General features: G+C 67.4%; 57 protein-coding genes (1 of these 57 running past the window's edge). 21 read left to right on the top strand and 36 right to left on the bottom strand.

The genetic code is table 11. The features are described 5' to 3' along the window. From CG716_RS14705 to CG716_RS14675, 7 genes are all read right to left on the bottom strand, one after another. A protein-coding gene (locus tag CG716_RS14705) for an O-succinylhomoserine sulfhydrylase (RefSeq protein WP_094480789.1) crosses the window boundary here: on the bottom strand, positions 1–705 show its 5' portion. The gene continues 516 nt to the left of window position 1, outside the view; 705 of the gene's 1221 nt are visible here — the first part of the coding sequence; the start codon lies at positions 703–705; its stop codon lies off the left edge, out of view. After that, the gene (locus tag CG716_RS14700) at positions 702–1115 is read right to left on the bottom strand and encodes a rhodanese-like domain-containing protein (RefSeq protein ID WP_094480787.1); all 414 of its coding nucleotides are present in this window, start codon (positions 1113–1115) and stop codon (positions 702–704) included. The genes CG716_RS14705 and CG716_RS14700 overlap by 4 nt, the downstream gene beginning before the upstream one ends. Positions 1116–1159: 44 nt before the next feature. Continuing rightward, positions 1160–1597 (bottom strand): Rv0361 family membrane protein, encoded by a 438-nt coding sequence (locus tag CG716_RS14695; protein ID WP_094480785.1) that lies wholly within the window; start codon positions 1595–1597, stop codon positions 1160–1162. Next, positions 1594–2772 (bottom strand): formate-dependent phosphoribosylglycinamide formyltransferase, encoded by a 1179-nt coding sequence (gene purT / locus CG716_RS14690; RefSeq protein WP_094480986.1) that lies wholly within the window; start codon positions 2770–2772, stop codon positions 1594–1596. Before purT ends, CG716_RS14695 begins: the two co-directional genes overlap by 4 nt. A gap of 21 nt (positions 2773–2793) precedes the next feature. Next, positions 2794–3912, bottom strand: a complete 1119-nt coding sequence (locus CG716_RS14685; RefSeq protein ID WP_094480783.1) for an AAA family ATPase — start codon at positions 3910–3912, stop codon at positions 2794–2796. A gap of 49 nt (positions 3913–3961) precedes the next feature. Beyond that, entirely contained in the window at positions 3962–5629 is a 1668-nt protein-coding gene (locus CG716_RS14680; RefSeq protein ID WP_094480781.1) for an alkaline phosphatase family protein, read from the bottom strand. 139 nt (positions 5630–5768) lie between these two features. After that, entirely contained in the window at positions 5769–6242 is a 474-nt protein-coding gene (locus tag CG716_RS14675; RefSeq protein ID WP_094480779.1) for a MarR family winged helix-turn-helix transcriptional regulator, read from the bottom strand. A gap of 113 nt (positions 6243–6355) precedes the next feature. Here CG716_RS14675 and CG716_RS14670 point away from each other — a divergent pair, with 113 nt between their 5' ends. Together CG716_RS14670 and CG716_RS14665 are read left to right on the top strand one after the other, a co-directional pair. Continuing rightward, positions 6356–8410: an MMPL family transporter gene (locus tag CG716_RS14670; RefSeq protein ID WP_165774160.1), complete on the top strand. Its 2055-nt coding sequence runs from the start codon at positions 6356–6358 to the stop codon at positions 8408–8410. Beyond that, positions 8407–9612: a cytochrome P450 gene (locus CG716_RS14665; RefSeq protein WP_094480775.1), complete on the top strand. Its 1206-nt coding sequence runs from the start codon at positions 8407–8409 to the stop codon at positions 9610–9612. Before CG716_RS14670 ends, CG716_RS14665 begins: the two co-directional genes overlap by 4 nt. Before the next feature lie 3 nt (positions 9613–9615). Here the strand turns inward: CG716_RS14665 and CG716_RS14660 are convergent, their stop codons facing one another. The 3 genes from CG716_RS14660 to CG716_RS14650 are packed head-to-tail and all read right to left on the bottom strand — an operon-like array spanning position 9616 to position 12254. After that, positions 9616–10311: a hypothetical protein gene (locus tag CG716_RS14660; RefSeq protein WP_234817855.1), complete on the bottom strand. Its 696-nt coding sequence runs from the start codon at positions 10309–10311 to the stop codon at positions 9616–9618. An 18-nt stretch (positions 10312–10329) separates the two neighbouring features. Continuing rightward, on the bottom strand, positions 10330–10962 hold the full coding sequence (locus tag CG716_RS14655; protein WP_094480773.1) for a PaaI family thioesterase: 633 nt from the start codon (positions 10960–10962) through the stop codon (positions 10330–10332). Continuing rightward, on the bottom strand, positions 10959–12254 hold the full coding sequence (locus CG716_RS14650) for an adenylosuccinate synthase (RefSeq protein ID WP_094480771.1): 1296 nt from the start codon (positions 12252–12254) through the stop codon (positions 10959–10961). Before CG716_RS14650 ends, CG716_RS14655 begins: the two co-directional genes overlap by 4 nt. Before the next feature lie 69 nt (positions 12255–12323). Between CG716_RS14650 and CG716_RS14645 the strand changes: the two genes are divergently transcribed. The 4 genes from CG716_RS14645 to CG716_RS14630 all read left to right on the top strand — a co-directional run bounded on the left by CG716_RS14645 (position 12324) and on the right by CG716_RS14630 (position 16637). After that, entirely contained in the window at positions 12324–12932 is a 609-nt protein-coding gene (locus CG716_RS14645) for a peptidase M50 (RefSeq protein ID WP_094480982.1), read from the top strand. A gap of 38 nt (positions 12933–12970) precedes the next feature. Further along, positions 12971–13750: a site-2 protease family protein gene (locus tag CG716_RS14640; protein ID WP_094480769.1), complete on the top strand. Its 780-nt coding sequence runs from the start codon at positions 12971–12973 to the stop codon at positions 13748–13750. 212 nt (positions 13751–13962) lie between these two features. Then, entirely contained in the window at positions 13963–14859 is an 897-nt protein-coding gene (locus CG716_RS14635; protein WP_094480767.1) for a cation diffusion facilitator family transporter, read from the top strand. Between the two features lie 5 nt (positions 14860–14864). Further along, positions 14865–16637, top strand: coding sequence for an FUSC family protein (locus tag CG716_RS14630; RefSeq protein ID WP_094480765.1), 1773 nt, complete (start codon positions 14865–14867; stop codon positions 16635–16637). Here the strand turns inward: CG716_RS14630 and CG716_RS14625 are convergent. Further along, entirely contained in the window at positions 16634–17050 is a 417-nt protein-coding gene (locus CG716_RS14625) for a DUF3151 domain-containing protein (RefSeq protein WP_094480763.1), read from the bottom strand. The two genes, CG716_RS14630 and CG716_RS14625, sit on opposite strands and share 4 nt — an antisense overlap. A 91-nt stretch (positions 17051–17141) precedes the next feature. Here CG716_RS14625 and CG716_RS14620 point away from each other — a divergent pair, with 91 nt between their 5' ends. Further along, entirely contained in the window at positions 17142–17873 is a 732-nt protein-coding gene (locus CG716_RS14620; RefSeq protein ID WP_094480761.1) for an Rv0361 family membrane protein, read from the top strand. On the opposite strand, the gene fbaA is transcribed toward CG716_RS14620, so the two are convergent. Then, on the bottom strand, positions 17870–18907 hold the full coding sequence (fbaA, locus tag CG716_RS14615; protein WP_094480759.1) for a class II fructose-bisphosphate aldolase: 1038 nt from the start codon (positions 18905–18907) through the stop codon (positions 17870–17872). The two genes, CG716_RS14620 and fbaA, sit on opposite strands and share 4 nt — an antisense overlap. Before the next feature lie 123 nt (positions 18908–19030). Here fbaA and CG716_RS14610 point away from each other — a divergent pair, with 123 nt between their 5' ends. Continuing rightward, the gene (locus tag CG716_RS14610) at positions 19031–19687 is read left to right on the top strand and encodes a VTT domain-containing protein (protein ID WP_094480980.1); all 657 of its coding nucleotides are present in this window, start codon (positions 19031–19033) and stop codon (positions 19685–19687) included. A gap of 132 nt (positions 19688–19819) precedes the next feature. Then, positions 19820–20050 carry a hypothetical protein gene (locus tag CG716_RS14605; protein ID WP_094480757.1) on the top strand — a complete coding sequence of 77 codons (231 nt, stop codon included), beginning with the start codon at positions 19820–19822 and terminating at the stop codon, positions 20048–20050. Here the strand turns inward: CG716_RS14605 and CG716_RS14600 are convergent. From CG716_RS14600 to CG716_RS14565, 8 genes are read right to left on the bottom strand one after another with little or no spacing between them, the layout of a single operon-like run. Continuing rightward, positions 20047–21249 (bottom strand): vWA domain-containing protein, encoded by a 1203-nt coding sequence (locus tag CG716_RS14600; protein WP_094480755.1) that lies wholly within the window; start codon positions 21247–21249, stop codon positions 20047–20049. The two genes, CG716_RS14605 and CG716_RS14600, sit on opposite strands and share 4 nt — an antisense overlap. Then, complete coding sequence (locus tag CG716_RS14595; RefSeq protein ID WP_094480753.1) at positions 21246–21929, bottom strand: SRPBCC family protein; 684 nt, start codon at positions 21927–21929, stop codon at positions 21246–21248. The genes CG716_RS14600 and CG716_RS14595 overlap by 4 nt, the downstream gene beginning before the upstream one ends. Positions 21930–21939: 10 nt before the next feature. After that, positions 21940–22821: an AAA family ATPase gene (locus tag CG716_RS14590; RefSeq protein ID WP_094480751.1), complete on the bottom strand. Its 882-nt coding sequence runs from the start codon at positions 22819–22821 to the stop codon at positions 21940–21942. After that, positions 22818–23756: an XdhC family protein gene (locus CG716_RS14585; protein WP_094480749.1), complete on the bottom strand. Its 939-nt coding sequence runs from the start codon at positions 23754–23756 to the stop codon at positions 22818–22820. The genes CG716_RS14590 and CG716_RS14585 overlap by 4 nt, the downstream gene beginning before the upstream one ends. 1 nt (position 23757) lies before the next feature. Beyond that, positions 23758–26172 carry an aerobic carbon-monoxide dehydrogenase large subunit gene (locus tag CG716_RS14580; RefSeq protein ID WP_094480747.1) on the bottom strand — a complete coding sequence of 805 codons (2415 nt, stop codon included), beginning with the start codon at positions 26170–26172 and terminating at the stop codon, positions 23758–23760. Continuing rightward, positions 26169–26645: a (2Fe-2S)-binding protein gene (locus CG716_RS14575; protein ID WP_094480745.1), complete on the bottom strand. Its 477-nt coding sequence runs from the start codon at positions 26643–26645 to the stop codon at positions 26169–26171. The genes CG716_RS14580 and CG716_RS14575 overlap by 4 nt, the downstream gene beginning before the upstream one ends. Then, a complete protein-coding gene (locus CG716_RS14570; protein WP_094480743.1) occupies positions 26645–27535 on the bottom strand; it encodes an FAD binding domain-containing protein in 891 nt (296 codons plus the stop codon). Before CG716_RS14570 ends, CG716_RS14575 begins: the two co-directional genes overlap by 1 nt. A gap of 59 nt (positions 27536–27594) precedes the next feature. Next, positions 27595–28764, bottom strand: a complete 1170-nt coding sequence (locus CG716_RS14565; protein WP_094480741.1) for an XdhC family protein — start codon at positions 28762–28764, stop codon at positions 27595–27597. A gap of 23 nt (positions 28765–28787) precedes the next feature. On the opposite strand from CG716_RS14565, the gene CG716_RS14560 reads away from it, so the two are divergent. Next, positions 28788–29744, top strand: coding sequence for a LysR family transcriptional regulator (locus CG716_RS14560; protein ID WP_094480739.1), 957 nt, complete (start codon positions 28788–28790; stop codon positions 29742–29744). A gap of 67 nt (positions 29745–29811) precedes the next feature. Here the strand turns inward: CG716_RS14560 and CG716_RS14555 are convergent, their stop codons facing one another. The 4 genes from CG716_RS14555 to CG716_RS14540 are packed head-to-tail and all read right to left on the bottom strand — an operon-like array spanning position 29812 to position 33533. Beyond that, on the bottom strand, positions 29812–30642 hold the full coding sequence (locus tag CG716_RS14555; RefSeq protein ID WP_094480737.1) for an oxidoreductase: 831 nt from the start codon (positions 30640–30642) through the stop codon (positions 29812–29814). A 1-nt stretch (position 30643) separates the two neighbouring features. Beyond that, the gene (locus CG716_RS14550) at positions 30644–31912 is read right to left on the bottom strand and encodes a DUF1214 domain-containing protein (RefSeq protein ID WP_094480735.1); all 1269 of its coding nucleotides are present in this window, start codon (positions 31910–31912) and stop codon (positions 30644–30646) included. Then, complete coding sequence (locus tag CG716_RS14545; RefSeq protein WP_094480978.1) at positions 31909–33060, bottom strand: sulfotransferase family protein; 1152 nt, start codon at positions 33058–33060, stop codon at positions 31909–31911. The genes CG716_RS14550 and CG716_RS14545 overlap by 4 nt, the downstream gene beginning before the upstream one ends. Before the next feature lie 29 nt (positions 33061–33089). Beyond that, positions 33090–33533: a nuclear transport factor 2 family protein gene (locus tag CG716_RS14540; RefSeq protein ID WP_094480733.1), complete on the bottom strand. Its 444-nt coding sequence runs from the start codon at positions 33531–33533 to the stop codon at positions 33090–33092. A 60-nt stretch (positions 33534–33593) separates the two neighbouring features. Between CG716_RS14540 and CG716_RS14535 the strand changes: the two genes are divergently transcribed. Next, positions 33594–34493, top strand: a complete 900-nt coding sequence (locus CG716_RS14535; RefSeq protein ID WP_094480731.1) for an SDR family NAD(P)-dependent oxidoreductase — start codon at positions 33594–33596, stop codon at positions 34491–34493. 7 nt (positions 34494–34500) lie between these two features. Here the strand turns inward: CG716_RS14535 and nhaA are convergent, their stop codons facing one another. The 3 genes from nhaA to CG716_RS14520 are packed head-to-tail and all read right to left on the bottom strand — an operon-like array spanning position 34501 to position 38071. Further along, positions 34501–36315 carry a Na+/H+ antiporter NhaA gene (nhaA, locus tag CG716_RS14530; RefSeq protein ID WP_094480729.1) on the bottom strand — a complete coding sequence of 605 codons (1815 nt, stop codon included), beginning with the start codon at positions 36313–36315 and terminating at the stop codon, positions 34501–34503. Then, positions 36312–37412 carry a glycoside hydrolase family 76 protein gene (locus CG716_RS14525; protein WP_094480727.1) on the bottom strand — a complete coding sequence of 367 codons (1101 nt, stop codon included), beginning with the start codon at positions 37410–37412 and terminating at the stop codon, positions 36312–36314. Before CG716_RS14525 ends, nhaA begins: the two co-directional genes overlap by 4 nt. A 14-nt stretch (positions 37413–37426) precedes the next feature. Then, positions 37427–38071, bottom strand: coding sequence for a TrmH family RNA methyltransferase (locus CG716_RS14520; protein ID WP_094480725.1), 645 nt, complete (start codon positions 38069–38071; stop codon positions 37427–37429). Between the two features lie 667 nt (positions 38072–38738). Here CG716_RS14520 and CG716_RS14515 point away from each other — a divergent pair. The 3 genes from CG716_RS14515 to CG716_RS14505 are packed head-to-tail and all read left to right on the top strand — an operon-like array spanning position 38739 to position 43488. Beyond that, complete coding sequence (locus tag CG716_RS14515) at positions 38739–39491, top strand: hypothetical protein (protein ID WP_094480723.1); 753 nt, start codon at positions 38739–38741, stop codon at positions 39489–39491. Beyond that, positions 39488–41629 carry an Rv1355c family protein gene (locus tag CG716_RS14510; protein WP_094480721.1) on the top strand — a complete coding sequence of 714 codons (2142 nt, stop codon included), beginning with the start codon at positions 39488–39490 and terminating at the stop codon, positions 41627–41629. Before CG716_RS14515 ends, CG716_RS14510 begins: the two co-directional genes overlap by 4 nt. Beyond that, positions 41629–43488: a putative bifunctional diguanylate cyclase/phosphodiesterase gene (locus CG716_RS14505; protein WP_094480719.1), complete on the top strand. Its 1860-nt coding sequence runs from the start codon at positions 41629–41631 to the stop codon at positions 43486–43488. Before CG716_RS14510 ends, CG716_RS14505 begins: the two co-directional genes overlap by 1 nt. A gap of 1 nt (position 43489) precedes the next feature. On the opposite strand, the gene CG716_RS14500 is transcribed toward CG716_RS14505, so the two are convergent. The 4 genes from CG716_RS14500 to ttfA are packed head-to-tail and all read right to left on the bottom strand — an operon-like array spanning position 43490 to position 46386. Next, on the bottom strand, positions 43490–44260 hold the full coding sequence (locus CG716_RS14500) for a hypothetical protein (protein ID WP_094480717.1): 771 nt from the start codon (positions 44258–44260) through the stop codon (positions 43490–43492). Between the two features lie 11 nt (positions 44261–44271). Next, entirely contained in the window at positions 44272–44832 is a 561-nt protein-coding gene (gene pyrE, locus CG716_RS14495) for an orotate phosphoribosyltransferase (RefSeq protein ID WP_094480715.1), read from the bottom strand. Further along, complete coding sequence (locus CG716_RS14490; RefSeq protein WP_094480713.1) at positions 44819–45595, bottom strand: SDR family NAD(P)-dependent oxidoreductase; 777 nt, start codon at positions 45593–45595, stop codon at positions 44819–44821. The genes pyrE and CG716_RS14490 overlap by 14 nt, the downstream gene beginning before the upstream one ends. Before the next feature lie 17 nt (positions 45596–45612). Continuing rightward, entirely contained in the window at positions 45613–46386 is a 774-nt protein-coding gene (gene ttfA / locus CG716_RS14485) for a trehalose monomycolate transport factor TtfA (RefSeq protein WP_094480711.1), read from the bottom strand. A 77-nt stretch (positions 46387–46463) separates the two neighbouring features. Between ttfA and CG716_RS14480 the strand changes: the two genes are divergently transcribed. Next, complete coding sequence (locus CG716_RS14480; protein ID WP_094480709.1) at positions 46464–47279, top strand: enoyl-CoA hydratase/isomerase family protein; 816 nt, start codon at positions 46464–46466, stop codon at positions 47277–47279. Here the strand turns inward: CG716_RS14480 and CG716_RS14475 are convergent. Together CG716_RS14475 and CG716_RS14470 are read right to left on the bottom strand one after the other, a co-directional pair. After that, positions 47276–48637, bottom strand: coding sequence for an alpha/beta hydrolase domain-containing protein (locus CG716_RS14475; protein ID WP_094480707.1), 1362 nt, complete (start codon positions 48635–48637; stop codon positions 47276–47278). The genes CG716_RS14480 and CG716_RS14475 overlap by 4 nt on opposite strands. Beyond that, the gene (locus tag CG716_RS14470; RefSeq protein ID WP_094480705.1) at positions 48637–49854 is read right to left on the bottom strand and encodes an FAD-dependent monooxygenase; all 1218 of its coding nucleotides are present in this window, start codon (positions 49852–49854) and stop codon (positions 48637–48639) included. Before CG716_RS14470 ends, CG716_RS14475 begins: the two co-directional genes overlap by 1 nt. 80 nt (positions 49855–49934) lie before the next feature. Here CG716_RS14470 and CG716_RS14465 point away from each other — a divergent pair, with 80 nt between their 5' ends. Continuing rightward, the gene (locus tag CG716_RS14465) at positions 49935–50489 is read left to right on the top strand and encodes a TetR/AcrR family transcriptional regulator (RefSeq protein ID WP_094480703.1); all 555 of its coding nucleotides are present in this window, start codon (positions 49935–49937) and stop codon (positions 50487–50489) included. Between the two features lie 112 nt (positions 50490–50601). On the opposite strand, the gene clpB is transcribed toward CG716_RS14465, so the two are convergent. Beyond that, a complete protein-coding gene (gene clpB, locus CG716_RS14460; RefSeq protein ID WP_094480701.1) occupies positions 50602–53148 on the bottom strand; it encodes an ATP-dependent chaperone ClpB in 2547 nt (848 codons plus the stop codon). 151 nt (positions 53149–53299) lie between these two features. On the opposite strand from clpB, the gene CG716_RS14455 reads away from it, so the two are divergent. Next, positions 53300–53602, top strand: a complete 303-nt coding sequence (locus tag CG716_RS14455; RefSeq protein WP_094480699.1) for a hypothetical protein — start codon at positions 53300–53302, stop codon at positions 53600–53602. 29 nt (positions 53603–53631) lie between these two features. Here CG716_RS14455 and CG716_RS14450 read toward each other — a convergent pair whose 3' ends face one another. Further along, a complete protein-coding gene (locus CG716_RS14450) occupies positions 53632–54039 on the bottom strand; it encodes a hypothetical protein (RefSeq protein WP_094480697.1) in 408 nt (135 codons plus the stop codon). Between the two features lie 61 nt (positions 54040–54100). Here CG716_RS14450 and CG716_RS14445 point away from each other — a divergent pair, with 61 nt between their 5' ends. The 4 genes from CG716_RS14445 to CG716_RS14430 all read left to right on the top strand — a co-directional run bounded on the left by CG716_RS14445 (position 54101) and on the right by CG716_RS14430 (position 57219). Then, entirely contained in the window at positions 54101–54769 is a 669-nt protein-coding gene (locus tag CG716_RS14445; protein ID WP_094480695.1) for a GAP family protein, read from the top strand. A 23-nt stretch (positions 54770–54792) separates the two neighbouring features. After that, entirely contained in the window at positions 54793–55965 is a 1173-nt protein-coding gene (locus CG716_RS14440; RefSeq protein ID WP_094480693.1) for an FAD-binding oxidoreductase, read from the top strand. Positions 55966–56035: 70 nt separating this feature from the next. After that, positions 56036–56296, top strand: a complete 261-nt coding sequence (locus tag CG716_RS14435) for a hypothetical protein (RefSeq protein WP_094480691.1) — start codon at positions 56036–56038, stop codon at positions 56294–56296. 20 nt (positions 56297–56316) lie between these two features. Next, a complete protein-coding gene (locus CG716_RS14430) occupies positions 56317–57219 on the top strand; it encodes an aldose 1-epimerase (RefSeq protein WP_094480689.1) in 903 nt (300 codons plus the stop codon). A gap of 55 nt (positions 57220–57274) precedes the next feature. On the opposite strand, the gene CG716_RS14425 is transcribed toward CG716_RS14430, so the two are convergent. Next, the gene (locus CG716_RS14425; protein WP_094480976.1) at positions 57275–57646 is read right to left on the bottom strand and encodes a heat shock protein transcriptional repressor HspR; all 372 of its coding nucleotides are present in this window, start codon (positions 57644–57646) and stop codon (positions 57275–57277) included. Positions 57647–57671: the final 25 nt, after the last annotated feature.

Genomic DNA, 57671 nt, shown 5'->3' with positions numbered 1-57671 from the left:
CGCCCCGCCCAGCACCCGGCCCTGCCCGTCGATGTGCTTGGTGCCCGAGTACACCACCACGTCCACACCGAGCGGGATACCCTGCTGCAGCAGCGGAGTGGCAAAGACGTTGTCCAGCACCACTTTCGCCCCGGCCGCGTGCGCCATCTCAGATACCGCGGCGATGTCGACCAGCGACTGCATCGGGTTGGACGGGGTCTCGAAGAAGACGGCCTGCGTCGGTTTCGACAGCGCCTCCTCCCACTGCGAGAGGTCATCGCCGTCGACGAAGACGGTCTCCACACCCCAGCGCGGCAGGATCTCGCTACACACCACGAAGCACGAGCCGAACAGGCTGCGCGCGGCCACCAGTCGATCCCCGGCACCCAGCAGCGCACCCAGCGCGGTGAACACCGCGGACATCCCCGAAGCGGTCGCGAAGGCCGCCGGCGCGCCCTCGATCAGCCGCAGCCGTTCCTCGAACATCGAGATCGTCGGGTTGCCGTAGCGGGAGTACACGTAGCGGTCGATGTCGCCGGTGAACGCCTTCTCCGCCTGGGCGGCGGACTCGTAGACGTAGCCCGACGTGAGGTACAACGCCTCGGCAGTCTCCTCGAAACCCGAGCGCAGCAGCCCGCCCCGCACCCCGATCGTCGCCTGGCTGACCCCGTCGGGCAGCGGCGCGGGGATGCGTACCGACGGCACGGGCGGGGTCGGTTCGCTCATGACTGCTTCCAGGGCAGGCCCAGCGCGCGCCAGCCGTTGCCTCCGCGGTGACCGTCGGCGTCGAGCTGGCCTTCGAAGCCGTCAAGCATGTTGTAGGAGGGCGCAATTCCCGCCGCGGTCGCGGTCTGCGCTGCCGGGATCGAGCGGTTACCGGAGCGACAGATAAAGACGACCGGGCGCTCGCCGGGTGTGACACCGGCAGCGTTCAGTTCGGCGACGAAATTCTCGTTGCGCTGACCGTTGCCGCGATTCCACTCCACGAACACCACGTCGCGGCCCAGGCTGGACAGGTCGGGCACCCCGACCCACCGCCACTCGGCGTCGGTGCGGCAATCCACCAGCACCGCGTCCGGGTTTTCGCTGAGCAGCTTCCAGCTCTCCTCAGGGGTGATATCTCCTGCATAGCTCACCCGCCCGAGTCTTCCACACCGAGCTGGGACCAACCGAGCGATCCCTAGCCGGGACCGGGCGAGCACACCGTCCACTCGCCGCCCTCGCGGACGAAGGTCATCGGCACCTTGATCTTGTCATCGGGCGCATGCTCGAAGTGATAGACGACGGTGCCGCTGGCTCGATCGCCGTCGATGGTCACCCCGGTCACATCGTCGACGTAGCGTGCACCGTGGTCCGCGGTGGATTTGTCTTGGCGGGCAAGCACTTCAGCTTCTTTTCCCTGCTGCGCGGCGCAGGTGAACTTGCGGAAGTCACCGTAATTCTTGCGCTGCAGAGCGTCGTTCTGGCCGACCGCGGCGCGGCCGACCTTCACGTCCTCGCTCATCGGCTTGTTGCTGAACAGCCACGCAATCCCCACTGCGGCAAGCACCAGAACGGCTACACCCAGCGCGATCAAAATAGGCATGGGGCTGGAGCGGTCGTCCTCCGGTTCGGTCACGGCTGCCAGACCCGGTGCAGCACCGTCGAGACCTGCCGCACCCGATCGCGGGCAGTGGTGACGTCGGACCCGGTGGCCAGCGCAACCCCGAGCCGCGAGCGTGCCGACCCGTCGTGGCGGCCCAGCAACCGGATATCGCTCTCAGGCACCACCAGAGCCTCGGCCAGCACGGCCGGGTCGATCTCCGGGGTGTTCGTGCTTTCGTCGGCGCCGCCATAGGTGACCTCGGCAGCGCCCGGCGACACCATGATGGTGTCCACCGGCAGGCCCAGGACCGCCCTGGCGTGCAGCTCGAACTCCGATAATCGCTGGGTTCGCAGCGTGACCAGTCCGCTGTCGTACGGGCGCACGCTGACGTCGGAGAAGTACACCTCGTCGCCACGCACCAGCAGCTCCACGCCGAACACCCCGCGGCCGCCCAGCGCCCGCACGATCCGCGCGGCCACCGACTTCGCCGCACCCAGCGCCGCCAGCGTCATCTCCTGCGGCTGCCAGGACTCCAGGACGCCGCCATCGAGCTGGCGATGGCCGATGGGCTCACAGAAATGCAGGGCGGGACCCGCGGGACCGTCGGTGCGCACCGTCAACAGAGTCACCGCGTAGTCGATCTCGACGACGGTCTCGGCCAGCACGCGGTTGTGCGGCACCCGTCCCCCCGCCGCGACGGCGCGCTGCCAGGCGGGCTCGACATCGTCGGGCCGCAACAGCACCGACTGCCCCTGGCCGGGTGTCCCGATCACCGGCTTGACCACCAGCGGGAATCCGGCGTGCTCGGCGACGGCGGTCAGTTCGTCCACCGACCCGGCGAACCAGAACGGCGCTGTCGGCAGGCCCAGCTCGTCGGCAGCCAGCCGGCGCATGCCCTCCCGGTCAAGGCTCAGCTGAGTGGCATAGACGCCCGGGACCACCTGGGTGGTTCCGCCGTCCGACGCCGCCCGCAGCGCGTCGATGGCGACGGCGTTGGTGTCGACGACTACGTAGGCGGGTTCGACGCGGGCGATGGCAGCGGTCAGTTCCTCGGGATCGGTGATCTTCACGACGAGCGCCTCGTCGGCCACGTCGTGCGCCGGTGCATCGGCGTAGCGATCGACGGCGACCACCTCGGCTCCCAGCCGCTGGAAGGCCAGCACCAGCTCGCGGCTCAGCTCACCGGACCCCACCAGCATCACGCGCATGATGCCCAAGGATAGGTGGGCTCAGCCTCGGGCAGGCCAATGCCAGGACGGCTCGTCGAGCAGACCCTGGCCGACGATGGCGGTCTGGCCCATCTCTTTGGTGAGTTCGATGGTGTTGACATCGCGCTGCTCGCCGCGCAGCGCCTCGACCAACGCGGCCGCGTGGGTGACGACAACGACCTGGGAACGCTCCGAGGACCGGGCGATCAGCGCGGCCAGCGCGGGCAGCAGATCCGGGTGCAGGCTGGCCTCCGGCTCGTTGAGCACGGTCAGCTCGGCCGGCCGCGGGGTGAGCAACGCCGCGGCCCACAACAGGTACCGCAGGGTTCCGTCGGACAGTTCGGCGGCCGTCAACGCCCGCAGCATCCCGGGCTGGCGCAGGGTGACCTCGAAGCGGCCGTCGCTGCTGCGGATCTCCACCCGGCTGCCCGGAAAGGCGTTCTCGACCGCCTCGGTCAGCGCGCGAGAGTCGCCGACCTCGGCGACGGTCTGCAGCGCCGCGGCCAGATCGGCACCGTCGTGACTCAAAACCATTGTGCGGGTGCCGATCTGGGGCTGGCGGGCCGGTGCGGCGCTGTCGGTGCGGACGTGGTCGTAGAACCGCCAGGACCGCACCCGCTCACGCAACGCCAGCAGTTCGGGCGCCGCCTGCGGATCGGCGAGCTCGCTGAGCATGCTGTCGAACGGCCGCAGCGTGGTGGCCGCAGGACGCCAGTCGCCCTCGGCGTCGCGCAGGAGAACAGTGGGTCCGCCTCGCTGCGCCAGCAGCGCCGACGGCCGCAACGCAGGCCCGGCCCACACCGCCTCCGACTTGATCTCGGGGTCCAAGTTGAACGCGGTGTTGCCGTCGATGGGCAGCCCGAAGTCGACGGCGTAGCCGAAATCCTCACCGGCGAAGCCCAGCTTGAGGCTCACCGGGCCCTTCTCACCTTGCCCGGCCCACATCGTGGAGCTCAGTCCGCCCTCGCGGGCCAGCGCATTGACCGACCCGTTGCGCGCCGAGTCGGCCAGCAGCCGCAGCGCCCGGTACAGGCTGGACTTCCCGGTGCCGTTGGGACCGGTGACGACGTTGCAGCCGCGCAGCGGGACGACCAGGCGGCGCAGCGAGCGATAGTTCTCCACGGCCACGGTGTCGAGCACGGACTCACCTAACCAGCCGGCACCGACGCCCTCGGCGGGGTGGGTCGGCTCAGACGGCGATGGCGACGGGGGTCGGCACCGCGGTAGCGGGCGGCTCCGGCTGCGTGCCCGGCACGGTCGTGTACGGCCACAGGTCCGGCGGGATGATCTGGTTGCCGGTCACGCCCGTCAGCCGCGCGATGATCTGCGCCGGGATGTTCGTCGCCTGGTAGAGCAGGGCGCCGATGAATTGGATCGGCAGCTTGAGCGGTCCGGACATGTCCGCGGTGAGGCCGTTGAAGACGGTGTACACGAAGTAGGGAACGAACCCGACGATGGTTCGGAGGTCCAGCGCCACGTTGGTGACGACGTTGGGATAGCCGTACATCGCGATCGCGTCGGTGAGCGCCTGCTTGATCGCGTCGAAGCCGGGGGCCACGGGCTTGTAATCGCTTCCGGCGAGGTCCATCAGCGGCTTGCCCGCCGAATAGGACGGGGGCGTCAGCCCGAACAGTGCGTCCACCGTGGGCGTGATGTCGATGTTGGAGTAGGTGTTGTTGATCGCCCCCTGCTCGAACCCGGGTCCGTTTGCGATCACGAAAGTTGTAGTTTCCCAGGGTGTTTGGAATCCGTGGGCCCGCATGTCGGAGCCGAGCCTGATGGTCGGCCATGGCACCTGACCGTGGTCGGTGGTGACAAGTACGGTCCACGGCTCGTCGGGGTGCGCGGCGTTCCAGGTGTTGACCGCGGCCATGATCTCGCCGACGTTCTGGTCGACGTTGGTCAGCGCCGCGGCGTACTGGGGCGATCCGGCGTCATACTCGTGCCCGGTGTCGTCGACGCCGACGAAGTAGGTGAAGTTGAAGCTGGAGACTCCGGCCGTCGTGTTGTTGATCGCGTCGACGGAGGCCTGGCCCACCAGGTCGTCGGTGTCCAGCCAGCTGTTGTTGTATTTCGGGAAGAACTTGATGGTGTCGGCCGGGATCGAGCCGGCACCGGCGATCTGGGCGATGTTCTCCCAGTCCGCGATCACGGTGGTCTGAATGCCGGGGTCGTAGGTCTCGAGTTGGTTGAAGATCGTCGGCCACTTGTCGTAGGTCCATGGCGTGAAGACGTTGTTGAACAGGCCCGCCGTCTCACTCCACACACCCGTCAAGATGCCCGTCCACGAGGGGTTGGACATGGTGGTGTGCCCGACCATGGTCGACGCGGCGGTGGTGCCGGTGCTTATCAGGGCCTGCAGGTTGACGTTGTCGGGGTTAGACAGGATCGCGCTGAGGTTGGTGCCGTCGATTCCGATCACCAGCACGTGCGTCGGGGTGGTGGACTGGGTAGTGACCGTAGCGTTGTTGCCCGTCGCAGCCGCCGCGGAGGCCGTCATCACCACGCCCCGGCGGCTGTGTCCAGTGCCCGGCGTCGCGCTGCCGACCGTCGAGAGGGCCAACGAAACCAGTTCTGCCGCTGAGGTTGCCGTCGTGGTGCGACCGGCCGTCGCGGTCTTTCGGCTGGCCGCGGCCGGTTGACTCAAGGCCTCGTTGGTGCGCACGGCCTTGGCTTGTGGACTCGTGCGCGCTTTCGGTTGCGCAGTGGAAGAGCCGGCCTTGACCGCGCTTGAGGACGAACCGGCATCGGAGTTGCCCGTATCCGCGGAGGCGACCGCCACTGTGGCGACGGTCGAGCCGAGACCGACGAGGCCTCCCGCAGCGACACCGACGCATAGTTGTTTGGCCCGACTCATTGTGCCCACTCCCCTGATTCGCTCGAAACAACCCAAAGCGACAGGTGCCGGCAACCACCTCAATACCCAAGACCCGTTCGCCGGCAATATGTTTACTAGTTTTAGGCGAAGCCTGCAGGAAAGTTGTGAAATCGCTGGGTTAACGCTGGAGGTCCGCGCGGAAGGACGTCATCGCGGTCAGTACCGCCGCGAACACCCGGTGGGCGGCGGCGAGATCCTCGTCGGGCAGGTCGGCCAGCACGTGGTGAGTATGCGCGGCCAATGGAGTGAAAAACGCGCGGCCCACCTCGATGCCGTGGTCGGCGTATCGCAGGATGACCTTGCGGCGGTCCCCCGGGTCGGAGTCACGGCGCAAGTGACCGGATTCGATCATCCGTTCGACGAGGTAGGTGATTGCCGCACCGGATAGGCCCATGCGGTTACGCAGCTCACCGGCCGTCAGCGGCGCGCCGGCGTTCTCGGCGACCATCACATGCACCAACGCGCGGAAATCGTTGGCCGACAACCCATGGGTGCCGGCGAATGCGCGGCCGATCTGGTCGGATTCCGCCGACAACGCTTGAACGCCGGCGACCACAGCCGACTCCAGCGCCGCACGGCCGGGTTGATCCATCCGACCAGGTTAACCGTTAAGTAGATGAAATGTTAAGAAAATGAAGCTATGTTGGGGTGATGCATCGCGGAGCCGACGCCGGGCACCCGCTGTGGGATCGCATCGGCGCACTTATCAGCAACCGGTATTCCTGGTTACTCGCCCTTCTCGTCGCAGTGATCGGCGGCGGCCTGATGGGCGCCATCGGACAGAGCGCCTCGGCGGATCAGTCCCCCGTCGCCCTGCCCCCGAGCGCGGAATCGGCCAAGGTGGCAAGCCTGTTGAAGGAATTTCCCGGCGGCGCCGCCGCGCCGGTGATCCTCGTCGTCACCCGTACCGACGGGGGCGCCCTGACCCCGGATGACCTGGCCGCCGCCGAAACGGCCCGCGCACAGATGGCCGCCGTCGCCGGCACGAACAGCCCGCCGATTCCGGTTGCCGCCTCCAGCGACGGTGAGGCCGCGCTGGCCCCGGTACCGATCGACGGCACGCTGTCCGGCTTTGCGCTCAACGACCAAGTCAAGGCGCTGCGGGAAGCCGCCAAGAACGGGCTGCCGGGCGACCTGACCGTCAACGTCACCGGCGGGCCGGCCTTCGGCGCCGACATTGCGAACGCGTTCGCCGGGGCCAACATCACCCTGCTGGCCGTCACCGGCACCGTGGTCGCGCTGTTGCTGATCGTCACCTACCGCTCACCGGTGCTGTGGCTGGTGCCGCTGCTGGTCATCGCGTTCGCGGATCGGGTGGCCGCGGTGCTGGGCTCGGCCGTCGCCGAGGCCGGCGGGATGGCCGCCGACGGTTCGACATCGGGCATCACCAGTGTGCTGGTGTTCGGTGCGGGCACCAACTATGCGCTGCTGCTGATTTCTCGCTACCGAGAGGAGTTGCGTCACAACAGCAGCCACCGCCAAGCACTGCGCACAGCTGTCCGGTTCGCCGGCCCGGCGATCGTGGCCAGCAATGCCACCGTGGTGCTGGCATTGCTGACGTTGCTGTTCGCGTCGTCGCCCAGCACCCGCAGTCTCGGAGTGCAAGCCGCGTCGGGCCTGCTGGTGGCCGCCGTCTTCGTGCTGTTGATGTTGCCGCCCCTGCTGGCCTTGTTCGGGCCGAAGTTGTTCTGGCCCTTCATCCCGCAGGCCGGTACCGAAGAGATCACCGACACCGGCGCCTGGCATCGGGTCGCGGACTGGGTGTCCCAGCACGCGGGGCGGGTCACCGTCGCGGCTACCGCAGTGCTGGTCGTGCTTGCCACCGGGCTACTGGCAACCCCTGTGGGGCTCAACCAGATTGATCAGTTCCGGGTCAGTTCCGACTCGGTAGCGGGCTATCGGACGTTGTCGGCCCACTTCCCCAGCGGGCTCACCGACCCGACCCGCGTCATCGGCAGCACCGACAAGAGCGCCGCAATCGATCAGGCGATCCTGGCCACCCCCGGCGTTGTCTCCGCCAACCCGGTAGGCCAGTCCGCCACCGGCCTGAGCCAATGGCAGGTCGTCATCGCTGCCGAACCGGCCTCGCAGGAGGCTTTCGCCACCATTGCTGGCCTTCGTGATTCGGTGCACAAGGCCGATCCCGGCGGGCTGGTGGGCGGCTCGGACGCGCAGGCGCTGGACGCCAGGGACGGCGCGGTCCACGATCGCTGGGTGGTGATCCCCGCCATCCTGATCGTGGTGCTCGCGGTGCTCTACATCCTGCTGCGGGCCGCGCTGGCGCCGCTGGTGTTGGTGGCGGCCACGGTGCTATCCACCATGGCTGCCCTCGGGCTGGGCGGCTGGGTGAGCGTGCACCTGCTCGGATTTCCGGCCCTGGACAACACCACACCGCTGTTCGCGTTCCTGTTCCTGGTTGCGCTCGGGGTGGACTACACGATCTTCCTCGTCACCCGCGCCCGTGAGGAGACACCGCAGCACGGCACGCGCGGGGGGATCGTGCGGGCGGTGTCGGCGACCGGGGCGGTCATCACCAGTGCCGGCATCGTGCTGGCGGCGGTGTTCGCCGTGCTCGGCGTGCTACCACTGATCGTGCTGACCCAGCTGGGCATCATCGTCGGCCTGGGCATCCTGATCGACACCTTCGTGGTGCGCACCGTCGTGATCCCGGCGCTGTTCACGCTGATCGGGCCCGCGATCTGGTGGCCGGCGTTCAGACGTGCCGACATCGAGGATCAGGCGCGTACCGTCGTGTCATGACCCACGCTGCCGCGTTGCCGCCACTGCACATGCGGCGCAACGGTTTCGACCCGACACCGGAGCTGCACGACATCCGCGCCGGCGGCGGCGTGGTCAATGCCGTCAACGCGTTCGGCATGCAGGTTTACCTGATCACCCGCTATGACGACATCAAGGCCGTGCTCGCCGATCACGAGCACTTCTCCAACGCCAGACCACCGGGTTTTGTGGCGCCGGGTGCGCCACAGCTGACCGAGGAGCAGCAGGCGGACAGCCGGGCGGGCAATCTGCTGGCCCTTGACCCGCCCGGGCACGGCCGGCTGCGCCGGATGCTCACCGGCGAGTTCACCGTGCGCAGGATGAAGGCGCTTGAGCCGCGCATCGTTGAGATCGTCACTTCCCGGCTCGACGCGATCGAACAGGCAGGGGCTCCAGCCGATCTGGTGGCCGAGTTCGCCCTGCCGATCCCTTCGCTGGTGATCTGCGAGCTGCTCGGCGTGCCGTACGCCGACCGCGATGACTTCCAGCGCCGCAGCACCCGCCAGCTCGACCTGTCCATCCCGATCCCCGAGCGGCTGGAATTGGTGCGCCAAAGTCGCGAGTACATGGGCTCACTGGTGGCCTCGGCCCGCCGCGCGCCGCGCGAGGACATGCTCGGCATGCTGGTGCGCGAACACGGTTCAGAGCTCAGCGACGCCGAGCTGATCGGGGTCGCCTCGCTGCTGCTGCTCGCCGGTCACGAGACCACATCGAACATGCTGGGGCTGGGCACCCTGGCCCTACTGCGGCACCCCGAGCAGCTCGCCGCCGTTCGCGACGACCCCGACGCGGTCGCCCCGGCCGTAGAGGAACTCCTCCGCTGGCTGTCAATAGTGCACAGCAGCATCCCCCGGATCGCCACGACCGACACCGAGGTCGCCGGGGTGCAGATTCCGGCCGGCAGCCTGGTGCTGGCGGCGCTGGCGTCAGGTAATCGGGACGCGACGTTCGTCGAACAGCCCGACGTGCTCGACATCCGGCGAGACATACTGAGCCACTTGGCATTCGGGCACGGAGTTCATCACTGTCTCGGCGCGCCGCTAGCGCGCATGGAGATGCGGATCGCGTTTCCCGCACTGCTGCGCCGCTTTCCGGGTCTGGCCTGCGCCGAGCCGTTCGAGGACATCGAGTTCAAGCCGTTCCACTTCATCTACGGGCTGCAAGCACTGCCGGTGACGTGGTGAACGTCAGGACGCGAACTCCTCACGGTGTCCCTCGAACACGCCGGCGCGGACCAGCAGTAGCACGCTGACCATCAGCACCCAGATCGGGAACCCCAGCGTCAGCCACATGCTGATATCGCCGGCTATAAGCAATGCCAGCGCGAGCAGATAGCTGACGTACACCAGCCAGCGTGGCATCAGTCCGGTGCGCAGCCAGATAGTCGCCAGCGAGATCATGAACACTGCCGCCATGCGCAGGGCATAGGTCTTCGACAAGGCCAGCACCACCATCCGCCCGAAAAGCGCGACCTCGCTGTGGCCGAGCAGCTCGTGCCCAACCGCGTTGTCACTGGCAGCCAGGCCCGCACCAATTGCGCTGGTGATGAACGTCATCGCCAGGAACAGCAGACCGCTGCCGAGGAACACCGTCGAGAAGAACCGGTCTTCGAGCCGGCCCAGGTTGTCGCGCACGACGCCGATGAACCACAGGAAGCTGATCCCCGCGAACGGCATAAGCAACGCGGCGATCTTCATCTTGCCGCTGGCGGCGTCCAGCCACTGCGTGCCCGGCTCGGCACCCTCCGGCAACGACGAGCGGATCAGGATCAGGTTGGCGCCGAACAACAATGCGAACAGCACGCCGGCCGCCGCTGCCGCCCGCGGCGTGGTCAAGGTTTTCAGTGTTGACGAGCTTTTGGCGCCAATGATGGAGTCGGCCACGTCGTCATGGTGACAGACTCAGGGCTGCCCGGGCAGCAGACGCACCATCAAACCGTGCGATTCGGCACAGAGTGTTCCGTCCGGATCTCTCAGCTCGGCGTTGACGAAGGCTTTACGTCCCTCGGCTTCCCGCAGCCAGCCGCGCACGGTCAGATCGGTGTCGATGGGCGTGACACTGCGGTAGTCGACGTGCAGGAAGGCGGTCCGGCTGATCGGACGTCCGGTCGCGTGGATGACCATGCCGAACACCGAGTCGAACATCAACGGCAGCACACCGCCGTGCACGGCGTAGTTGCCGCCGACGTGAAATCGGCTGAATCGGACGGTCAACTCGACCGCCTCGGCATCGAATTTGGTCACGCGGTACGGGGCCATCAGCAGGCTGCCCGCACCGGGCAGGCTGGGCACCCGGTTGGCCGGGCCCACCCCTTCGGCGGCCTCGAACGGGTCCAGAAGAGCCACCAGTTCCTCGACCCGGTCGGCGGCCGCGGACCAGACCTCGGGGTCGGGATCGGCCGACACGGCCAAGTCCTGCGCCCGGCGCATTGCCGTCAGGAAGCGGCCGAAGCCCTCCCCAGGTTGGGCGACTTCGAATTTCGGGAAGCCGCCGTGCTTGTAGTAGTCCGGGTCGAGATCGTGGGGATCGGTCATCGAGGCGCCAGCACGTCGCGGCGCACGATGGTCTGATCCCGGCCCGGCCCCACGCCGATGCACGAAACATAAGCTCCCGCAAGCTCTTCCAGACGCAGCACATAGTCACGCGCCTTGGCGGGCAGATCCTCGAACTCGCGGGCGTCGGAGATGTCTTCCCACCAGCCGGGCAGTTCGGTGTAAATCGGTTCGGCACGGGCGATTTCGCTTTGGGTCATCGGCATTTCACTCGTGCGCCTGCCGTCGACGGTGTAGCCGACGCACACCGGCACCGTCTCGAGGCTGGAGAGCACATCGAGCTTGGTCAGGAAGTAGTCGGTGATTCCGTTGACCCGGGTGGCGTAGCGGGCGATGACCGCGTCGAACCAGCCGCAACGCCGGCGGCGGCCGGTGGTCACGCCGATCTCCCCGCCGGTCTTGGCCAGGTACTCGCCGTTCTCGTCGAACAGCTCGGTGGGGAACGGGCCCGAGCCGACCCGGGTGGTGTAGGCCTTCAGAATGCCCAGCACGGTGGTGATGCGGGTCGGGCCGATCCCGGACCCGACCGCCGCACCGCCGGAGGTCGGGTTCGACGACGTGACGAACGGATACGTGCCGTGGTCGACGTCGAGCAGTGTGCCCTGAGAGCCCTCCAGCAGCACCGTCTCGCCGGACTCCAGCGCGGTGTTGAGCACCAGGCGGGTGTCAGCGATGCGGTGTTTGAAGCCGTCGGCCTGAGCCAGCAGCGTCTCGAGCACCTCATCGGCGTCCAGGGCCTTGCGGTTGTAGATCTTGACCAGCACCTGGTTCTTCAGCTCGAGGGACGCCCCGATCTTGGCGGCCAGCAGGTCGCGGTCCAGGACGTCGGCGACGCGGATGCCCATCCGGGCGATCTTGTCCTGGTAGCAAGGGCCTATGCCGCGGCCGGTGGTGCCGATCTTCTTGTTGCCCATGTAGCGCTCGGTGACCTTGTCGATGGCCACGTGATAGGGCATCAGCAGATGGGCGTCGGCAGAGATCAGCAGGCCGGAGGTGTCGACTCCCCGATCTTCCAGGCCCGAGAGTTCCTTGAGCAGCACGCCCGGGTCGACGACGACACCGTTGCCGATGACGTTGGTGACGCCCGGTGTCAGGATGCCCGAGGGGATGAGGTGCAGCGCGAAGTTCTCGCCCGTCGGCAGAACCACGGTGTGCCCGGCGTTGTTGCCCCCCTGGTAGCGCACCACCCACTGGACACGTCCACCGAGCAGATCGGTGGCTTTTCCTTTGCCCTCGTCACCCCACTGGGCGCCGATCAGGACGATTGCCGGCATGGTGTTTCTCCTGCTTATTGTGGTGCAGCCGGTGACCTACCCTATCGGAGCGCAGCACGAGGAGTGTCGTTGACCAACACCGAGATCACCGTGTTGCGTTTCGGGGGCCATCGGCTGCCGCGTGCGCTGGCGTCATTTCCCTGCCACGACGGCTCGGACTCGGCCGATATCGATGCCGCCGTTGCGAGGGCGTCGCGGGTGGTCATCGTGGGCTCGGCGGCTGATCTGGCGACCGTGCTGACCCGGCTGATACGCACCGACCGCCTCGACGTCGAAGTAGCTCTGCACTCGCGGTGGCGAAGCGCCGGGCGCGCGTTGACCGGTGTGGCACAACGTGTTCCGCTGATCCGCGACGAGACCGGCACGGCACTTGCCCAGGCCGCGTTCTGGCTTCCACCCGCCGACGAGCGGGTGATCCACGGGGAGGCGGTGGTCGATGACGACTTGCTCTTCGACGGCGAGGTGACGGCCGTGCGGGTCGAGCCGACCACCTCGATGCCCGGTCTGCGGGCGGCAGTCGCGAGCGGCCGGATGCGTCCGCGACGTTGGTTGACCGGCCGAGCCGTCCAGCTCGGCACCACCGGCGCGCGGGTGGTGCGTGACGGCGTACCGATGCCCCGGGAGGTGCAAAGGTCGGCGTTCTACCGGCACACCACGGGGTGGCTGCGAGTGTCGTGATCGCAGGTCACCGGGGCCGGGTCCGGTAGTTTCGTGAGGTGAACATCCGTCCGCTGCATCAGTCGGTGCGGCCCAGTCCTGTCTTCCTGGTGATCGTCGCGATCACCGTCGCCGGCGGGGTGCTGGCCTGGCTGGCCGCCGAAACCGTGCGGCCGCTGGCCTATGCCGGGGTGTTCATCTTCGTCGTCGCCGGCTGGCTGGTGTCCCTGTGCCTGCATGAGTTCGGCCACGCCTACACGGCCTGGCGGTTCGGCGACCACGACGTCGCGGTGCGGGGGTATCTCACGCTCAACCCGCTGAAATACTCCAGCCCGCTGCTGTCGCTGGGCTTGCCGCTGCTGTTCATCGCCCTGGGCGGTATCGGACTGCCCGGCGGCGCGGTCTACGTCCGCACGGCGTACATGACCCCTCGTCAGCGCACGCTGGTCAGTCTGGCCGGACCGGCAGCCAACTTGGTGCTGGCCGTCGTACTTCTCGCCGCCGTGCGACTGTTCTTCGACCCCGGCCACGGGGTGTTCTGGTCGGCCGTAGCGTTCCTGGGATTCCTGCAGATCACCGGCCTGCTGCTGAACCTGCTGCCGATTCCGGGCCTGGATGGCTACGGGGCGCTGGAGCCGCATCTGAGTCCCGAGACGCAGCGGGCGGTGGCACCGGCCAAGCAGTTCGGCTTCCTGTTTCTGCTCGTCCTGCTGTTCGCGCCGGCGTTGAACCAGTGGTTCTTCGCGGTGGTGTTCTGGTTCTTCGACCTGTCCGGGGTGCCTAGTGTGCTGGCCTCGATCGGCTCGCAGCTGACCCGCTTCTGGTCCGCCTGGGTCTGATTCGACACCGAGGCGGGGGGCAGCGATCCCCTCCGTCGTTGCCCCCCGGCTCAGTTCCATCCCCCGGTTGGCAATCCCTAACTTAGCGACCTGGGTGCAAGCCCGGAGCGACTTGGCAAGATTTTTTGAACGGGTGTTCTAGGACTCACCTCACAGCAACAGTGGCCGTCAACTCTTGCGACATATGCATCGTTACGCATATATTTCGTGCCATGGGTTCCGGACATGACCACAGCCACGGTGGTGACACGCGGGTGAGCCGGATGCTCATCGCCGCGGGGATTTTGACCGTGTTCTTCGTCATCGAGCTGTCCACCGCACTGATGATCAATTCCATCGCCCTACTGGCCGACGCCGGCCACATGCTGACCGACCTGGTCGCCATGTTCATGGGGCTGACCGCCCTACTGCTGGCCCGCCACGGTCCCGCCTCGGCGGCCCGCACCTACGGCTGGCATCGAGCCGAGGTGTTCACCGCGGTGGCCAACGCCGTCTTGCTGCTCGGTGTTGCGACCTTCATCCTCTACGAGGCCTTCGAGCGGCTCGGCAACGCGCCGGAGATCCCCGGCGTCCCGATGATCGTCGTGGCCCTGGCCGGCCTGCTCGCCAATGTCGTCGTGGTCATGCTGCTGCGCTCGCAATCCCAGGAGAGCCTGGCCGTCAAGGGCGCCTACATGGAGGTCGTGGCCGACACCGTCGGCAGCATCGGCGTGCTGATCGCCGGCATCGTGAACGTGACGACCCGCTGGCCGTATGCCGACGTGGTGGTCGCGGTGTTCGTCGCGCTGTGGGTTTTGCCCCGGGCGGTCGGGCTGGCCCGCGCCGCGCTGCGGATCCTGTCCGAATCATCGCCCAGCCACATCGATGTCGACGAACTGCGCACCGCGCTGGCCGCCGTCGACGGTGTCACGGAAGTGCACGACCTGCACGTGTGGACGCTGGTGCCCGGCAAGGACATGTGCACCGCACACCTGACCAGCAGCGGGGACTCCGACCGGGTACTCGACGACGCCAGAGCGGTGCTGTCCGCCCGCGGACTGGACCACGCGACCGTGCAGGTCGAGCCGCCCGGATCTGCCGACGACTGCCCCGGTCAGACCGACTGGTGAGCTAGTTGACCACCCCGCCGCGCTGGCCCATCGGCCTGCGCGCGGCGATCAGCACCGCGATCCCCGTGACGGCCGGATGGGCCGCCGGGGCGATGAGCTCTGGACTGATCGCCACCCTGGGCGCATTCACCTCCCGCTTCGGCGGCGACCGGCCCTACGCCAACCGCGGCATCGAACTGGCGACCGTGGCCGTGTCCCTGGCAGCGGCTGTCGCGGTGGGCGACTGGTCGGCCCAGGTGCCGTGGCTCGGTGTCGTGACGGTGTCGATGGTCGCGGTAGCGGCGGTGTGGCTGTGCAACGCCCTGGCCGTCGGACCGCCGGGTGCCTACGTGTTTGTCGTGGCCTGCGCGGCCGGTATCGGAGTTTCGGCCGCCCACTTGGCTCCCTGGACGATCGGCGTGCTGGTGCTGGCCGGCGGCGCGGTGGCCTGGCTGGTGCAGATGGCGGGCGCGCTGGTGGACTACCGCCGCCCGGAACGGGCCGCCGTCACGGCCGCGGCTGACGCCGTCGCCGGCTATATCGCGGCCGCCAACACGCCACAGGAGCGGGCGGCCCGACACCGCGCCGCCAACGCGCTGCACCGCGCGTGGAGCGTGCTGGTCAACTATCAGCCGCTGCCGGCTCCCCCGACCAGCGTCCTGCACCGCCTGCGCGCCGCCAACCACGCGGTGCATGTCCTGTTCAGCACGGCGGTGGCCGCCGCCGCGCACGGCGCCGCCCCAGACCCGGATTCGGCCGAGGTGGCCCGCCGTCTGGCCACTCTGCAGCTCTCGCCCGACACCGTCGCGACCCGCGAGGCCGACCGCATCCCGCTGGGCAGCCCGCCGCTGGTGACTGTGCTGCGCCGCGCCGTCAGCCCCGGGTCCCATGTCCGCCACATCATGCAGCGGATCGCCATCGGGGTGCCGCTGGCCGGTGCGGCCGCGATGACACTCGGCGTGGATCATGCGTACTGGGCGATGGCGGCCGCGGTGCTGGTGTTGCACCAGGGCACCGACCGCAGCCGTACGTTGCGCCGCGGCGCCGAACGGCTGCTGGGCACCTGGGTGGGCCTAGGACTGGCCGGGGTGATCCTGTCGCTGCATCCCCACGACCTGTGGCTGGTGGTGCTACTGGCGCTGTTGAATTTCGTCATCGAGCTGTTGGTGGTCCGAAACTACACGCTGGCAACGGTTTTCATTACAACGACGGCGTTGACCATCTCGTCGGGGACGCACGCGGTCAACATCGGCCATCTGCTGCTGGCGCGTGGCATAGACACGCTGATCGGCTGTGCGGTCGGGGTGGTGGTCTACCTCGTGGCCGCACGCTGGCAGGAATCCGCCCGGCTGACCGACGCCATCGGGCGCACGCTGGAGGCCACCGCAGCGGTCTTTCCCTACATCGCCGCGGGCGACACCAACGGGCTGGCGGCGCGCGCCTCGCGGCGGGATCTGCAGATCGCCGCGATTGCGTTGATGGAGGCCGACGAGGCCGCCCAGGCAGGCGCACCGCGCAACCGGGCCATCGCCGAAGAGCTGTTGCCGGCCGTGGCGGCCACCGAGCAGCTGGCTTACCGGACGATCGCGGCCTGCTGGACCGTCGAGCGCCGGACCGACGGCGTCACGTTCGGCCGGTCGCTGTTCGGCGACCGGCCCGCCGAACCCCACGTGGTGGCGCTGCAGGCGCTGGCGGCCGCCGTGCGCGGCGGCACTCCGCCTCCCGCGCCCGGCGAGCCGCCGCCGTTCGTCGCCGACCAGGTCATCGAGCTACGGCAAGCGCTGATCCCCGCGGGTTAGGCGAGACCCAGTTCGACGCGGGCCGCCGGATCGCAATCGTCGAGCAGGTCCAGGCAGCGAGCGAACTCGTCGGTCTCCCCGATCGTGTCCGCGGCGCGCGCCAGCGCCGCCACACAACGCAGGAAGCCGCGGTTGGGCTCGTGGCGATAGGGGACCGGGCCGAAACCCTTCCAGCCGTTGCGGCGCAACTGGTCCAGACCGCGGTGATAGCCGGTCCTGGCGTAGGCGTAGGCGGTCACCGCCTTGTCCTCGGCCAGGGCGTCTTCGGCCAGTTGGGCCCACGCCACCGAGGCGGACGGGTGAGCGGCAGCCACGATCGCCGGCGCCTGGCCGGCCGAGAGCTCCGCCTCGGCCTCGATGTCACCAGGCAGCAGCACGGGCTCAGGCCCCAAAAGATCACCAAACGATGTCATTGGCCCATTGTGCCGGTGCCACCACCCGCCGATGGTCGGACCCAACCGTTAGGGTCGAAGCACCAGCACTTCAGGAGGACGGCAGCTGCACATGTCGAACCCATCCGGGCCCGACCAGGACGACCCGACCAACCCCGTCGTCCCCTTCGACGACGAGCAGCCAACCCAGGAATACGACGTGGCCACCGAGGCGATCGGGGCCACCGACCCGCCAGCCGAACGTCGTTACACCGCACCGGGATTCGACGCTGGGTCGACGCAGATCATCGACCGCACGCCGGACCCCGAGACAGAGATCTTCTCTACGCCGACCGAGGTTTTCGCAGTCTCGGGACCGCCGCGGACCGGCCCGCAAGCCATCCCGCCGCGCCCCGTCGCGACTCGCAGGCGCAGTTGGGGCCTGGTGCTCGTGGTGATCCTCGTCATCGCGGCGCTGGCCGCGGTCGCCGTTTTGGCCACCTTCCTGCTCACCCGCGGCAACTCCGCCGCGCCGTCGCAGGAAGACATGGTTCGCACCAGCATCCAGAACTTCGACACCGCGGTGCAGAACGGCGACCTGGCGGCCCTGCGTGACATCACCTGCGGCCAGACCAGAGACAGCTACGTCAACTACGACGACGCGGCCTGGTCGGACACCCATGCCCGGGTGGCCGCGGCCCGTCAGTACCCAGTGGTGGCGAGCATCGACGAGGTCGTCGTCAACGGCGACCACGCCGAGGCCAACGTCACCTCGTACATGGCCTTCGACCCGGCCACCCGGTCCACCCGCAGCTTCGACCTGCAGTTCCGCGACAACCAGTGGAAGATCTGCCAGGCGTCCTAGCCGGTGGACACCGATCGGCCCGCGCTGTGCAGGTCGTTGCACGCCTCGACGACACGCTCGGACATGGAGGCCTCGGCCTTCTTGAGGTAGCTGCGCGGGTCGTAGACCTTTTTGTTGCCCACCTCGCCGTCGACCTTGAGCACCCCGTCGTAGTTGGTGAACATGTGCGCGGCGAGTGGGCGGGTAAACGCGTACTGGGTATCGGTGTCGACGTTCATCTTCACCACGCCGTACTTCAGCGAGTCCTCGATCTCCGACTTCAGCGAGCCCGAGCCGCCGTGGAAGACGAAGTCGAACGGCTTGGCGCCCTCGGGCAGGCCTAGCTTGGCCGACGCCACCTTCTGGCCCTCGGCCAGCACCTCGGGCTTGAGCACCACGTTGCCCGGCTTGTAGACGCCGTGCACATTGCCGAACGTCGCGGCCAGCAGGTATCTGCCGTGCTCACCGGCGCCGAGAGCCTCGATGGTCTTCTCGAAGTCCTCTGAAGAGGTGTACAGCTTCTCGTTGATCTCGGCCTCGACACCGTCTTCTTCGCCGCCGACGACACCGATCTCGATCTCGAGGATGATCTTGGCGGCCGCGGCCTGCTTGAGCAGCTCCTGGGCGATCGACAGGTTCTCATCGATCGGCACCGCCGAGCCATCCCACATGTGCGACTGGAACAGCGGGTTGGCGCCCTTCGCGACGCGCTCGGCCGAGATGGCCAGCAGCGGACGAACATAGGTGTCGAGCTTGTCCTTGGGACAGTGATCGGTGTGCAGTGCGACGGTGATCGGGTACCTCGCGGCGACGACGTGGGCGAACTCCGCCAGCGCCACCGCGCCGGTGACCATGTCCTTGATACCCAGTCCTGAGGCGAATTCGGCTCCGCCGGTGGAGAATTGGATGATTCCGTCACTGCCGGCGTCGGCGAAACCCTTGATGGCGGCGTTGACGCTCTCCGAGCCGACGCAGTTGATCGCCGGGAATGCGAACGAGTGCTCCTTGGCGCGGCCCAGCATCTCCGCGTAGACCTCGGGCGTTGCGATGGGCATGGCACTTCCTCTCGACTGTCCGGCTAACCGGAGTCAGTATGTCAAGAAGCTGGTCGGCTGGCACGGGACGCTCACCTGGCACCGGTACCCTTGGGCGTCGTGACCACCACCACCCTGGCGCTCATGCCCAGCTTCCTCGACCCGCTGAAGTTGATCGAGCAGTTCGGCACCTGGGCACTCGTCGGCATTCTGGTGGTCGTCTTCATCGAGTCCGGTGTGCTGTTCCCGGTGCTGCCGGGCGACACGCTGCTGTTCGTCGCAGGCATGCTCGCCGCCGGGACCGCGGCGCGCGGCGCCGACGTCAACGCGAACTTCCAACTCTGGCAGCTGCTGGTATTCATCCCACTGGCCGCCATCCTCGGCGGTCAGGTCGGCTACTTCGTCGGCCGCTTCCTGGGGACCACGATGTTCAAACCGAACGCGCGGATCCTCAAGCAGCGCTACCTCGACGAGGCACATGTCTTCTTCGAGCAGCGCGGACCATTCGCGATCGTGCTGGCCCGGTTCGTCCCGATCGTCCGCACGCTGGCACCGATCACCGCGGGTGCGGCGAAGATGAAATACGGAATCTTCACGGCATACAACGTCATTGGCGCGGTGCTGTGGGGTGTGGGCCTGACGCTGCTCGGCTACGGGCTGGGCCAGTTCGAGGTCATCCAGAAACTCCTCGAGCCGATCTTCATCCTGATCGCCCTGGTGTCCATCGCCCCGATGGTGTGGGAGTGGTACAAGCGTCGCAAAGCGGCCAAGGGTGTCTCCGATCCGGTAACCGAGTCGTGACAAAGGTTGCTCGACCCCTCTTCTCGGCCCGCCGCTCGACGGGCTGACGTCGCCCATTCCCAGTAAACACACAGCTGTTCTCACAGGAACCCTCTGTACTTTGCGCTGATCAAGCGAAAGGACTCGGGGATTATGAAGCTAATTCTCAAGGGTGCCGTAGTGGTAGCCGGCATCGCAGCAGCGACCGCGTTGGGCCCGACAGTCGTTGCTGTCGCCAGTCCGTCGACCACGTTTGCCGTTCAGGACGGCGACAGTGGCAACAATGGCGCCGGCATCGACTCCGACGGCACCCAGGGCGACTTCAAGTCGGCGATCGACGGGTCCATGACCGGCCCGCTGATGGTCGCCAAGCCGCAGACCTAGGACTGTGAGAGCCGCGCCAGCGCGGCGAACAGCTCCTTCAGCCCGCTCAGTGAGTGTGCGGGCAGGAACACATCGCAGTACGGAAGCGCGGCAGCCATTGAGGCCGCCAGCGGCTGAAAGCCTGGCGCCGCGGCACGGGGGTTGAGCCAAACCAGATGCGCCGCGCGGCGTTTGAGCCGGGCCAGGGCGCGCTCGACGACCTCGGGCGGGTCGCTGTCCCAGCCGTCGGACGCGACCATCACCACCGCACCCCGCAGCGCGGCGCCGTGCGGTGGGGCCAACAGCTCGGCGAGCGCACAGCCCAGGTGGGTGCCGCCATAGCGGTCAGCGACCTTCGCGTTGGCTCTGGTCAGCGCGGTCTCCGGCGAGCGGTGGGCCATCACCGCGGTCAGCCGTGTCAGCGTGGTCGAGAACGCGAACACCTCCGGATGAAAACCGGCCTGGCGCAGGGCCGTAGCCCGCATCAGGTGCAGATAGATCGCCGCATACGGCTGCATCGACCGGCTGACGTCGCACACCAGCACCAGCCGGCGCCGCCGCCGGCGTGGCCGGGTCCGGGCCAGCACCACCGGCTCCCACCCCGTCTTTCGAGCAGCCCGCATAGTGGCGCGCAGGTCGATCCGCTTGCCGTGCCGGTCGGTTTCGGTACGCAGGGTGCGACGCGTCGGCCATAACGCGACCGCCTGCTCCAGCCAGGTCCCGATCATCCGCAGGTCGGTGTCGTCGAACGTCTCGAAGGGCTCCTCCGCCCGCGCGACGATCCGGCTGGGCAGCACATCGGGAATCGGGGCCGCGTCGCGGGCGGCGTCGGTAACCCGCAGCGACGGCGGGCGGCTGACCCACGGCAGCCCACCGGCCTGCGGACCGGCCTCGTCGCGCTGCCCCGCTGCCGGTACCGAGCTGGCTGCCAGGCCACTCTGAGCGCCCAGCGTGATGGGATCGACCGGCAGGACGGCGTCGGCGAACACCGCCTCGAATACGGCGTCGAAAGCCGGGAGGTCCTCGACGCGGTTCACCAGGGCCAGCCGCGCGACCCAGTACAGCTGGGTTCGCGATGTCGGCGCCAGTTCACGCATTGCGGCGACGAACGCCGCGGGTCCGCTGGCCGCGACCGCCACCCCACCGGCGCGCAGGCGGGCGACCAGTGCGGCCGCGAATGCGGCCAGGTCGACTCCGCGCAGCAGCGCCGGTGCGGTCACTCGGTGCTTCGCCGGCGCAAGACCACGATGAGAAGAAGAAGCACCAGCGCGGCGACGCCCGCCGCCGCGTACTTAGTGACCGCTGTGCCGCCGGCCAGCTGCAGCAGGTCGATCGGTTCGGGTTCAGGGGCGGCCGCGATCCGGGCTGCCGCGGCGGCAGCCGGGGCGCCGAGGGCTTCCGCCCCCGGGGTGGCAGGCGCGGCCACGACGTCGTCAGGAGCGGCGGGAGCTTCCTTCCCGGCAGCCAGCTTGGCTTCCAGGGCATCGACGAACTGCCCCAGCAGTTTCTCGGAGACCTGCTGGAGCATGCTGCTGCCGAACTGGGCCAGCTTGCCGACGATCTTCAGGTCGGTCTCGACGGTGACGCGAGTCTGGTCGCCGGCCTCATGTAGCTGCAGGGTGACGACGGCCGCGGCGTTCCCCGTGCCCCGCGCCTCCTTGCCCCGCCCGTCGACGACGGCCCGGTGGGTTGCTTCGTCGCGCTCGACGAAGTGCGCCTTGCCGGCGAATTCGCTGTTCACCGGCCCGACCTTGATCTTGACCTTGCCCAGGAAGTCGTCACCCTCCTGGCCGGTCAGCTGCGCACCGGGCATCAACGGGACCACCTGCTCCATGTCGCTGAGCAGCTCCCAGGCCTGGGTGATCGGGACACTGACGGTGAACTCGTTGTCGATCTTCATGGGCTCTCTCTCATCCTGTGGCCAGTTCGGCGCGGTACTGCGTGAACGCGTCGCGCAGGGCCGCGCTGTCGTCAGGCGTCTTGGCCAGTGTGCTCAACCCTGCCAGGGCCGCGGGGTCGACCAGGTCACCGACCCCCAGCGTGACCAATGCGGCGACCCAATCGATGGTCTCGGCGACCCCGGGTGGCTTGTCCAGATCCAGGTCCCTGGCCCGGCCGACGAACCGGGTGGCGTGCTCGATGAGCGGCGCTGTCGCGCCGGGCACAGTGCGCCGGACGATCGCGGCGGCTCGGGCCGGCTGGGGGTAGTCGATCCAGTGATAAAGGCAGCGCCGCCGCAACGCGTCATGCAGATCGCGGCTGCGGTTCGAGGTCAACACCGTCAACGGCGGGCGCTGCGCGACGAATGTGCCGAGCTCTGGCACCGTCACCGCCGACTCGCCGAGGAATTCCAGCAGCAGCGCTTCGAATTCATCGTCGGCGCGGTCGATTTCGTCGATCAGCAGCACAGGTGGCACGGGCCCGTTGTGGCGGACACATGCCAGGATCGGCCGGTCCACCAGGTAGGCCTCGCTGTAGAGGTCGGACTCGTCGATCGCCGCCCCGCGCGACTCAGCCAACTTGATGGCGAGCAGCTGCCGCTGATAGTTCCAGTCGTAGAGCGCTTCGGCCGCCGTCAACCCCTCGTAGCACTGGAGTCTTAGCAGTGGCGTATCAAGGACCGCGGCAAGGGTTTTCGCCGCGGTAGTCTTTCCCACTCCCGGCTCACCCTCGAGCAGCAGGGGTCGTTTCAGCGCAGCCGCGAGGTAGAACGCCGACGCAGTCCCCTCGTCGAGCAGATATCCGCGGTCGTCGAACCGGCTGGTGACATCCTCGATGCTGGTGAACGTCACGCCCGCGCCGCCACGAATCTGCTTCGGCAGCCCGGGCAGCAGAACCAGTGGATCCCGCCGTCGATCCGGACGTGTGGTGTGTCGGGCCCGATCGAGACCGTCATGCCGCAGATCGGGTCTACCGCCGAGGTCGGGACTTCCGGGCGCGGGGCAACCGGCAGACCGTCGCGCCGGATCCCGGCGATCACCTCCGCGGCGATCGACACCGCGATCTCGGCCGGTGTCTTGGCGCCGATCGGCAACCCGACGGGGGTGTGCACCCGGGTCCGCTCGGTCTCGTCGAGGTCCAGTGAATCGAGCACCGAGGCTCCCCGAACGCGGCTGGCCACCAGGCCGACGTAGCCGACGCCGGCGTCCAGAGCGGCACGAATGGTCTCGGCTTCGGTCCCACCGTGGGTGGCGATCACGACCGCGGTGGCGCCGTCGAAGGCTCCCGGCGGGCTGGGGGTACCGCCCGGCCGGAGGCTAGGGGGAGAGCGAAGCGATTCGGGGATGTCCTGAGTATCGTCGCGGCGGACCTCGTAACCCAGCACGTTGCACACCCTGGCCAGATCTTCGGCGATCGGCGTGCTGCCGCAGATCCTTACCAGCGCCGCCGGAAAGTGGGGTGTCAGAAAGATTTCCAGTGCCCCGCCGGACAAGCACGGGTTGACCACCACGCACGCACCGGGGGCATCGGGAAAGTGGACGTCGCCGTCGGGCAACACCCGCAAGAGCACGCTCTCGCCCGCCAGCAGCGCACCGAGCGCGGCCTTGCGCACCGAGTTCTGCGCGCACTGCCCGCCGACGAACCCTTCGATGGTGCCGTCAGCGAGCAGGATCGCCTCGTCGCCGGCCCGCGCGGACGTCGGTGGCTGCGCGCGCACCACCGTCGCATGGACGAACGGTTTCCGTTCGTACAGAAGCTGTTTGGCTCGGTCGGCGATCGTGGTCATATCAGATGGGCGGCCTCGCTCGGCCCTGCATGGCTTCCCACACCCGGGACGGGGTCAGTGGCATATCGGCGTGCCGGACTCCGAACGGCGCCAGCGCGTCCACCACCGCGTTGACTACCGCAGGCGGCGAACCGACGGTCGCCGACTCGCCAATTCCCTTGGCGCCGATGGGATGATGCGGCGACGGTGTCACGGTGTGCCCCGTCTCCAGGTGCGGCACCTCCACCGCGGTGGGGATCAGGTAGTCCATCAGCGAGCCGCCCAGACAGTTACCTTCCTCGTCGAAGGCGATCATCTCCATCAGCGCCATGCCGATACCGTCGACGATGCCGCCGTGCACCTGGCCCTCGATGATCATCGGGTTGATCCGGGTGCCGCAGTCATCGACCGCCAGGAAGCGGCGCACCTTGACCACCGCCGTTCCGGGATCCACGTCGACGACGCAGAAGTACGCCCCATACGGGTAGGTCAAATTCTCCGGGTTGTAGCAGACCTCGGCATCCAGCCCGCCCTCCAGTCCCTCGGGTAGATCCCCGGCGCCGTGCGCGCGCATCGCGATGTCCTGGATGGTCACCGCGGCCGACGGGTCACCCTTGATGTGGAACGAACCCTTCTCCCACTCCAAATCGGCCACCGATGCCTCCAGCATGCCGGAGGCGATGATCTTGGCTTTGTCGCGAATCTTGCGCGCCACCAACGCCGCTGCGGCACCGGAAACCGGCGTGGACCGGCTGCCGTAAGTTCCCAGACCGAACGGGGTCTGGTCGGTGTCGCCGTGCACCACGTCGATGTCGTCGGGCGGGATGCCCAGCTCCTCGGCGACGATCTGGGCGAACGTCGTCTCGTGCCCCTGGCCCTGTGTCTGCACCGAAAGGCGAAGCACCGCTTTGCCGGTCGGGTGGATGCGCAGTTCGCAGCCGTCGGCCATGCCCAGCCCCAGGATGTCCATGTCCTTGCGCGGACCTGCCCCGACCGCCTCGGTGAAGAACGACATACCGATGCCCATCAGCTCGCCGCGGGCGCGCTTCTCGGCTTGTTCGGCACGCAACTGGTCATAGCCGATCATGTCCATGGCCAGCCGCATGGTCACTTCGTAGTCGCCCGAGTCGTACATCCAGCCGGTCTTGGATTTATAAGGAAACTGCTCGGGCCGCAACAGGTTTGCCAACCTGAGCTCGGCCGGGTCCATCTTCAGTTCGTAGGCCAGACAGTCGACCAGCCGCTCGACGAAGTAGACGGCCTCGGTGATACGGAACGAACAGGCGTAGGCCACGCCGCCAGGCGCCTTGTTGGTGTACACCGCGGTCATGTGGCAGTAGGCGGCTTCGATGTCGTAGCTGCCGGTGAACACCCCGAAGAAGCCGGCCGGGTACTTGACCGGTGCGGCCGTGCCGTTGAACGCGCCGTGGTCGGCGAGCACGGTGGACCGGATAGCTTGGATCTTGCCTTCTTTGGTGGCGGCGATCTCGCCGACCATGATGTAGTCGCGCGCAAAGCCGGTGGAGGTCAGGTTCTCGCTGCGGTCCTCCATCCACTTGACCGGCTTGCCCAGCACCAACGAGGCCACGATCGCGCAGACATAACCCGGGTAGATCGGCACCTTGTTACCGAAGCCGCCGCCGATGTCGGGTGAGATGATCCGGATCTTGTGCTCGGGCAGCCCGGCGACCAGCGCGTACAACGTGCGGTGGGCGTGTGGGGCCTGGGTGGTCGACCACAGCGTCAGCTTGCCGGTCACCGGGTCCAGATCGGCCACCGCGCCGCAGGTCTCCATCGGCGCGGGATGCACTCGGGGATAGACGATCTCCTGCTTGACGATGACCTCGGCCGTGGCGAACACAGCCTCGGTCGCGGCGGCGTCACCGGTCTCCCAGTCGAAGCAGTGGTTGTCGCCCTTGCCCTCCAGATCAGTGCGGATCACCGGCGACGAGGGGTCCAGCGCGGTGCGGACGTCGATGACAGGGTCCAGCGGTTCGTAGTCGACGTCGATGAGCTCCAAGGCATCTCGGGCCGAGTAGCGGTCCTCGGCGACGACGAACGCGACCTCCTGACCCTGGAAACGCACTTTGTCGGTGGCCAGCACGGCCTGCACGTCGTTGGACAGCGTGGGCATCCACGCCAGTCCCTTCTCGGCCAGGTCCGCGCCGGTGACGACCGCCTTGACCTTCGGATGCGCCTGGGCGGCGGTGGTGTCGATGCCGTTGATTGTGGCGTGTGCGTAGGGCGAACGCAGGATCGCCAGATGCAGCATGCCGGGCAACTGGACGTCATCGACGTAGTTCCCCCGGCCGCGGATGAAACGCGGATCCTCCTTGCGCATCATCCGGCCGTAGCCGCAGGGCTTCTTGTCGTTGTCGGCGGTGTCCTCGGGCCGGGCCGCCACGTCCCCGGGCAGCCGGGATTCGGCAGTGGTCATGCTTCGACCTGCTCACCTGCATGCTCGGCAGCCCACTGGATCGAGCGGACGATCGTGGTGTATCCGGTGCACCGGCAGATCTGCCCCGAGATGGCCTCGCGGATCTCGTCTTCTCCTGGATGCGGATTGCGGTCCAGCAAGGCTCGGGCGGTGATCAGCATGCCCGGGGTGCAGAAACCGCACTGCAGGCCGTGGCACTGCATGAAGCCCTCCTGCACGGGATCGAGGGTGGCGCCATCGGCAAGCCCCTCGACAGTGCGGACGTCGTGGCCGGAGGCCATCGCGGCCAGCATCGTGCAGGACTTCACCGGCTCGCCGTCCACGGCCACCACACAGGTGCCGCAGTTGGATGTGTCGCAGCCCCAATGGGTTCCGGTCAGGCGCAGCTGGTCGCGCAGGAAGTGCACCAGCAACATCCGGGGTTCGATCTCGGCGTTGACCTGCTCGCCGTTGACGCTCATCGTGACGTGCATCAGTTCCCCTTCGGGGCCGGGATGGCGCGGACTCGTTCGACGGCCGTTCGTAAGGTCCGGATGGTGAGTTCGGAGGCCAGGTGCCGCTTGTAGTCGGCGGTGCCGCGCTGGTCGGTGGCGGGCTCACAGGCCTGGGCGGCCAGCCGGCCGGCCTCGGCGAACGTCTCTTCGGTCGGCGGCGCCCCGATCAGCGCGTCGCGCACCGCGGCCAGGCCCTCGGACACCGCGTTGACCGCCGTCAACCCGACTCGACCGGCCACGATCCGGTCACCCTCGAGCGTCACAGCGGCGCCCGCAGCCGCCACCGCCCAGTCCCCCACCCGGCGTTCCACCTTGGCGTAGGCACTGGAGGTGTTGTGGCGCAACGGGATCCGCACCTCGGTGAGGATCTCGTTGTGGGCGAGCGCAGTTTCATACGGTCCGAGGATGAAGTCGTCGATGCCGATCTCGCGCTGGCCGCCCGGGCCGCGGGCCACGATCACCGCATCGAGGATCTCGCAGACCGTGGACAGGTCCTCGGCCGGATCGGCCTGGCACAACGAGCCGCCGATAGTTCCGCGGTTGCGCACCACCGGGTCGGCGATCACCCGCTCGGCGTCGGCGAAGATCGGGCAGACCTCGGCCAGTGGGGCCGACTCGAGCACGTCGCGGTGCCGCGTCATCGCGCCCAGCCGGGCCAGCGTGGGCTCGACAGCGACGTAGCCCAGTTCGCCGGCCAGGTCGTTGATGTCGATGAGGTACTCGGGGTTGGCGATGCGCAGTTTCATCATCGGCAGCAGGCTGTGGCCGCCGGCGACGATGAACGCGCCCTCCCCCAGACGGTCCAACAGGCCGACGGCGTGGTCGACGCTGGTGGCGCGTTCGTATTCGAAGGGACCCGGAACTTGCATGTGACCGACCTCACGTCCGCCGTTGGGGACCTCAGTCTCGGCCTGCTAATTCAGCACCGTCAATAGCGAGTTAAGTGATCGCTTAACTCCCCTGACGGCGAAGGGCTAGCGTCGTCGTCGTGATGAATCCGTCCGTCGAGAGCCGACAGGGGACGGCCGCCGCCACCCCAGCGGCGGGCGATGATCTCGGCGGCGATCGACACCGCGGTCTCCTCCGGGGTGCGCGCCCCCAGGTCCAGCCCGACCGGGCTGGCGAGTTTGCTCAGCTCGGCCTCGGTCAAGCCCGCCTCACGCAGTCGGGCCAGCCGGTCGGAGTGCGTGCGCCGCGATCCCATCGCCCCGATGTAGCCGAGGTCCAGCCGCAGGGCCACCTCGAGCAGGGGGACATCGAACTTGGCGTCATGGGTGAGCACGCAGATGACGGTGCGGGGATCGATGGCTCCGGCCTCGGCCTGCGCGGCCAGGTAGCGGTGCGGCCAGTCAACGACCACCTCGTCGGCGGTCGGGAACCGGGCCGGCGTCGCGAACACCCCGCGGGCGTCGCACACGGTGACCCGGTAGCCGAGGAACGAGCCCTGCTGGGCGACCGCGGCGGCGAAGTCGATGGCCCCGAACACCAGCATCCGCGGGCGGGGGGCATGGCTGGCGACGAACACCTCCATGCCCTCGCCGCGGCGCTGCCCGTCGGGGCCGTAGGTGAGCACCTCGCTGCGACCGGCCGCCAGCAGACCGCGGCCATCGTCGGTCACCGCGGCGTCGGCCCGGGTCGATCCGAGACCGCCCTCGACGTGGTCTGGGCCAAGGACCAGCCTGCGCCCCAACCAATCCGGGTCGGGGTGGGTGATGACCGTGGCGACCGCCACCGGTCGATGCCCGCCGATCGCGTCGAGAACCTGGTCGAGGTGCGGAAAGCTGCGCTGCGAGACCGGCTCGATGAAGACGTCGAGGATGCCGCCGCAGGTCAGGCCGACGGCGAACGCGTCGTCGTCGCTGACCCCGTAGCGCTCCAGTCGGGGCACCCCGGTGACGACGACTTCGGTGGCCGACTCGTAGACCGCGCCCTCCACACATCCGCCCGACACCGAGCCGGCCACCGAGCCGTCGGGTGCGACGACCATGGCCGCACCCGGCTGGCGCGGCGCCGACCGGAAGGTGCGCACCACGGTCCCCAATCCGGCGGTTTCGCCGGCTCGCCAGATCGCGGCCAGTTGCGCGAGAACGTCCTGCACGACTTCAAAACTAGGCTGAATTCGTGACACCGGCACAACTTCGGGCCTTCTCGGCCGTGGTGCGATTGGGCTCCGTGCATGGGGCAGCCGAGGAATTGGGCGTCTCCGACTCGGGCATTTCTATGCATGTGGCGCAGCTGCGCAAGGAACTCGACGACCCGTTGTTCAGCCGGACCTCGGCTGGGCTGGCGTTCACCCCGGGCGGATTACGGCTGGCCAGCCGGGCTATCGAGATCCTCGGTCTGCAACAGCAGACGGCCATCGAGGTGACCGAGGCCGCACACGGCCGCCGGCTGCTGCGCATCGCCGCCTCGAGTGCCTTCGCCGAGCACGCCGCACCGGGCCTCATCGAGTTGTTCTCGTCACGGGCCGACGATCTGTCGGTGGAGTTGAGCGTGCATCCGACGAGCCGGTTCCGCGACCTGATCGAATCCCGCGCGGTGGATATCGCTTTGGGGCCCGCCGCGGCCGCGGGTGACGCGGCGATCACCGTGCGACCGTTCTTGAAGTACCAGATCATCACGGTGGCCTCGGCCGGCAGTCCGCTGGCCACGGGTACGCCCACGCCGGCGCTGCTGCGCGAACAACACTGGATGCTGGGCCCGTCGGCAGGTGGTGTCGACGGTGAAATCGCCTCTGTTCTAAGGTCTCTGGCGATCCCCGAGGCGAATCAGCGGATCTTCCAGAGTGATGCCGCCGCACTCGAGGAGGTCCAGCGGGTGGGCGGAGTGTCCCTGGCGGTCGGCTTCGCCGTCGGCAAGGACCTCTCAGCCGGCCGGCTGGTGCACGTGAAGGGCCAGGGTTTACAGCTCGCCGGCGAGTGGTGCGCGTCGACCTTGCCGGTGGCCGCGCGCCAGCCCGCGGTCACCGAACTGCTGAACTTCATCACCACCCCGCGCTGCACGCAGGCGATGATTCGCGGCACCGGAGTGGGTGTGACGAGGTTTCGGCCGAAAGTCCATGTGACGCTCTGGAGCTGACGCCGAGATCGACAAGATGTCGCGATCTGCTCGAACTTCGTCGGTCCTTTTTCGGTTCGGGCGTCAACTAACTAGGGAAGTTGACGTCCTTGGTGACGGCTTCCCACTGGTCGATCGACGCCGACAACGCTGCGATCTTGTCCCGGACCGCCTTGAGGACGTCGCGGCCGAGCAACAGGCGCAGCGGCGGCTCGTCGAGGCCTGCGACCATCAGCACCGCCTCAGCGACCTTGCGTGGATCCCCGGGCAGGTGGTCGGCGAAGTCCTTGATCAGCGATTTACGTGTGCCGACACTGTCGTCGTAATCGCCGATCGGCGTGGATGATTCCCACATCGACCGTTTGGCCCAATCGGTGCGGAACGCGCCGGGCTCGATGGCCGTCACCCTGATCCCGAGTGGTTTGACCTCCTGGGCAAGCGCCTCGGTGAGCGCTTCGAGCGCGAACTTCGTCGACGAGTAATACGCATTGGGCGGGTTGGCCACCAGTCCCGTCATGGACGAGATGTTGATGATGTGCCCGGCCCCACGTTCGCGCATCGACGGCAGCACCGCCTTGATGGTATCGACGACACCGAAGTAGTTGGTGTCGAACAAGAGTCGGACCTTCGCGTCCTCACCTTCCTCGACCGCCGACAGGTACCCGTTACCGGCGTTGTTTACCAGTACGTCCACCCCGCCGAACGTGGCATCGGCCGCGGCCACCGCATCGGCGATCAAGTCCTTGTCGGTGACGTCCAGCGCAATGGCCAGGGCACGATCGCCGAATTCGTCGGCCAGATCCTGGACCGACTCGATCCGGCGGGCCGTAACCACCACGTTGTTTCCGGATTCCAATGCGGCCCGGGCGATCTCACGCCCGATGCCGGTAGAGCATCCGGTAACCAGCCAGCAACCCATCTCAGTTGGTCCTCTCGTTCGGAGTTCCTTCGGGTATCCGGCGAAGATATGCCGCACGCCGCTGCGCCAGTTGCTCGGCTCGCTCGGCGGGAGTCACCCGCGGGATGCCGGGCACCTCGCGGTCGAGCCGGTCGAATGCGACAACCCGGCCGGTGGCACCGAGATCCGGCCGCGGACCGCCCTCGTCGAACTCGGCCATCCGCAACGTGAGGATGCCTTCACGCAAGCCGTCGGAGTCGATCCAGTTCGCCACTCCGGGATCGACCGGGGAGATGACGTAGGTGTAGCTGCCGTCGGCATTGGGCACGGACTGCGATTTGTTCAGACTTCCGGTGCGGTCGACGATGTTGAGTGTGGTGCCCCAGATATTGCTCAACGGGACCGTGAAGTATTCGGCGCCACCGTCTTTGACGTCAACGACGAACGTGTCGTCAGGGCCTAGATCGAATCGGCCCATCACGTACACCTGATTCTTCATGGCGCCCACTTTGTCCGCCGACCAGGCCAAATTGAAGTGGTTGGCCGGCATTTTGTAGATGCCGTGGCTCAGCTTGCCGGTGAAATTCGCGAAATAGGCCATCATCGCGGCTGTCGCCTCGGCCTGTTCGTCGACGGTGCGCGCCGCCGTGTCCGGTGCCCCGCCGAGCCGCTCCACGGTGATGTGGTTGGGATCGTCTGCGGCCCAGTCCAAAAGCACGTCGCGGATGTAGAACTCGTGCGCCTCCGCCGTGGTTTGCACGTGGTTGGGCCTGCCACCGGCGGGCTCGGAGTCCACGGTGATGGTGTAGCTGCCGTCGCTCTCGACATCCATGGTCTTACCGTTCAGGACGGCAACGGTGCCCATGTTGGCGTCCCAGAGCGTGAAGTAGTTCTCCGTCATCCGATGCTCGCCGACGCGGCCGCGGATCACATAGCGTTCGTCACCCGCGATGGGGATCACCCGATAGACGGTGTCGGGATTGTCGATTCCCCAACGTGATCCGGGGATCTGCCGATCGCCCACCGGGTGTGCCAGCCTGGTGATGCAGCTGACCTTGGGGCGAAGCTTGTCCTGGTTGGACGACCACACCGCCGCGGAGAACATCACCTCGGCGAACGCCGCGTCGAACCGCTCCCGCATGGCATCGGAGGCCTTGGCGCGGCTCAGCCAGTTCTCCGCGACAGTCTTATAAGCCTCTTTGACCGTGGGATGTTCGGTCAGCTCGAGCGCGGCCAACTCCTGTTCGTGCTGCGATGGCGTCGCCACCGGGTCGCCGATGCCCGCACTCATTGGTCGTCCTTTCGAAAGCGCTTGTTATACAGCGAAAACCGTTCGTCGACTTGAGCGTCCGACAGGCCATAGTCGGCCAGTTCGTATGGCGGCCGCGGAACTTCCCTGGGGCGGTTGGCCAGCCAGTCGGTCATCGCGGTGACCGCCGTGTCGGTCAGCGGCAGACCGATGGCGTCGTACACCCGGCCCACCTGCCCGATCGGGTCACCGACTGCGGCACCGAAGTGGATGTCGGTGACCCGCTCCGATTCGTCAGTCCAGCTGTCCCGCACCGCCATCGCCCGGTCGTTGGTCCAGCCCATCCGCTCCAGCCATTGCGCCCCCACCCGCCGGGTGTCGACCTCGTCGGCATGCATGGCGTGCAGCGTCGCATTAAGACTGGCGCCCGAGGAGACCGTGGTACGCGGGTTGCGATGCATGTGCACCACGTGCACGTCGGGGAATTCGTTGCGCAACGCGTCGAGGTAGCCCAGGTGGGCCGGCGACTTCAGTACCCAGCGTCCGGCGGTGACGCCGCGACGGCGCTGCTGCCACTGCAGGAATTGCAGCATGCGATGGAGGTAGGCGTAGGCCGGCGCGAAATCCTGTGTGTTCAACCAGGATCGGTAGTTGGGCAGGTGCGCTCCGGACTCGGGAACATGCGACAGGAAGGCATCGGCCAGGAAGACGATCTCCTCCTCGGCCTCCCGCGCGTACATCGGGTGGATGGCGAACAGTTCCGGCGCCAGCTCGCGAGACTTGTTCTCCCTGGCTTCACTGACCGCGATACGCGGGTCGGTGCCGGCGAAGTCGTAGCCCAGCTTGGGGGCGGCCTCGACCACCTCCCAGCCGCGCGCGCAGTGCAGGCGCACGTCGGCGGCCAGCAGACGCTGCAGCAGGGTGGTGCCGCTGCGCATCATGCCGACGACGACGATCGGCGCCTCGATCCGCTCGGAGAGGATCTCGGGGTGGCGGCGGATCCATTCCTCGGTGCGCAGCCGCATCCGAAGGCTGTGCACGATCCCCGACCGCAGGATGTGCTCGCCGATCACGTTGAGCCCGGCGCCGGGATAGTCGTCGAGCAGGACCGCCAGCGGTTCCCGGAAATCCCCGGGGCCCCACTCGGTCAGGCCCTCCTTGTCGACGGCCGCGTCCAGGACCCCCGCCATGGCGAAAGCACCCGTGTCAGTCACCGGCGTCAGAACTTCAGGTGCTTGCTCACGTCGCCGACCTGGTCGACGAACATGGTGCGCGAGTCGAACCACCACTGACCGTCGATGCGGTGGAAGGTGTCGTGGTAGTGGCCGGTGACGATCACCTGCAGCGGGAGCTCCGGCGTGGCCTGGGTGACGCAGTAGTAGGACTTGCTGCGCGCGGTGCCCGCCTCGTCGTCGAGGTAGAGCTGCAGATTGCTGGTGTTGTGCTTGGTCTTCGGTGTGCCGTCGTCGTAGAGGAGGGTCGCCATCTCATACATCTGCCGAACCCGCTCCGGCCCCTCGAAGACCGTCTCGGGCGGCCCGTTCTCGACCCCGCAGATCCTGCCGTGACTGAACAGCGCGGCGACCCCGTCGAGGTCGCCGGCGTCCAGCAGTTCGGCATAGGTGTAGATCAGGTTCGTGATCGCCTGCGCACTGTCACTCATCAAGGGGCATGATGGCAGAGCAATTGGTTAGATGGTCTTGTTTGTCCAGAATTCCCCGTTATGCTCCCCGACGTGACGCAGTGGTCGCCGACTCGACTCGGCAATCTGACCGGCAAACGGATCATCGTGACGGGCGCAACCAACGGCGTCGGACTGGGCACCACGCGGGCCCTGGCCCGCGCGGGCGCGCACGTCATCATGGCGGTCCGCAACACCGAGCTGGGCGCGCAGCGCGCCGCCGAGATCGGCGGATCCACCGAGGTGCTCAAGGTCGACCTGGCTGACCTGGCCTCGATCCGGGCCTTCGCGGACATGCTCGACGGCGACGTGGACATCCTCGTCAACAACGCGGGTGTGCTGACCGACCAGCGGCACGAGACCGTCGACGGTTTCGAGGCGACGCTGGGCACCAACATGCTCGGCCCCTTCGCCCTGACGAATCTGGTGTTTCACCGGGTGCGGTCCCAGATCATCAACGTCGCCTCAGACGGCCACCGCATGGCGACCCTCAGGCTCGACGACATGCACCTGCGCCGAACCAAATGGACCGCGCTCAGTGCATACGGGCACTCGAAACTCGCGATGATGTTGTGGGGACTCGAGCTCGACCGGCGGCTGCGGGCAGCCAACTCCGGCGTCGTCACCCACCTGATTCATCCCGGCTGGGTCGCGTCCAATCTGGCACAGACCTCCGATTCGCCGTTGATGTCGGCGGCATACAAGGTGGTCGACGGGTTGGCCCAGCGTCTGGCCAACGACCTCGACCAAGGCGCCGTGCCCACGCTGTACAGCATCAGCGAACCGATCCCGCCGGGCAGTTACGTCGGGCCCAACGCCCGACTGGGCCTTCGCGGTGAGCCTGGCTTGATCGGCCGCTCACCGAAAGCGTGTGACTACGACGCCGCCGCGCGGGTCGTGCAGTTCGCCGAACAGGAAACCGGCACAACACTTCCCGTCTGAGGAAACCTCACGTCGGCCGGCCGGCCTCCAGGGCACGGATCAGGCTGGCCGCATCCCACGGCCCGCGATGCCGAACGCCGTTGACGAAGAACGTCGGCGTGGCGTTGAGGTCCATCAGCTCGGCATCCTGCGCATCGTCCTCGACCCTGTGCAATACCCGGGGTGAGTGCAGGTCTTCGTCGAATTTGGTGATATCGCAACCGACTTGGTCGGCGTAGCGGTAGATGTGCTGCCACTCCAGGTTGTCCTGGAACTGGAACATCATGACCGCCATGTCGAAGAACTTGCCCTGCAGGGCTGCTGCCTCGCTGGCTCGCGCGGCGTCTACGGCCCGCGGGTGCACCCGCTCCAGGGGCAGATGCCGCCATACGTAGCGCAACTGGTCGCCGAAGTGGGCACGGACTTCGTCGATCCCCCCCGTGGCACGGCTACAGAACGGGCATTCGAAGTCGCCGTATTCGACCAGCGTCAGCGGCGCATCCACCGGCCCGCGGATGTGGTCGCGTTCCGGGTCGATCTCGCGGACCAGCTTGTGCCCGACCGCGACCGGCGGGCTGAACCGGTCGGTGAGCCGGAAGACTGCCCACCCCAATGTGAATGCGATCACCGACGCCGCCAGTACGCCGACCCGCGCGAGGTCGGCCGAGCGCGGATTGGTGATCGCCAGATCGACGATGAACAACGAGATGGTGAAGCCGATCCCGGACAGGGCAGCGCCGCCGGCGACCCGCCGCAACGTCAGCCCCGGCGAGAGCCGCCCGAGCCCGGTGCGCTGCACTATCCAAGTGGCCGCGGTGATACCGATCAGCTTGCCGATCACCAGGCCGGCCACCACACCCCAGGTCAGTGGCGAACGTACCGCCGCCAGCAGGGTGTCGGCATCCAGTCGCACGCCGGCGTTGGCCAGCGCGAACAGCGGCAGCACCGCGAAGGACACGTACGGCCCGAACCCGGTGACCAGCCGCTCGTTGATGGAGATCGAGTCGCGCAGGCTGCGGGTGGCCGCCCGGGCATACTCCGAATTCGGCGACTGGCGGAATGCCCGGATGACGTCGACGGCAGCCTCGACGCGTTGGCGCTCGGGAGTGAACACCGGGATCACGAGTGCCACCAACACCCCGGCGAGCGTCGAGTGCACGCCACCGTTGAACAGCGCCAGCCACAAGGCAACGGCCAGAATGCAATACGCCACGCCGCGCACCGCCGAAGGCAGGTGGCGCACGCCGATCAGCGCGGCCACCAAGGCAACCGCGATCAGCAGTGGGATGACCCGGATCCGGTCCGAGTAGAACAGGGCGATGGCGGCCAGCGCGCCGACATCGTCGACTACGGCCAGGGTCAGTAGGAAGGTCCGCAGCCGCGCCGGATATTTGGGCGCGATGATCGCCAGCGCGCCGACGAGGAACGCGGTGTCGGTGGAGATCACCACACCCCATGCTTTGGCGTCGTCGCCGGATGAGTTGAGCAGCAGGAAGATCACCGCGGGCACGGTCAGCCCGGCGATCGCGGCGACCACGGGCACCAGGGCGCGGGATCGTTCCGTCAGTTCCCCGATGGTGAACTGGGCCTTGACTTCCAGTCCCACGACGAAGAAGAAGAACGCCATCAGCGCGTCGTTGACGATCTCCTTGACCGTCAGCTCGCCGTGCATGGTGCCGAAGCTCAATCCGACCCGGGTGCCCCAGAACTCGGAATAGGAGTGTGCCCAAGGCGAATTCGCCCACAGGATGGCAATGAGGGTGAATGTCAGCAGCAGTGCCGCGGCGGCGTTCTCGCCGAATCGCTTCGCTGTCGGGTCACGACCCAGCCGGCTGCCTCTCACGCTGTCACCGTATGTGCTGCCTCCATCAACATCCACCCGGACAGCTGCACCGACAGGTCACGCTCGGGCGTCTGGGACGAATTCACCGCACCCTCGATGAACTGCCCCTGGGCGCCGGCGGCGGTGGGGACCTCAGCGGCGCTGTCCCAGGACGGCCCGAACAACGGTAAGCCGTCGACATTTTGGCGGTTGTCCCATGCCGCCTGCGCGGAAGCCAGCACGATCTCACGGGCGGCGTCCCGGGTAGCGGCGCCGTCGACGGATTCGGCGGGCAGCGTTGTCGCGGCGAACGCCAGATACCGGGCGGTGACCCCGGAGAACAGCCCGCCGTCTCCGCCGCCGGCACCATTCAGAATGCCGCCGGGTGCCATGTGTTCGCCGATCGCCGCGACCAACCGGTGCACCCGCACCGGGTGCCGGTCGTCACGGGTGCGCGCGGCCAGCTCAGTCTCCAGCCCCACCACGACGCCCTGGCAGTAGGTGTACTGCGCGCGCACCAGCGAGCCACCCTTGATGCCGTCGAACACCAGGTGGGTTTCCGGGTCGATCAGCGTTTCGTCGATCCAGTCGGCCATCTGCTGGGCCCGCCGTAACCGGTCGCCGTAGCGCGCCAGGAAGATTCCAGCCGGCCCGTTGGCCGGGGCGTTGAAGAACTGATCCTGTTTGCGCCAAGGGATTCCGCCGCCGTCCTCGGGCACCCAGGAGTTGACGAACTGTTCGCAGAGGGCTTTCAGGGCGCGCGGGCGCGCGACGCCGGCCACTCGCTCCGCCCGCTCGAGTGCCAGTGCCAGCCAGGCCATGTCGTCGTAGTAGCTGTTGGTCCAGCGACCGTTGTTGCGCAGCCGGTGCCCGCGGATCTGTCGTGTGATCGTGCCGAGCCGGGCGGGTTGCGGGTCACGCCCCTGGGCGTCGATCAGGCAGTCGAGCAGGTGCGCCTGCCACCAGTAGTGCCATGTTCCGAATAGCCGGTCCCGGCGGGTGGGGGGCCAGCCGACGACTCCGAGCTGCGTTCCGGGCAGGTTCCACAGCGTGCGCAGATGCCGTTTCGCGACCGCGGCTTCGGCGCTGGCAGCCCGGTTCGCCCACAGCTGGTCCATGCGCCAATCCTGCCCTACCAGGCCCGGGAAAGATCAGCCCATCGCCGGATCCAGGCGTGCATCGCGATGCCGGCGGCCACGGCGGCGTTGATGCTGCGGGTGGAACCGAACTGCGCGATCGAGACGGTGACCGCCGCGCCGGCCCGGGTGGCCTCGGTGATGCCGGGCCCCTCCTGACCGAACACCAGCAGGCAGTCGCGTGGCAGCTCGGTGGTCTCCAGCGGCACCGCGCCCGGGATGTTGTCGACGGCGACGACCGCCAGCCCCGCGCCGGCCGCGAAGGCCAGTAGCTCGTCGGTGCTGTCGTGATGGGCCAGACGTTGGTAGCGGTCGGTGACCATGGCTCCGCGCCGGTTCCAGCGCCGGCGCCCGACGATGTGCACGGTGTCGACGGCGAACGCGTTGGCGGTGCGCACCACGGCGCCGATGTTGGCGTCGTTGCCGAAGTTCTCGATCGCGATGTGCAATGCATGCCGCCTGCGGTCGATGTCGGCGATGATCGCCTCCCGCGTCCAATAGCGATAGGCATCGACGACGTTGCGGGAGTCGCCCTCGCGCAACAGGTCCGCGTCATACCGCGGATCGCCGGGCGGTTGGCCCGGCCAGGGTCCGACACCGGGGGCGCCGGTGCTCCACTCGGTGGGACCGGCGTCAGTCACGGGTCACCCGCACCGCGGCATGGGTGCCGATCACCGACACCGTCGCGTACAGCAGGGCGGAGGTATGGGACAAAATCGCCGCTCCACCGGAAATCAGCAACCGAGATATTCCAGCCCAGCAGGGCCGGCGACGCGCCGATCCGAGCCTGACCAGCGGAGCAGCTATGTTTGCTGGGACGGTTCGAGCAGCCAGCGGCGCAGATCAAGCTGAGGGCCGCCGGAACGGCCGCGGCCCGGTGAGCAAATTTCCGTCCTCGCGAGGTGCCGCCCAGGGACCGCGGCACCGGTGCGATACAAGTCACCTGCGGCCCTTTCTGACCCCTAAGTCACACTCCGGACGCACTAGCCAGCTTCCGACACCCCGGTAATAACGATTCGGTCTCCGACGATGACGAGTGTAGGGTCTCCCGCTCGGCCAGCTGTGACGCCGCCCTTGACCTGGAATGTTGTGCGCACAGATGTTCACGGAGCTGCTCGCAAAAGTCGGTGTTTAGCACCGATTTCGTCGGCTACCCCCTGGTAACCAGGGGTTTTCTAGCTAACGGCTGGAGTCTTGGTGCCTTTGGGCGAGATACTGATATTTGCAAGTTCGAATAAATAGCGCCCGCGCAACCTCGGCATCTGCTGCGGAACCCCTACCCGCAGGCCGCCCGAAAGATGGGAAACGATGAACGCATCAGTGCTGGACTTTCCTGATCAGAAGATCTACAGCCTCCCCGAGACCATTAGCTGGCGCGATGAAGACACGGGTTGCACGATCGTTCTGGCTCAACCCGACAGCGAACCTGAGCTATGGGAAGACTACCTCCAAGGCGCGGTAAAGAGCTACGAAAAGCACGGGGTCGGCGCGGCACTGGATATCGAGTCGTTCAGCGACGGTCGCGACACCACGCTGTTCTACACCGCCCTCGACGACAACGGCCGGATGCTGGGTGGCCTCCGCGCCAAGGGTCCTTACCTGGCCGCTGACGAATCGCATGCGATCGTCGAGTGGGAAGGCCAGCCCGGGCAGGACACCGTTCGCAAGATGATCACCGACCGCCTGCCCTTCGGCGTGGTGGAGATGAAGTCCGCCTGGGTCAGTGACGACCCCGCTCGCAGCGGTGCGCTGACCCGAACATTCGCCCGCACCGCGTTCCCGACCATGGAACTTCTGGGTGCCCAGTTCATCTTGGCGACCGCTGCCGCGCACGTCCTCGACCGGTGGAGCACCTCCGGCGGTGTGGTGGTCACCAAGATCCCGGCCGCGGCCTACCCAAGCGATCGCTACCGCACCAAGATGATGTGGTGGGATAGGCGCACCTTCGCCAACCACGCCGAGCCTGGCCAGTTGGCCAAGATCGTCAAGGAGATGCGCATGCTGGCCACGATTTCGGCAGAATTCAGCAACTTCGGTATGCAGTACGGGAGTGTCATGTGAGTTTCGACGTCTCCGCCGATACCGGCGCGGACGCGTACAACGCGCGAGTCCTACTCAGCGACGATTCTCGAGACGACCCGATACTGGCCTGGCTGCGCGCCGACCCGCGCACCGAGTTCGTCGACCACACCCAGGAGTTCGGCACTGCGCTGCGCGCCCTTCGACCCGCTGTGGAATCCGATCTGCTCGACGAGCCGATGCGCTGGGCGCACTACCCGTGGCGGCACGCGGTGGTTGCGGTGCCCGGCCCGCGCGCGTTTCACCGCCTGCGGCTGGACCGTAACCGCAACATGATCACGATCGATGAGCAGCAGCGGCTGGCCGGGTTGAAGGTCGGCGTTGTCGGTCTGTCGGTGGGCCACGCGATCGCTCACACACTGGCCGCCGAGGGCCTGTGCGGTGAACTGCGCCTGGCCGATTTCGACACCTTGGAGTTGTCCAACCTCAACCGGGTGCCCGCGACGGTGTTCGACATCGGGGTCAACAAGGCCATCGTGGCGGCCCGGCGCATCGCCGAAGTCGACCCGTACCTGACGGTGCGGGTGCTGACCGACGGCCTGACCATGGACACCATGGGCACGTTCCTCGACGGGCTCGACGTCGTGGTCGAGGAATGCGACTCCCTCGACATCAAAGCAGCGGTGCGCGAGGCCGCGCGGGCGCGGCACATCCCGGTACTGATGGCCAGCAGTGACCGCGGCCTCATCGACGTGGAACGCTACGACCTCGAGCCGGACCGCCCCATCCTGCACGGTCTGCTCGGCGATATCGGTGTCGCGGAGCTGGCTGGCCTGAGCAGCACCGATAAGGTGCCGCACGTGCTCCGCATCATCGACGCGGGCCGGCTGTCCGACCGCGGCGCCGCCTCGCTGGTCGAGGTCGGCCGCACGTTGTCAACCTGGCCACAGGTGGCCGGGGATATCGCCGTCGGCGCGGCCACCGTGGCCGAAGCGGTGCGCAGGATCGGCCTGGGCGAGCGCCTGCCGTCCGGCCGGGTACGCATCGACGTATCCCGCGCACTCGACAGCGTGCAAGAGCCCGCGCTACCACGACCGCCGGCCCCGCCGGACCCAGCCGAGCCGGCTCCGCAGGCGGACGGCGCGCCCACAGATGCCGTGGCGGCCGCCGCGCGGCGGGCTCCCTCCGGGGGAAACATGCAGCCTTGGAACATCGTGTCGCACAATGATTCGGTGACCGTCGAGCTGGATCCGCAGTACACCTCGACGATGGACGTCGGTTACCGGGCCAGCGCCGTAGCGATCGGGGCGGCCACGTACAACGCCCGGGTGGCCGCCTCCGCACTCGGCGTGCTCGGTCCAGTCGTCATCACTGAGGACGACGGGCCCACCTCGCTAAGGGCGGTCGTCGCCCTCAAGCCTGGGCGCGACGATGATCTGGCGGCGTTGTATCAGCCGATGCTGGACCGGGAAACCAACCGCCACCGCGGAACCGCCGAGCCGCTGGCCGCTGCGGACATTGCCGATCTGCACGCAGCGGCGGCAGCCGAGGGCGGTGCCCTGAGGCTTCTGACCGTCCGCACCGACATGGATCGCGCCGCGGCGATTCTGGCGGCCACCGACCGCATCCGCTACCTGCAACCGAGGCTGCACGCCGAGATGATCTCAGAGGTGCGTTGGCCCGGCGAAGACGACTCTGACGGACTGGACCTCCGCAGCCTCGAACTCGCCGCCGCCGATCTGGCCACCCTGGATATTCTGCGCCGCGGCGATGTGATGGCCCGCCTCGCACAGTGGCAGGCCGGCAAGGCGCTTGGCCAGGACGTCACCGATCGGGTGCTGTCCAGCTCAGCGCTGGGCGTGGTGACCGTTGCTGGGCGCACGCTGACCGACTACGCACGTGCCGGTGCTGCCGTCGAAGCGGTGTGGGTCGCCGCCCAGCGGCTCGGCCTGGGCGTCCAGCCCGTGTCGCCGGTCTTCCTGTACGCCCACGACGATCACGACCTCGACGAGCTCGCCACCGAGCACGTCGAAGAGCTGCGCGATTTGCAGCAACAGTTCCGCGCGCTCACCGGGACCGGCCCGGGCGACGCGCAGGCACTGGTGCTTAGGTTCAGTCACGCGCCGAGTACGTCGGTACGCAGTAAGCGCCGCACAGCCGCTGGGAGGGCACTCGGGTAATGGCGCTCGACAACCTCGTCACGAGCGTGGCCACCAAGCTGATGGCGGCCACTTCTGCCACTTCGGCGCAGGTGAGCCAGGACGTGCTCGCGGATCTGGTGGCGTCCTTCGGTGTCGATTTCAGTTTCCTGCGTTACAACGATCACGCGATCCGGGCGACCAAGCTGATCGCGGAATGGCCGCCTCGGCCCGATGTGCCGGATCCCGATCCGTTGGGCGTGGTGTATTTCGCTGACGCCGATCCGATCTTCGCGGCCGCCGAGACCGCCAAGGAACCGGTGTTCTTCTCGCCCGAACCGGTGCCCGACGACTCCGACGACTCCGACGACTACCAGCGCCGTGTCCAAGAGGCCAGCGGTGTCGCCCTGCCGTCGTTGGCATCGGTGCCGCTGCTGTCTGGCGACATCACCACCGGGGCGTTGGGATTCATCAAGATCGGCATCAAGGACTGGTCAGCCGAGGAGCTCAACGCGCTGCTGGCTATCGCCTCGTTGTTCGCGCAGGTACAGGCTCGGGTCGTCGCCGAGGACCAGCTGCGCTATCTCGCCGAGCACGACGACCTCACGGGACTGCACAACCGCCGGGCGCTGCTCGCACACCTCGACGAACGGCTGACGGCGGGGTCCCCCGGACCGGTCTCGGCGCTGTTCCTCGACCTCGACCGGCTCAAGGCGATCAATGATTACCTGGGTCATCACGCCGGCGACTGGTTCATCCAAGCCTTCGCAGAACGGCTGAGCGAGGAGACCGGCGAAGGCGATTTGATCGCCCGCCTCGGTGGTGACGAGTTCGTGGTCGTCCCTGCCGGGCCGACGGACGCCGACGCCGCGCTGGCGCTGGCCCACCGGCTGCAGGCGGTGCTACGCGACCGGGTAACGATCGGTGGTGAGATGCTTACCCGGACCGTCAGTGCCGGTGTCGCACTGGGGGTTCCGGGCCGGGACACCACGTCGGATCTGCTGCGGCGTGCCGACCAGGCGGTGCTCAACGCCAAGAACGCCGGCGGCAACAAGATCGCGGTGTTCACCGACGAGATGTCTCTGAAGAGCGAATTCCGCAACGACATCGAGCTACATCTGCAGAACGTGATCGACGCCGGAACATTGATTCTGCATTACTTGCCCGAGGTCGACATGCGCACCGGGGAAATCCTGGCAACTGAGGCGCTGGTGCGCTGGCAGCACCCGACTCGTGGCTTGCTGCTACCGGATTCGTTCATCAACGTCGCCGAATCGATCAATCTCGCAGGCGAATTGGGGCGCTGGGTGATGCGCGCCGCCTGCTCAGAATTCAGCGGCTGGCAGGCCCGCGGCATCGCCAAGGACGCGATTATCCGGATCAACGTCTCGCCGGTGCAGCTGGTCACTGACGGATTCGTCGAGTCGGTTGCCGACACGATCGCCGAGTTCAAGCTGGACGCAAAATCGGTGTGCCTGGAGATCACCGAAAGCGTTGTGGTGCAGGACATCGAGACCACGCGTATCACCTTGGCCGGCCTCAAGGATGTCGGCGTGCAGGTCGCCATCGACGACTTCGGCACCGGCTACAGCGTGCTGACACATCTGAAATCGCTTCCGGTGGACACCCTCAAGATCGACAAGGGTTTTGTATTCGATCTCGGAACCAACCCGGAGGACCTGGCGATCGTCCGAGCGATCATCGCGCTCGCCGAGGCGTTCAACCTCGAGTTGGTCGCCGAAGGTGTCGAGTCGCCGACCGCGGCGTTGACCCTGCTCCAGCACGGTTGCCACCGCGCTCAGGGCTTCCTGTTGTCTCGCCCGATCCCCGGTCCGGCGATGGCCGATCTGTTCACCAAAAAGGTCATCCCCGTGGACTTTTCGTCGGCCAAGCGAATCTGATTCAGCCGTATAGTAGTTCGACCCGGCCGAATCGGCTGGCAGTCCGGCTGGTCACCACCACCCGCGCGGGGCCGGCCGGCAAATCGGCTTGGACCGGCCAGTCCGCGGGGTCGGGCATCGGTCCGATCGACAGCGCGACGCCCACATTCGCGCGCACCAGTTGCGCGCCCTCAGGGGTGGCCAGCTCCGCACCGGCAACTCGCCCACCCTCGAAGATCAACCGCTGCAACGCCGTACCAGCGTGTTCGTGGAAGCCGCGCTCGCGGGCCTGCTCGCGCAACCAGTCGGCCAGTTCAACACCGGGCCGGTCCCCGGCGGGCCGGTATTCGCCGAGCACCGCCGCCTGGATCGACTCGCCGGCCTTGGTGCGCATGGCCGTCATGGTCTCGGGGATCTGGCTGTAGATGACACCGAACGGGGAGACGACGCAGCGCGCTGACCAGTCCCGCAGCCGCGACCCGTAGAACGGTTCGATCGAGGCTTTCCGATCCTTGGTCACGGTCACCGGCTCGGCGTAAACAGTTGCCACCGTCAGGTTCCGCGCGGTCCCCGGATCCAGGTCGTCGGTCATCGACTGCAAGTATGCCGCGGTATCGGGATCCGAAGTCTGCGAGGACAATTCCATATCGGCCAAGTCCACGACAAGGTCGAGGTCGGCGCAGCGGATTGCGTGGGCCAGCACGCCGGCACCCGCGCCGGCACAGATCACGTCGACGACGTCGTCCCACGGCAGCTCCGAAGCCTCGATGGCCTCCTCGTCGATGCTCACCACACCCCGAAGCGTCAGGTCGCCGGTAGGCCGAGGTCAGCCAGACCCAGCACACTGCGGTAGGGCACTCCCTCGGCCTCGATCGCCTCGGCCGCCCCGGTCGCGCGGTCCACCACCGTCGCAACCCCGACGACCGTCGCACCTGCCTCACGAACCGCACGCACGGCCGTCAGCGCAGAACCTCCGGTGGTGCTGGTGTCCTCGACCACCAGCACCCGCTTGCCGGTAACCTCGGCACCTTCGATAAGGCGTTGCATCCCATGGCTTTTCAACGCCTTCCGCACGACGAAGGCATCGATCGGCCGGCCGGGCGCGTGCATGATCGCGCCGGCCACCGGATCGGCGCCCATGGTCAGGCCGCCGACGGCCGCATAGTCCCAGTCCGCGGTGAGCTCGCGCATCAGCCGCCCGATCAGCGGGGCGGCCTGGTGATGCAGGGTGGCGCGGCGCAGGTCGACGTAGTAGTCGGCCTCCTTGCCGGAAGACAGGGTGACGCGACCGAACACCACCGACAGCTGGCGGACCAGCTCGGCGAGTTCGGCACGTCCGGTGGCATCGAGCTCAGGTGCGCCCACGGCTTCGTCCCATCGTATTGTTGACCGCACGGACCAGCCCGCGCGGAACCAGCCGGCCGACAGTGGTCAGCACCTTGTACTGCAGGCTGGGAATGCTGATGACCTTGCCCTTGCTGACATCGGCGAGGCTCTCTGCGACCACGTCATCGACGTTGAGCCACATGATGTTCGGGATCGACGTCATGTCGATGCCGGCACGCTCGTGGAATTCGGTATGGACGAATCCCGGGCAGACGGCGTGGATACTCACCCCGGTGCCGGCCAGACCGTTGGCCAGTCCCTCGGTGAACGACACCACCCACGCCTTCGATGCCGAATAGGTCGATCCACGACCCGACAGCAGCCCGGCCACGCTGGCGATGTTGATCACCGTCCCCGATCCTGCGGCCATCATCGACGGCAGGGCCGCGCGGGTGAGCTGCATGACCGCGGTGACGTTGACGTCGAGCTGGGCCTGCAGCGAAGCGAGGTCGGCGGTCCAGAACTCACCGGAGGTGCCGAACCCGGCATTGTTGACCAACACCTGCACCCCGGCGGTCAGCCGGTCGGCCACCGTGGCCCGGTCTGCGGCCTCGGTCAGATCGGCCGGCAGTACCTCGACATCCACGCCGTTGGCAGCCCTCAGCTCGGTGGCGAGGTCGTCGAGTCTTTCCACATTCCGTGCCACCAGCACCAGGTCGAAGCCGTCGCGCGCGTAGCGGCGGGCGTAGCCTGCGCCCAAGCCGGCGGTGGGGCCGGTGATCAGAGCGACGGGACGGGGCACCCCGAGACCCTATCGGCTCAGCGCTGGTAGTTGGGAGTCTGTGTGCCGTTTCGCGGCTGCTGCGGGCGCAGCGGCGGCGGAACCTCCGTGCGTCCCGGCGGCAGTTCGCGACGGCCGGCGGGCGCCAGGGGACGACCCGGGGAGGCGTTGCGCCGCCCAGCGGACTGGGTCAGCGCCGGCTGCTGAATCGGCGGCAGCACTCGCAGCAGGTCGTTGAACTGCCGCACAGTACGCAGGCCCTCGTCCCACTGCGCCCGGGTCGAGGAGATCGGCATGGACACCAGCGTCCAGTTCTGTTCGTTCCACATGATTTCGGCGCAGTCCGGCGCGGTGTGGGCGAACGTCACCATCCGGCGATCACATGCCCGGCGGGCGGCGTCGAGGTTGGTCGAGTAGACCATCCGCGGACCGATGGCGCCCAGCAGCCAGATGTCGCTCTCCCGCGGCTCGGCGATGCCCTTGAGCCGCAGATCCATCACCACGTTGGTGCCGACCTTGCGGTGCAGGGCGATCACGGTGGCCACATCCTCGAGGTCGAAGATGTACACCGCCTCGCCGCGGATCTGACCGAGCACCACGTTGCGGGCGGTGACATCGCCAACGGTGGACATCACGCCGCGCTTCCAGCGGTCGATGATGTCCGTGGACTCGGGCTCGAAGTCGAACCCGTGCGACCGCGCCCAGGACTTACGGCGGCGGCCCAAACCACGTCGACGGCCGACGTCGACGTACAACAGCACCGCCGCACCCACGAAGCAGAGCGCGGACAGCGTGAACCAGAACGGAACCATTACACGTAGCGTATCTGCTCAGCGGCCTGAAGCGAGAACCCCAGCAGGTCACAAGCACATCACATAGCCTCCGGGCCATGGCTTACGACGATTACCGGCTGATTCGGATCACCGTCGATCACGGTATCTGCCGTGCGACGCTCGACAATCCGCCGATCAATCTGCTGGATGTACCGCTGCTCACCGAGATCGGCCGGCTCGTGAGGGAGATCGCGGCCGACGAACAGGTACGGGTGCTCGTCGTCGATTCCGCGGACCCGGAGATCTTCATCGCCCATGCCGATGTGGGCCTGATCCTCGACTTGCCGGCCGACGACCTGGGCCTGCATGAGGAGCTGTCCCTGTTCCACGCGACGACGGAGCTGGTCGCAACCCTGCCGAAGCCCACGATCGCGGTCATCGAGGGCGTCTGCCGGGGCGGGGGCTGCGAGTTCGCGATGGCGTTCGATATGCGCTACGCGGCGCTGGGCGCAACCGTCCTAGGGCATCCCGAGGTCGCGGTGGGCATCATCCCCGGGGGTGGAGGCACTCAGCGGCTGCCCCGGCTGATCAGCCGGGGACGGACGCTGGAGACGATTCTCGGTGGCATGGACGTCGATGCCGCGACGGCCGAGGCGTGGGGATATGTCGACCGGGCGTTGCCGCCCGAGCGGCTGCGGCGGTTTGTCGACCGGCTGGCCAAGCGCATCGCGTCGCACTCACCGATGGCGATCGCGGCAGCCAAACGCGCGGTGGACATCGCATTGGATCCCGGCGTGGATATGACGACCGGTTTGCGCATCGAGGACCAGCTGTTTCGGGAGACCTTGGCCCAACCGGTCGCCCGTCAGCTGCTCCAGGCGGTCATCGACTCCGGGGCGCAGACCCGGGAGTTCGAGCTGGGCAACCGCTAATCGGCAGTCGGGAAGGTGGCCGCCGCGAGTTCGAGGATTTCGGCGCGGTCGGCGGCCAGCACGAAGCCGGCGGCAATCGCCTGGTCCAGCGCGGTGGTGAACCGCTGCAGATAGTCAGCCTGCCCGCCGGGATACAGCGTGGCCAGGGCCGCGGCGTCGAAAGGCTCGCCTGAGCCGAAGATCGCCAGCAGCACGTTCTCGTCGGCGCTGGCCCCCGATGTCTGGGCCGTCGGGACGTCCACCCACGGCGTGCGGACGCCGCCGGTGGCCAGACCGTTGGCGTCGACGACTATCGCCGGCGGGTCAGCGTCGGTCGTGTCGATGCCTGGCGCGCTGGGTGCGGGCCGCCCGGTGCGCACCCAGTCGTGCAGCCCGGCGATAGCGGCTTGCAGCACGTAGTGATGCTGGGGCGCGAAGTTGATGAAGTGCGGCAGCTGCTGGCCCATCAGGTCATTGGTGGGCGCATAGGCCGCCACGATCTGATCGAGCGGCGCGGCTCCGTTGTCGATGAAACCGACTTTGATCGTGTAGTTGTCGGCGTGTGCCGAGCCGGGAATCTCCCACACGCGTAAGTGTTCGGTGTCGGGTCGGCGGGCATGGACGTAGCCGAGCAGGCGCGCGCCGAGCACGTCGGTCTCGGTGATCACGGTGAGCACCGGCACCCGCAGGTCATCGCGGAACGGCACCGCCACGGTGTGGAACGCACCTGTTTCGTCGAGCAGTGACGTCCCGTCCAGCGGTGCGGCCGACCCGAACCGGGAGTGGATCAGGAACCCGTCGTAGACCGCGGCGGCCGGGTCGACGTCGTTGACGTAGGTGGTCAGGAAGGTCGCCGATTGCGATTCGCCCGCGGCCAGCACGAATTCCGGGGTGAGTCCGTCGATCACCCCGTCGCGCACGGCGCGGCCGACCTGGGTGAAGATGTCGAACGCGAAGTTGTCGCCGGGATGATTCAGTTCTGAATACCGTTGTGGATTCTGATCTTTCAGGGACATGCCGCCGGCCAGGCTGGGGCCGCCTTCAACCCCGACGCGCTGGGCGGAGACGACCACGTAGGCGTAACCGGCCCGGGCGATCTCCCGGTGAGCCATGAACCAGACAGCAGGAGCGTCGATACCGCCGCTGACATTGAGCCATTCGACGATGGCCGTTCCGTTCCACGCCGCCTCGTCAATCGGTCGCAGGACGACGATCCGGGTGGTGTACTCGGCGGTCGCCTCCGGCGCGTACGACGTGGCGGTGCCCGCGACGAAGTACTCGTCGGCGCGATAGTCCAGGGTCGCCAGGTCGTAGGCCCCGAGTAGCAGGTTCGGCTGTCCCGCAACAGCGGTGATAACGGGTTCGGTGGTCGGCACCATCAATCAATAGCAGAGGCGCCGACCGGGTAGTCGGGATATCGCATGGCGTCGTACAACCGAATGCCCTTGTTGTTGAGCCGGGCGATGGCCCTGGTCAATCCGGCAGGTAGCGCCGAGAGTGTGCGGCCGGTGGCGACCAGCGCCCAGACTCCCAGCTCAGATCGAGGTACCAGGGTTTTGGCCACCGTGCGGGCGAACGCGCGGCTGTGCCGCACCGGGTCCGCCATCACCCGCTCGTAGGCGGCGAAGGCCGCGATGTGGTCGCCGCCGGCCCGTTGGAGTTCACCGGCCAGCACGTAGGCGCCCAGCACTGCCAGGCTGGTACTGCCTCCGACCGCGGGCCCTGGGCAGTAGCCCGCGTCGCCGACAAGGGTGACCCGCCCGCGTGACCAGCTGGTCAGCTCCAGTTGGGTGATCGAGTCGAAATAGAACGTGCCCGGGCCGTCGAGTTCGGCCAGCCAGCTGTCGACGACCGGATTCAGCCCAGTGAACGCGGCTCGCAGCAGCTGCCGTTGCCTGGCATCGTCACGATGGTGGTAGTCCAGCGGTTCCTCGGGGCGGAACAGGAACACCGCGCGGGCGTCGTCGAGATGATCGGCCGTGTAGGTCATCGCCCACCGGCGGGCATCCACGAAGTTCGTCGATTCACCATCGCGGGCAAAGCTTTTCGGCACCGACAGGACGGCCAGGTAGCCGCCGAGGAAGCGGCTGTGCCCGGCGTCGGGGCCGAACACCAGTTGCCGGACTCCCGAATGCAGGCCGTCGGCGCCGACGATCACGTCGTACTGGCGCGAACTGGTCCGCGCGAATTCCACCGTGCCGTCGTCAGATATCGCGGTGATCTGGTCGTCGAAGAGGTACTCGATATGGTCGCGGCCGGCGTCGTAGTAGATCTGACTGAGATCGTCGCGCATGATCTCGACGTGCCGGTCCGACATGATCGAAGCCAGTTTTACGTAATCGACGTCCACCGGCCGCCGCCCACCGGTGCGCTGCAGTATCAGCCGGGTGGTGCCGGTGGCGCGACTCTGGACCCGGTCGATCACCCCCATCTGCTCGGAGATGTTCATCGCCGGGCGGAACAGATCGACGGCATGACCACCCGTTTTGCGCAGTGCGGGAGCCCGTTCGACGACCGTGACATCAAACCCGCGCCGGGTTAGCCAATAGGCCAGCACGGGTCCGGCGATGCTGGCGCCCGAGACGAGAACACGCACGGAGAGCCTCCCACTTACTTAACGATCGGTAAGCATACCGCTCGGAGCTTACCTACCGATCGGTCAGCTAGGGTGGCTACGTGAGCAGGCCCGCATCCGATACTCGTCAACGGATTCAGGATGTCGCCCGCGAACTGTTCAGCCAGAAGGGCGTCCAGCGCACCAGCCTGCAGGACATCGCCGACCAGCTCGGCATCACCAAACCCGCGCTCTACTACCACTTCAAGTCCCGCGAGGACCTCGTCCGCAGCATCCTGCAGCCGCTCATCGACGAAGGTGAGCGCTTCGTGGCCGAACAGGAAGATCGCCGCGCCACCGATCCGGCGACCGCGCGCGAACTGCTCGAAGGCTACTTCGACTTCCACTACCGCCACCGCGCCGACCTGGTGCTCGTGGTCACCGAACTGACCACCCTCGCCGATCTGGGGCTGATCGACAAACTCCTCGCTTGGCGGGAACGGTTGTGCAGGTTGGTGTTCGGGCCGCGCCCGACGCTCGAACAGTCAACCCGAGGCGTTATCGCATTCGGCGGACTGCAGGACGTCTGCCTGCAGTTCCCCGACAGCCCCCGTCGGCGGTTGCGGGAGGCGACGGTCGCCGGTGCGCTCGCCGCGATGGGCCTGCCCGACGACTGAACGCAAAAGGCCCCCGCACGAATTGTGCGGGGGCCCTTGCGTTCCGGATCAGAACGGCCTGACGGTCTTCGCGCAAGCGCTCATCCCAGCCTGACGGTCTTCGCGCAAGCGCTCATCCCAGGATCAGCGATTCGCCGTCCGGGGAGACATTCACCGGCACCACGTCACCGTCGTGCACTTCACCGGCCAGCAGCAGCTTGGCCAGCTGGTCGCCGATAGCGTGCTGCACCAGCCGCCGCAGCGGCCGCGCGCCGTAAACGGGATCGAAGCCGCGGTCGGCAAGCCATTTCTTGGCGGGCAGCGACACTTCGAGGGCGAGCCGGCGCTGGGCAAGCCGCTTCTGCAGCTGCGCCAACTGGATGTCAACGATCTGCACAAGTTCCGACGGGTCGAGGCCGTCGAAGATCAGCACATCGTCGAGCCGGTTGATGAACTCGGGTTTGAACGCCGCACGAACCGCCGCCATCACCTGCTCCTCGGTTCCGCCCGAACCCAGGTTCGAGGTCAGGATGAGGATGGTGTTGCGGAAGTCGACCGTGCGGCCCTGGCCGTCGGTCAGCCGGCCCTCGTCGAGGACCTGCAACAGCACGTCGAACACATCGGGGTGAGCCTTCTCCACCTCGTCGAACAGCACCACCGTGTAGGGCCGGCGACGTACCGCTTCGGTGAGCTGACCCCCTTGGTCGTACCCGATGTAGCCCGGAGGCGCGCCCACAAGGCGGGCCACCGAATGCTTCTCACCGTACTCGCTCATATCGATGCGCGTCATCGCGCGCTCGTCGTCGAACAGGAAGTCCGCCAATGCTTTTGCCAGCTCGGTCTTACCAACACCGGTGGGGCCGAGGAACAGGAACGATCCGGTCGGCCGGTTGGGGTCGGCAACTCCGGCACGCGAACGGCGCACCGCATCGGAGACGGCGGCGACGGCCTTCCTCTGGCCGACGACGCGGCGGCCCAGCTCCTCCTCCATGCGCAGCAGCTTGGCGGTCTCGCCTTCCATCAGCCGGCCGGCGGGGATGCCGGTCCATGCCGCCACCACGTCGGCGACGTCATCGGGTCCGACTTCCTCCTTGAGCATGACGTTCTCGCGCGCCTCAGCCACCGGCAGCGCCGCGTCGAGTTTCTTCTCGACCTCGGGGATGCGGCCGTAACGCAGCTCGGCAGCCTTGGCCAGATCACCGTCACGCTCGGCCCGGTCGGCTTCACCGCGCAGCGTTTCCAGCTGCTCCTTGAAGTCGCGGACGATATCGATGGCATTCTTCTCGTTCTGCCATCTCGTGGTGAGCTCCGCGAGCTTCTCCTTGTGATCGGCGAGTTCAGAGCGCAGCTTCTCGAGGCGCTCCTTGGAGGCCTCGTCCGCTTCCTTGGACAGCGCCATCTCCTCGATCTCCAGGCGGCGCACGACACGCTCGACCTCGTCGATTTCGACTGGGCGCGAGTCGATTTCCATGCGCAGCCGCGCCGCGGCCTCGTCGACCAGGTCGATAGCCTTGTCAGGCAGGAACCGGCTGGTGATGTAACGGTCGCTCAGCGTCGCTGCGGCCACCAGTGCGGAGTCGGTGATGCGCACACCGTGGTGCACCTCGTAGCGATCCTTGAGGCCACGCAGGATGCCGACGGTGTCCTCCACCGAGGGCTCGCCGACGAGGACCTGCTGGAAGCGACGCTCCAGGGCAGCATCCTTTTCGATGTACTTGCGGTACTCGTCGAGGGTGGTTGCGCCGACCAGCCGCAGCTCGCCCCGGGCCAGCATCGGCTTGATCATGTTGCCGGCATCCATCGCGCCTTCACCGGTGGCGCCGGCGCCGACGATGGTGTGCAGCTCGTCGATGAACGTGATGACCTGTCCGGCCGAGTTCTTGATGTCGTCGAGGACGGCCTTGAGCCGCTCCTCGAACTCACCGCGGTACTTGGCACCGGCGACCATCGACCCGAGATCCAGTGAGATGACGGTCTTGTTGCGCAGGCTCTCCGGTACGTCGCCGGCCACGATCCGCTGGGCCAGGCCCTCGACGATCGCGGTCTTGCCGACGCCGGGCTCACCGATGAGCACGGGGTTGTTCTTGGTACGTCGGCTCAGCACCTGGATGACGCGACGAATCTCCGTGTCGCGCCCGATGACCGGGTCGAGCTCGCCCTCGCGGGCACGCGCGGTCAAGTCGGTGGAGTACTTCTCCAGCGCCTGATAACTGGCCTCGGGATCCGGGCTGGTCACCCGGGCGCTTCCGCGGACCTTCACGAATGCGTCGCGCAACGCCTGCGGCGATGCGCCGTGGCCGGTGAGCAGCTTCGCCGTGTCGGAGTCACCGGTGGCCAAGCCGACCATCAGGTGCTCGGTGGAGACGTATTCGTCGTCCATCTCGGTGGCCAGCTGCTGCGCGGCGGTGATCGCCGCCAGCGACTCACGCGAGAGCTGGGGCTGCGAGGTCGCACCACTGCTCGTCGGCAGTCGGTCGACCAGCCGTTGCGCTTCGGTGCGGATCGTGGCCGGATCGACACCGACAGCCTCGAGCAACGGCGCAGCGATACCATCGGCCTGCGTGAGCAGGGCCAACAGCAGGTGGGCAGGCCTGATCTCCGGATTGCCTGCGGCACTGGCCGCCTGCAACGCAGCGGTCAGCGCCGCCTGAGTCTTGGTTGTCGGGTTGAAAGAATCCACGACACCTCCGTTTCGTCTAGAAAAACTTGTCGAGGTTTACAACGCCGTCAATGTTGAGTCTGTTCCGCTCAAGTTTAGAAGATCCCCCCCAATTTTTGATAGAGCCTTCCGGCACCTGTTTTGGTGAATAATTCGAACGTATGATCGATCAGTGGGTGAGCTGACGTCAATCGGCTACAACGGTCAGCCGCTGCAGCCGCCGCTGCGACCGGTATCCCCACCGCTGCCGGTACTGGTCGACCTCACCGTCCTGTTTCCGCGCGAGCCGCATCGGACCGGCCGCTACCACCCGCAGGGCCTGCAGATGCACAAGGTCGTCAAGGGCACGCTGTCCTGCTGGGGGCTGTGCGAGCAGGGCGACTGGTGGGGGCTGGTCACCTACGAGATCACCTATGGCCCCAAGCGCAAAGCCGTGACGCACTGGGTGCCGGCCTGGACGCTCAAGCGCATCTAGATGGTGACCACAGTCGCGCTACGCGTGGCCTAGGTATGCCCGGCATTCGGTGCCGACGTCGTGGCGTACGGGTTGGTCAAGGTGACCGTCGTGGCGGGAGTGGAGGAATCCGTCTCCGAGGGGACCGTCAGTTCGCCGGCCGTCTCGCTCGGGGACGGCGGGGGCACCGAGGTCGGGTTCAGATCGGTGGTCGAGATCGCCCGCGATGTCGTCGCCGTGGTACTCGTGGTCGTGCGGGTGGTGGTCGTGGTGGTCTCAGTGGCCGGGGCGTACGTCACCGGGCCCTCGGGTCGATGTGAGCTGTCCGAGGTGTCGATGACGGCATACACCAGCATGGCCAACAGCGCTATCGCTGCAACCCCGGAGACGTAGACCAGGGTGTGCTGTTGGCCGTCGCGGCCGTCGTCACCCATTTCTTCGTCGGCATCCTTGCCCACGGGCAGAGATAGTACGGTCAGCCGAGGCCGCACGTTGTCCGACTATCGCCGGGAGGCACCTGTGACGAGCAGTCTGGGCTCGGAACTTCCCGAGCTGATCCCCCTGGCGCTCGTCATCACGCTCTCCCCGTTGACGATCATTCCGGGCATCCTCATGCTGCACACGCCCGCGCCGCGATCCACCAGCGTGGCGTTCCTGCTGGGCTGGGTGCTGGGAATCGGCGGCCTCACGGCGGGCTTTGTTCTGGTGTCCAACGCACTCGGCGGACTCAACAAACAGCCGACCTGGGCGCCCTACGTCCGCATAGTGATCGGCGCGGCGCTCGTCGTGTTCGGGCTGTATCGGTGGTTCACCCGCAAACGCTCGGAGCACACCCCGGGCTGGCTGACGAAGATGACCACCATCGGCCCCCCGCGTGCCTTCGTCACCGCGATAGTCCTGGTGGTCGTCAACCCCAAGGTCCTGTTCATGTGTGCCGCAGCAGGTTTGGCAATCGGTTCGGCAGGTCTGGGCACCACCGGAGCCTGGACGGCCGACGTGGTGTTCACCGCCGTCGCCGCGTCATCGGTGGCACTACCGGTCCTGGCCTATCTGGTAGCCGGCGAGAAACTGGACGAGCCGCTGACCAAGCTGAAGGACTGGATGGAGGCGCAGCACGCGACGCTGGTGGCCGCGATCCTCTTCCTCATCGGTCTGATGGTGCTGTACAAGGGCATTCACGGCCTGTAGACGACCCGCCTAAAATCGCGGCCGTGGGCCTGGAGGATCGTGACGCGCTTCGGGTGCTGCAGGCTGCCTTTGAAAACTCCGGGGATCCGCAGGCCGACTCCGACGAACTACTCCGCCGGTTCTATACCCGTTGGTTCGCTCTGGACACGTCGGTGCGTGACCTCTTCCCGCCGGAGCTGGCCCCCCAGCGCACGGCGTTCGGCCAGGCCATGCACTGGGTGTTCGGCGAATTCGTGGCCCAGCGGGCCGAGGCCCCGGTGGCATTCCTCGCCCAGCTCGGCCGCGATCACCGCAAATACGGTGTGACCCAACAGCAATACGACGACATGCGGCAAGCGTGGTACTCGACGTTGCGCAGCCACCTGATCGACAGCTGGACCGACGCGGTCGACGACGCGGCCATCCAGTCGATCAACCTGATCACCGGCATCATGGCCGGCGCGGCCGACGCCGAGGAGGGCCCGGCCTGGTGGGACGGCACCGTCGTCGAACACCACCGGGTCTCGCGCGACATCGCCGTCGTCCGCCTCCGCCTGGACCGGCCGATGCCCTACCACCCGGGGCAGTACGTCAACGTCCAGATCCCGCAGTGGCCTCGTCGGTGGCGGTTCCTGTCCCCGGCCATGCCCTCGGATCCGGACGGCTTCATCGAGTTCCATGTCCGCGCGGTGTCCGGAGGCATGCTCAGCAATTCGGTGGTAGCCGAGACCCGGCCCGGCGACCGGTGGCGGCTGGCCAGTCCGCACGGTGCGATGGAAGTGGACCGCGGCGGCGGGGACGTGCTGATGGTGGCGGGCAGCACCGGGCTGGCGCCGCTGCGCGCACTGATCATGGACCTGTGCCGATTCGGCGAGAACCCCCGCGTCCACTTGTTCTTCGGCGCCCGATACCCGTGCGAGCTGTACGACCTGCGCACCCTGTGGGAGATCGCCTCCTCGAGCCCGTGGCTGTCCGTGTCGCCGGTGTCGGAGTACGCCGGCGACCCGCCGTGGGCGGCCGACTATCCCGATGTTCAGCCACCTCGCGGACTGCACGTGCGCCAGACCGGACGACTGCCCGACGTGGTCACCCAGTACGGCGCCTGGGGCGATCGCCAGATTCTGATCTGTGGCGGGCCCGCCATGGTGCGCGCCACGTATGCCGCGCTGGTGGCCAAGGGCGCCCCGCCCGAGCGAATCCAGCACGATCCCCTCTGACATTTCCCCCTTCCCATCGGTCACGCCAGGGAGGACGATATCTGCGAGGGGGTTGCAGTGAGGGGTTGAGGTGACGCACGCCGGTCCGGTCGAACTCGACACCATCGCTTGGGAATTCCTGTGCTCGCCCTATACCGGTAGCACCTATCCCTATACCGGTAGCACCTATGGGGACTGGTCGCTGGAACGGCGGCTCGACACCTACCTTCGCCATCAGGACCGTGAGGACATCCTCAACAGCGGCGCGGCCTACGCCACCCTGCTGGACCGGGTCCTGGCCAACCTGCAGCGGGCCCGTCGCGACGGCGTCCTGTCCCCACCGCACCTGTAGCGCACCGCTACACTCCGACCGTGGCCGAGCTGCCGTCCGTTGTTCTGCGCGATCCGTCCTCACCCTTGACTGCGACGTACCTGCCGTCGGCGGGCATGCTGTGCACCTCACTGTCCGACGACGGCGTCGAACTGCTGGGCCAGCGCCGCGGGCTGCAGGCCTACCTGTCCGACGCCAAGACGATGGGCATCCCCATCCTGTATCCGTGGGCTAATCGATTGAGTGCCAACGGGTATGACGTCGACGGCGGGGCGGTGACCCTGACGCCCGGGGTTGGCGGCGTTCGCACCGACGGGAACGGCCTGCCGATGCACGGTGTGCTCGCCGCCTACCCTGGATGGCTGGTCACCGAGCAGTCCGAGAGCCGGCTGACGGCCGACCTGGACTTCGGGAGCCAGCCGCGCCTGTTGGCCAGCTTCCCGTTCCCCCACGTGCTCACCCTCGACATCACGCTGGCCGACCGGGCGCTCACGGTGGAAACGACGGTCACACCGACGACAGCCGCACCGGTACCGCTGTGTTACGGCTTTCACCCCTACCTGACCATTCCCGGGGTAAGCCGGTCGGAGTGGACGCTGCAGACTCCCCCGCTTCGGCATCTGCCGGTCGACGACCGCGGCATCCCGACCGGCGACGTCGAAGAGTGGCCGGCCTTCTCGGATACCTTGGGCGACAGATCTTTTGATGATGGCTTTGACCAGGTGCCCGACGGTGGGGTGTTCACACTGACGGGCGGTGACCGCCGCATCGAGATGGTCTTCGACCACGGATTCCCCGCGGCGCAGATCTTCGCCCCCGCCAACGACGACCTCGTCGCCATCGAGCCGATGGCCGCGCCGACCAACGCGCTGCGCACGGGTGTCTACTGCACGGCAGCGCCGGGCCGGCCCGCCGTCTCGGGGTTCACTATCCGTCTCAAGTAACTGTGCCCGAACCGACGAACGGGCGCGAAAGTGCGCCGTTAACTCGCAAGCTCGTTCACCGGCGCGGCTTCCAGACCACCAGCGCCGTGCTCTTCGGTACCACCGCGAGATCACGACGTTGGTTGGCGCGCAACGACTCCAGCTCGTCCACCATCTCCTCGATGCGGGACTGAAGCGCCTCGACCTGATTGGTCAGTTCAATGATCCGCTTGATCCCAGCCAGGTTGACACCTTCGTCCTGGGACAGCCGCTGCACCTCACGCAACAGCTCCACGTCACGTTCCGAATACCGCCGTCCGCCACCGGAACTGCGCCTCGGGCTGACCAGACCGAGCCGGTCGTAGGTGCGCAGGGTCTGCGCATGCATACCGGCCAGCTCGGCGGCCACCGAGATCAAAAATGTGCGGGCCTCTTCTGAAGCAGACATCAGCGGTTTCGACCCACGGGCGGGA

This window comes from Mycolicibacterium sphagni (assembly GCF_002250655.1).
GTDB classification, from domain to species: domain Bacteria; phylum Actinomycetota; class Actinomycetes; order Mycobacteriales; family Mycobacteriaceae; genus Mycobacterium; species Mycobacterium sphagni.
Note: the sequence above shows the minus strand (reverse complement) of the source record. Positions and strands in the feature narration are given on the sequence as shown.

Excerpts from the sequence above, each read along its gene's own strand:
- purT (WP_094480986.1), bottom strand. The coding sequence starts at position 2,772 with ATGCGCGTGATGCTGGTGGGGTCCGGTGAGCTGAGCCGCGAGCTGGTG.
- CG716_RS14680 (WP_094480781.1), bottom strand. The coding sequence starts at position 5,629 with ATGAGTCGGGCCAAACAACTATGCGTCGGTGTCGCTGCGGGAGGCCTC.
- CG716_RS14675 (WP_094480779.1), bottom strand. The coding sequence starts at position 6,242 with ATGGATCAACCCGGCCGTGCGGCGCTGGAGTCGGCTGTGGTCGCCGGC.
- CG716_RS14665 (WP_094480775.1), top strand. The coding sequence starts at position 8,407 with ATGACCCACGCTGCCGCGTTGCCGCCACTGCACATGCGGCGCAACGGT.
- CG716_RS14655 (WP_094480773.1), bottom strand. The coding sequence starts at position 10,962 with ATGACCGATCCCCACGATCTCGACCCGGACTACTACAAGCACGGCGGC.
- CG716_RS14650 (WP_094480771.1), bottom strand. The coding sequence starts at position 12,254 with ATGCCGGCAATCGTCCTGATCGGCGCCCAGTGGGGTGACGAGGGCAAA.
- CG716_RS14635 (WP_094480767.1), top strand. The coding sequence starts at position 13,963 with ATGGGTTCCGGACATGACCACAGCCACGGTGGTGACACGCGGGTGAGC.
- CG716_RS14625 (WP_094480763.1), bottom strand. The coding sequence starts at position 17,050 with ATGACATCGTTTGGTGATCTTTTGGGGCCTGAGCCCGTGCTGCTGCCT.
- CG716_RS14620 (WP_094480761.1), top strand. The coding sequence starts at position 17,142 with ATGTCGAACCCATCCGGGCCCGACCAGGACGACCCGACCAACCCCGTC.
- fbaA (WP_094480759.1), bottom strand. The coding sequence starts at position 18,907 with ATGCCCATCGCAACGCCCGAGGTCTACGCGGAGATGCTGGGCCGCGCC.
- CG716_RS14610 (WP_094480980.1), top strand. The coding sequence starts at position 19,031 with ATGCCCAGCTTCCTCGACCCGCTGAAGTTGATCGAGCAGTTCGGCACC.
- CG716_RS14605 (WP_094480757.1), top strand. The coding sequence starts at position 19,820 with ATGAAGCTAATTCTCAAGGGTGCCGTAGTGGTAGCCGGCATCGCAGCA.
- CG716_RS14595 (WP_094480753.1), bottom strand. The coding sequence starts at position 21,929 with ATGAAGATCGACAACGAGTTCACCGTCAGTGTCCCGATCACCCAGGCC.
- CG716_RS14585 (WP_094480749.1), bottom strand. The coding sequence starts at position 23,756 with ATGACCACGATCGCCGACCGAGCCAAACAGCTTCTGTACGAACGGAAA.
- CG716_RS14580 (WP_094480747.1), bottom strand. The coding sequence starts at position 26,172 with ATGACCACTGCCGAATCCCGGCTGCCCGGGGACGTGGCGGCCCGGCCC.
- CG716_RS14575 (WP_094480745.1), bottom strand. The coding sequence starts at position 26,645 with ATGCACGTCACGATGAGCGTCAACGGCGAGCAGGTCAACGCCGAGATC.
- CG716_RS14570 (WP_094480743.1), bottom strand. The coding sequence starts at position 27,535 with ATGCAAGTTCCGGGTCCCTTCGAATACGAACGCGCCACCAGCGTCGAC.
- CG716_RS14555 (WP_094480737.1), bottom strand. The coding sequence starts at position 30,642 with ATGGGTTGCTGGCTGGTTACCGGATGCTCTACCGGCATCGGGCGTGAG.
- CG716_RS14550 (WP_094480735.1), bottom strand. The coding sequence starts at position 31,912 with ATGAGTGCGGGCATCGGCGACCCGGTGGCGACGCCATCGCAGCACGAA.
- CG716_RS14545 (WP_094480978.1), bottom strand. The coding sequence starts at position 33,060 with ATGGCGGGGGTCCTGGACGCGGCCGTCGACAAGGAGGGCCTGACCGAG.
- CG716_RS14540 (WP_094480733.1), bottom strand. The coding sequence starts at position 33,533 with ATGAGTGACAGTGCGCAGGCGATCACGAACCTGATCTACACCTATGCC.
- CG716_RS14535 (WP_094480731.1), top strand. The coding sequence starts at position 33,594 with ATGCTCCCCGACGTGACGCAGTGGTCGCCGACTCGACTCGGCAATCTG.
- CG716_RS14525 (WP_094480727.1), bottom strand. The coding sequence starts at position 37,412 with ATGGACCAGCTGTGGGCGAACCGGGCTGCCAGCGCCGAAGCCGCGGTC.
- CG716_RS14515 (WP_094480723.1), top strand. The coding sequence starts at position 38,739 with ATGAACGCATCAGTGCTGGACTTTCCTGATCAGAAGATCTACAGCCTC.
- CG716_RS14505 (WP_094480719.1), top strand. The coding sequence starts at position 41,629 with ATGGCGCTCGACAACCTCGTCACGAGCGTGGCCACCAAGCTGATGGCG.
- ttfA (WP_094480711.1), bottom strand. The coding sequence starts at position 46,386 with ATGGTTCCGTTCTGGTTCACGCTGTCCGCGCTCTGCTTCGTGGGTGCG.
- CG716_RS14480 (WP_094480709.1), top strand. The coding sequence starts at position 46,464 with ATGGCTTACGACGATTACCGGCTGATTCGGATCACCGTCGATCACGGT.
- CG716_RS14475 (WP_094480707.1), bottom strand. The coding sequence starts at position 48,637 with ATGGTGCCGACCACCGAACCCGTTATCACCGCTGTTGCGGGACAGCCG.
- CG716_RS14425 (WP_094480976.1), bottom strand. The coding sequence starts at position 57,646 with ATGTCTGCTTCAGAAGAGGCCCGCACATTTTTGATCTCGGTGGCCGCC.